The organism is Streptomyces sp. NPDC002206, assembly GCF_053593595.1.
Genome location: NZ_JBSFCW010000021.1, coordinates 57,672 through 114,690, shown reverse-complemented (window position 1 = coordinate 114,690; position 57,019 = coordinate 57,672). Strand labels below are relative to the sequence as shown.

General features: G+C 70.5%; 49 protein-coding genes, 2 tRNA genes and 2 pseudogenes. 12 read left to right on the top strand and 41 right to left on the bottom strand.

Annotated features, from left to right (window positions below):
• Positions 1-24: 24 nt before the first annotated feature.
• On the bottom strand, positions 25-702 hold the full coding sequence (locus tag ACWCP8_RS29285; RefSeq protein ID WP_451119087.1) for a TerB family tellurite resistance protein: 678 nt from the start codon (positions 700-702) through the stop codon (positions 25-27).
• A gap of 208 nt (positions 703-910) precedes the next feature.
• Positions 911-2,698 carry a 2-isopropylmalate synthase gene (gene leuA / locus ACWCP8_RS29280; RefSeq protein WP_352262025.1) on the bottom strand — a complete coding sequence of 596 codons (1,788 nt, stop codon included), beginning with the start codon at positions 2,696-2,698 and terminating at the stop codon, positions 911-913.
• A 294-nt stretch (positions 2,699-2,992) separates the two neighbouring features.
• On the opposite strand from leuA, the gene ACWCP8_RS29275 reads away from it, so the two are divergent.
• Both ACWCP8_RS29275 and ACWCP8_RS29270 read left to right on the top strand, forming a co-directional pair.
• Positions 2,993-4,066 carry a M4 family metallopeptidase gene (locus ACWCP8_RS29275; protein WP_352262027.1) on the top strand — a complete coding sequence of 358 codons (1,074 nt, stop codon included), beginning with the start codon at positions 2,993-2,995 and terminating at the stop codon, positions 4,064-4,066.
• Between the two features lie 111 nt (positions 4,067-4,177).
• Positions 4,178-4,444, top strand: coding sequence for a protealysin inhibitor emfourin (locus tag ACWCP8_RS29270; protein WP_355999295.1), 267 nt, complete (start codon positions 4,178-4,180; stop codon positions 4,442-4,444).
• 23 nt (positions 4,445-4,467) lie between these two features.
• Here the strand turns inward: ACWCP8_RS29270 and era are convergent, their stop codons facing one another.
• From era to ACWCP8_RS29235, 7 genes are all read right to left on the bottom strand, one after another.
• Positions 4,468-5,442, bottom strand: a complete 975-nt coding sequence (era, locus tag ACWCP8_RS29265; protein WP_326603658.1) for a GTPase Era — start codon at positions 5,440-5,442, stop codon at positions 4,468-4,470.
• A gap of 172 nt (positions 5,443-5,614) precedes the next feature.
• Positions 5,615-5,968, bottom strand: coding sequence for a cytidine/deoxycytidylate deaminase family protein (locus ACWCP8_RS29260; protein WP_267005264.1), 354 nt, complete (start codon positions 5,966-5,968; stop codon positions 5,615-5,617).
• 53 nt (positions 5,969-6,021) lie between these two features.
• Complete coding sequence (locus ACWCP8_RS29255) at positions 6,022-6,375, bottom strand: MmcQ/YjbR family DNA-binding protein (RefSeq protein WP_451119084.1); 354 nt, start codon at positions 6,373-6,375, stop codon at positions 6,022-6,024.
• Positions 6,372-7,664: a hemolysin family protein gene (locus ACWCP8_RS29250; RefSeq protein WP_352262034.1), complete on the bottom strand. Its 1,293-nt coding sequence runs from the start codon at positions 7,662-7,664 to the stop codon at positions 6,372-6,374. The genes ACWCP8_RS29255 and ACWCP8_RS29250 overlap by 4 nt, the downstream gene beginning before the upstream one ends.
• Positions 7,661-8,158, bottom strand: a complete 498-nt coding sequence (gene ybeY / locus ACWCP8_RS29245; protein ID WP_030921061.1) for an rRNA maturation RNase YbeY — start codon at positions 8,156-8,158, stop codon at positions 7,661-7,663. Before ybeY ends, ACWCP8_RS29250 begins: the two co-directional genes overlap by 4 nt.
• A gap of 12 nt (positions 8,159-8,170) precedes the next feature.
• On the bottom strand, positions 8,171-9,187 hold the full coding sequence (locus ACWCP8_RS29240) for a PhoH family protein (RefSeq protein WP_037822277.1): 1,017 nt from the start codon (positions 9,185-9,187) through the stop codon (positions 8,171-8,173).
• Positions 9,188-9,335: 148 nt separating this feature from the next.
• Entirely contained in the window at positions 9,336-10,439 is a 1,104-nt protein-coding gene (locus ACWCP8_RS29235; RefSeq protein WP_326603660.1) for a carbohydrate kinase family protein, read from the bottom strand.
• A gap of 330 nt (positions 10,440-10,769) precedes the next feature.
• On the opposite strand from ACWCP8_RS29235, the gene ACWCP8_RS29230 reads away from it, so the two are divergent.
• Positions 10,770-12,128, top strand: coding sequence for an MFS transporter (locus tag ACWCP8_RS29230; protein WP_352262036.1), 1,359 nt, complete (start codon positions 10,770-10,772; stop codon positions 12,126-12,128).
• Here the strand turns inward: ACWCP8_RS29230 and ACWCP8_RS29225 are convergent.
• From ACWCP8_RS29225 to hrcA, 9 genes are all read right to left on the bottom strand, one after another.
• Positions 12,092-13,084 carry an adenosine deaminase gene (locus ACWCP8_RS29225; protein WP_451119081.1) on the bottom strand — a complete coding sequence of 331 codons (993 nt, stop codon included), beginning with the start codon at positions 13,082-13,084 and terminating at the stop codon, positions 12,092-12,094. The genes ACWCP8_RS29230 and ACWCP8_RS29225 overlap by 37 nt on opposite strands.
• A 35-nt stretch (positions 13,085-13,119) precedes the next feature.
• Positions 13,120-14,034 (bottom strand): ribonuclease Z, encoded by a 915-nt coding sequence (locus tag ACWCP8_RS29220; protein ID WP_352262039.1) that lies wholly within the window; start codon positions 14,032-14,034, stop codon positions 13,120-13,122.
• A gap of 14 nt (positions 14,035-14,048) precedes the next feature.
• Entirely contained in the window at positions 14,049-14,408 is a 360-nt protein-coding gene (locus ACWCP8_RS29215; protein WP_352262041.1) for a histidine triad nucleotide-binding protein, read from the bottom strand.
• A 129-nt stretch (positions 14,409-14,537) separates the two neighbouring features.
• On the bottom strand, positions 14,538-17,780 hold the full coding sequence (locus ACWCP8_RS29210) for a S41 family peptidase (protein WP_451119079.1): 3,243 nt from the start codon (positions 17,778-17,780) through the stop codon (positions 14,538-14,540).
• Positions 17,781-17,859: 79 nt separating this feature from the next.
• On the bottom strand, positions 17,860-18,420 hold the full coding sequence (locus ACWCP8_RS29205) for a hypothetical protein (protein ID WP_352262044.1): 561 nt from the start codon (positions 18,418-18,420) through the stop codon (positions 17,860-17,862).
• A gap of 76 nt (positions 18,421-18,496) precedes the next feature.
• The gene (locus tag ACWCP8_RS29200; protein ID WP_352262046.1) at positions 18,497-19,243 is read right to left on the bottom strand and encodes a 16S rRNA (uracil(1498)-N(3))-methyltransferase; all 747 of its coding nucleotides are present in this window, start codon (positions 19,241-19,243) and stop codon (positions 18,497-18,499) included.
• Positions 19,240-20,319 carry a nitronate monooxygenase gene (locus tag ACWCP8_RS29195; protein WP_352262048.1) on the bottom strand — a complete coding sequence of 360 codons (1,080 nt, stop codon included), beginning with the start codon at positions 20,317-20,319 and terminating at the stop codon, positions 19,240-19,242. Before ACWCP8_RS29195 ends, ACWCP8_RS29200 begins: the two co-directional genes overlap by 4 nt.
• A 188-nt stretch (positions 20,320-20,507) precedes the next feature.
• Positions 20,508-21,644, bottom strand: coding sequence for a molecular chaperone DnaJ (gene dnaJ, locus ACWCP8_RS29190; protein WP_030921089.1), 1,137 nt, complete (start codon positions 21,642-21,644; stop codon positions 20,508-20,510).
• Positions 21,645-22,661, bottom strand: coding sequence for a heat-inducible transcriptional repressor HrcA (gene hrcA / locus ACWCP8_RS29185; RefSeq protein WP_267008107.1), 1,017 nt, complete (start codon positions 22,659-22,661; stop codon positions 21,645-21,647).
• A 191-nt stretch (positions 22,662-22,852) separates the two neighbouring features.
• Here hrcA and ACWCP8_RS29180 point away from each other — a divergent pair, with 191 nt between their 5' ends.
• Positions 22,853-23,575, top strand: coding sequence for an MBL fold metallo-hydrolase (locus ACWCP8_RS29180; protein WP_352262050.1), 723 nt, complete (start codon positions 22,853-22,855; stop codon positions 23,573-23,575).
• Positions 23,576-23,600: 25 nt separating this feature from the next.
• Complete coding sequence (locus ACWCP8_RS29175; protein WP_352262051.1) at positions 23,601-24,422, top strand: DUF3097 domain-containing protein; 822 nt, start codon at positions 23,601-23,603, stop codon at positions 24,420-24,422.
• Between the two features lie 145 nt (positions 24,423-24,567).
• Here the strand turns inward: ACWCP8_RS29175 and hemW are convergent, their stop codons facing one another.
• The 4 genes from hemW to lepA form a co-directional block, all read right to left on the bottom strand.
• The gene (gene hemW, locus ACWCP8_RS29170) at positions 24,568-25,809 is read right to left on the bottom strand and encodes a radical SAM family heme chaperone HemW (protein WP_352262052.1); all 1,242 of its coding nucleotides are present in this window, start codon (positions 25,807-25,809) and stop codon (positions 24,568-24,570) included.
• Positions 25,810-25,842: 33 nt separating this feature from the next.
• Positions 25,843-27,816 (bottom strand): ATP-binding SpoIIE family protein phosphatase, encoded by a 1,974-nt coding sequence (locus ACWCP8_RS29165; RefSeq protein WP_352262054.1) that lies wholly within the window; start codon positions 27,814-27,816, stop codon positions 25,843-25,845.
• 202 nt (positions 27,817-28,018) lie between these two features.
• The gene (locus ACWCP8_RS29160; RefSeq protein WP_352262056.1) at positions 28,019-29,908 is read right to left on the bottom strand and encodes an AMP-dependent synthetase/ligase; all 1,890 of its coding nucleotides are present in this window, start codon (positions 29,906-29,908) and stop codon (positions 28,019-28,021) included.
• Between the two features lie 314 nt (positions 29,909-30,222).
• Positions 30,223-32,097, bottom strand: a complete 1,875-nt coding sequence (gene lepA, locus ACWCP8_RS29155; protein WP_352262058.1) for a translation elongation factor 4 — start codon at positions 32,095-32,097, stop codon at positions 30,223-30,225.
• A 215-nt stretch (positions 32,098-32,312) separates the two neighbouring features.
• On the opposite strand from lepA, the gene rpsT reads away from it, so the two are divergent.
• Positions 32,313-32,579 carry a 30S ribosomal protein S20 gene (rpsT, locus tag ACWCP8_RS29150; protein ID WP_030921110.1) on the top strand — a complete coding sequence of 89 codons (267 nt, stop codon included), beginning with the start codon at positions 32,313-32,315 and terminating at the stop codon, positions 32,577-32,579.
• Between the two features lie 223 nt (positions 32,580-32,802).
• Here rpsT and holA read toward each other — a convergent pair whose 3' ends face one another.
• Positions 32,803-33,789, bottom strand: a complete 987-nt coding sequence (gene holA / locus ACWCP8_RS29145; protein WP_352262060.1) for a DNA polymerase III subunit delta — start codon at positions 33,787-33,789, stop codon at positions 32,803-32,805.
• Between the two features lie 84 nt (positions 33,790-33,873).
• Here holA and ACWCP8_RS29140 point away from each other — a divergent pair, with 84 nt between their 5' ends.
• Entirely contained in the window at positions 33,874-34,119 is a 246-nt protein-coding gene (locus tag ACWCP8_RS29140; RefSeq protein ID WP_352262062.1) for a hypothetical protein, read from the top strand.
• Between the two features lie 28 nt (positions 34,120-34,147).
• On the opposite strand, the gene ACWCP8_RS29135 is transcribed toward ACWCP8_RS29140, so the two are convergent.
• Complete coding sequence (locus tag ACWCP8_RS29135) at positions 34,148-35,032, bottom strand: YceI family protein (RefSeq protein ID WP_451119074.1); 885 nt, start codon at positions 35,030-35,032, stop codon at positions 34,148-34,150.
• Positions 35,033-35,216: 184 nt separating this feature from the next.
• Positions 35,217-36,050 carry an arylamine N-acetyltransferase family protein gene (locus ACWCP8_RS29130; protein ID WP_382837345.1) on the bottom strand — a complete coding sequence of 278 codons (834 nt, stop codon included), beginning with the start codon at positions 36,048-36,050 and terminating at the stop codon, positions 35,217-35,219.
• A 101-nt stretch (positions 36,051-36,151) separates the two neighbouring features.
• Between ACWCP8_RS29130 and ACWCP8_RS29125 the strand changes: the two genes are divergently transcribed.
• Positions 36,152-36,607, top strand: coding sequence for a pyridoxamine 5'-phosphate oxidase family protein (locus tag ACWCP8_RS29125; protein WP_451119072.1), 456 nt, complete (start codon positions 36,152-36,154; stop codon positions 36,605-36,607).
• Positions 36,608-36,633: 26 nt separating this feature from the next.
• On the opposite strand, the gene ACWCP8_RS29120 is transcribed toward ACWCP8_RS29125, so the two are convergent.
• From ACWCP8_RS29120 to leuS, 5 genes are all read right to left on the bottom strand, one after another.
• Positions 36,634-39,225, bottom strand: a complete 2,592-nt coding sequence (locus ACWCP8_RS29120; RefSeq protein WP_451119070.1) for a ComEC/Rec2 family competence protein — start codon at positions 39,223-39,225, stop codon at positions 36,634-36,636.
• Positions 39,222-39,992 carry a helix-hairpin-helix domain-containing protein gene (locus ACWCP8_RS29115; RefSeq protein ID WP_451119068.1) on the bottom strand — a complete coding sequence of 257 codons (771 nt, stop codon included), beginning with the start codon at positions 39,990-39,992 and terminating at the stop codon, positions 39,222-39,224. The genes ACWCP8_RS29120 and ACWCP8_RS29115 overlap by 4 nt, the downstream gene beginning before the upstream one ends.
• 447 nt (positions 39,993-40,439) lie before the next feature.
• Entirely contained in the window at positions 40,440-41,285 is an 846-nt protein-coding gene (locus tag ACWCP8_RS29110; protein WP_352262074.1) for a DegV family protein, read from the bottom strand.
• A gap of 138 nt (positions 41,286-41,423) precedes the next feature.
• On the bottom strand, positions 41,424-42,143 hold the full coding sequence (locus tag ACWCP8_RS29105) for a hypothetical protein (protein WP_451119066.1): 720 nt from the start codon (positions 42,141-42,143) through the stop codon (positions 41,424-41,426).
• Between the two features lie 152 nt (positions 42,144-42,295).
• Entirely contained in the window at positions 42,296-45,169 is a 2,874-nt protein-coding gene (gene leuS, locus ACWCP8_RS29100) for a leucine--tRNA ligase (protein ID WP_352262078.1), read from the bottom strand.
• Between the two features lie 462 nt (positions 45,170-45,631).
• Here leuS and ACWCP8_RS29095 point away from each other — a divergent pair, with 462 nt between their 5' ends.
• On the top strand, positions 45,632-46,990 hold the full coding sequence (locus tag ACWCP8_RS29095) for a hypothetical protein (RefSeq protein WP_451119064.1): 1,359 nt from the start codon (positions 45,632-45,634) through the stop codon (positions 46,988-46,990).
• Positions 46,987-48,564, top strand: coding sequence for an NADH-ubiquinone oxidoreductase-F iron-sulfur binding region domain-containing protein (locus tag ACWCP8_RS29090; RefSeq protein WP_355999363.1), 1,578 nt, complete (start codon positions 46,987-46,989; stop codon positions 48,562-48,564). The genes ACWCP8_RS29095 and ACWCP8_RS29090 overlap by 4 nt, the downstream gene beginning before the upstream one ends.
• A gap of 75 nt (positions 48,565-48,639) precedes the next feature.
• On the opposite strand, the gene ACWCP8_RS29085 is transcribed toward ACWCP8_RS29090, so the two are convergent.
• The 3 genes and pseudogenes from ACWCP8_RS29085 to ACWCP8_RS29075 all read right to left on the bottom strand — a co-directional run.
• A tRNA-Ala gene (locus ACWCP8_RS29085) sits at positions 48,640-48,712 on the bottom strand.
• 125 nt (positions 48,713-48,837) lie between these two features.
• Positions 48,838-49,071: a hypothetical protein gene (locus ACWCP8_RS29080; protein ID WP_352262086.1), complete on the bottom strand. Its 234-nt coding sequence runs from the start codon at positions 49,069-49,071 to the stop codon at positions 48,838-48,840.
• A gap of 579 nt (positions 49,072-49,650) precedes the next feature.
• Positions 49,651-49,942: pseudogene (locus tag ACWCP8_RS29075) on the bottom strand (MFS transporter); the annotation flags it as partial.
• A gap of 39 nt (positions 49,943-49,981) precedes the next feature.
• On the opposite strand from ACWCP8_RS29075, the pseudogene ACWCP8_RS29070 reads away from it, so the two are divergent.
• Positions 49,982-50,077: pseudogene (locus ACWCP8_RS29070) on the top strand (hypothetical protein); the annotation flags it as partial.
• Positions 50,078-50,342: 265 nt separating this feature from the next.
• Here ACWCP8_RS29070 and ACWCP8_RS29065 read toward each other — a convergent pair.
• From ACWCP8_RS29065 to ACWCP8_RS29035, 7 genes are all read right to left on the bottom strand, one after another.
• Positions 50,343-50,415, bottom strand: a tRNA-Ala gene (locus ACWCP8_RS29065).
• Positions 50,416-50,555: 140 nt separating this feature from the next.
• Positions 50,556-51,209 carry a histidine phosphatase family protein gene (locus tag ACWCP8_RS29060; protein WP_030921157.1) on the bottom strand — a complete coding sequence of 218 codons (654 nt, stop codon included), beginning with the start codon at positions 51,207-51,209 and terminating at the stop codon, positions 50,556-50,558.
• Positions 51,206-51,637 carry a ribosome silencing factor gene (rsfS, locus tag ACWCP8_RS29055; RefSeq protein ID WP_267005230.1) on the bottom strand — a complete coding sequence of 144 codons (432 nt, stop codon included), beginning with the start codon at positions 51,635-51,637 and terminating at the stop codon, positions 51,206-51,208. The genes ACWCP8_RS29060 and rsfS overlap by 4 nt, the downstream gene beginning before the upstream one ends.
• A gap of 103 nt (positions 51,638-51,740) precedes the next feature.
• The gene (locus ACWCP8_RS29050; protein ID WP_451119061.1) at positions 51,741-53,489 is read right to left on the bottom strand and encodes an LCP family protein; all 1,749 of its coding nucleotides are present in this window, start codon (positions 53,487-53,489) and stop codon (positions 51,741-51,743) included.
• A gap of 19 nt (positions 53,490-53,508) precedes the next feature.
• Positions 53,509-54,126 (bottom strand): nicotinate-nucleotide adenylyltransferase, encoded by a 618-nt coding sequence (gene nadD, locus ACWCP8_RS29045; RefSeq protein WP_267005228.1) that lies wholly within the window; start codon positions 54,124-54,126, stop codon positions 53,509-53,511.
• Positions 54,127-54,164: 38 nt separating this feature from the next.
• Positions 54,165-54,329: a hypothetical protein gene (locus ACWCP8_RS29040; RefSeq protein WP_030921167.1), complete on the bottom strand. Its 165-nt coding sequence runs from the start codon at positions 54,327-54,329 to the stop codon at positions 54,165-54,167.
• Positions 54,330-54,413: 84 nt separating this feature from the next.
• Entirely contained in the window at positions 54,414-54,566 is a 153-nt protein-coding gene (locus ACWCP8_RS29035; RefSeq protein ID WP_176902209.1) for a hypothetical protein, read from the bottom strand.
• A gap of 111 nt (positions 54,567-54,677) precedes the next feature.
• On the opposite strand from ACWCP8_RS29035, the gene ACWCP8_RS29030 reads away from it, so the two are divergent.
• The gene (locus tag ACWCP8_RS29030) at positions 54,678-55,823 is read left to right on the top strand and encodes a M48 family metallopeptidase (protein WP_451119058.1); all 1,146 of its coding nucleotides are present in this window, start codon (positions 54,678-54,680) and stop codon (positions 55,821-55,823) included.
• Here ACWCP8_RS29030 and ACWCP8_RS29025 read toward each other — a convergent pair.
• Positions 55,741-56,877 carry an SCO2583 family membrane protein gene (locus tag ACWCP8_RS29025; RefSeq protein WP_451119057.1) on the bottom strand — a complete coding sequence of 379 codons (1,137 nt, stop codon included), beginning with the start codon at positions 56,875-56,877 and terminating at the stop codon, positions 55,741-55,743. The two genes, ACWCP8_RS29030 and ACWCP8_RS29025, sit on opposite strands and share 83 nt — an antisense overlap.
• Positions 56,878-57,019 lie beyond the last annotated feature (142 nt).

The window sequence follows — 57,019 nt, the reverse complement described above, 5'->3', positions numbered from 1 at the left end:
CGCCGGGGCACCAGGAGCAGCCGCTCAGGACGGGGTGCGCGCCGCCGCGGCGAGCAGCCGGGCCGTGTCGTCCGCGCAGAGCTGCAGCGCCGCACCGACCGTGGTCAGCACCTCGCGCTCGGCCTGGCTGTACGGGCCGTCGGCGAGCGCGATCCTGGCACCCTGCAAGAGGATCGATTCACGTCCGGCGGACGCCAGATGCGGGGCGAGTGGTTCCAGCGCCTCGTGGAGCTCGATGGCGAGGGCGGCGCCGCACGCCTCGGCCGCGGCGTCGAAGGCGGCGCCGTGGCCGATGTCGGCGGCGAGCACCTCGACGACGGTGGAGAGTTGCTCCTCCGTGCAGTCGTCGAATCCGGCGCTGCGCACGATGGCCACCGCGGTCTCCAGGACCGTACGCGAGGTGGTGCCACCGGCGGCGAGGACGCCGAGGGCGACGGCGTGGAAGGCGTCCCTGAGCATCGCGGAGAACCGGGTGGTGGTGGGGTGGTCGAGCGCGTCGGTGTCGAAGTGCGTGCGGCAGGCGGCGCATTCGACGACGGGGCCCACGGTGCCGCGGCGCAGCAGCGGCACGCCGAGCACGGTGAAACGCCGACGGCCGGTGAGACGGTGGTAGTTGCGGTCACCGCCGCAGCCGGGGCAGAAGAACTCGCCGTCGGCGACGGCGTCCCAGATGGTGCGGATGCCGCAGATACGCAGCTTCATGGCGCGTTGTCCCAGGGCTGACCGCACGTCGCACACCTCCGTAACGCTCCGGCAACATTGCCGTGTCGACGTGATGTTAACCACAGTCACGATGTGGCGTCAGCACCTCGATCGTCACAACCGTCGGGAGATGGCCGAACCCCGCCCCCGGGAACCGGGTGGACGGGGTTCGTCGATCATGCGCCTGTGCGCCCTTTCGGGCGCCGGGTCAGCGGGTCGCGCGGTTGACCGCGGAGACGACCGCCTTCAGCGAGGCCCGCGTGGTGTTGGCGTCGATGCCGATCCCCCACAGGACCTTTCCGTCGATCGCGCACTCGATGTACGAGGCGGCCTGGGCGCTCGCACCCTCGCTCATCGTGTGCTCGGTGTAGTCCAGCAGACGGGCGTCGATGCCGATGGCCTGCAGCGCTTCGAAGAACGCGGAGATCGGACCGTTGCCGGATCCGGTCAGCACGGTGTCCGCGCCGTCCACGGTCGCGTCGACGGTGATCGTGTCCCGGCCGCCGGAATCGGTCGTCGTCTGACCGGAACGGATCTGTACGCGGCCCCAGGCGTTCTCCGGGTTGGGCAGGTACTCGTCCTGGAACGTGGACCAGATCTGCGTCGGCGTGACCTCGCCGCCCTCGGCATCGGTCCTGGCCTGAATGATCCGGGAGAACTCGATCTGCATCCGACGCGGCAGGTCCAGCTTGTGGTCGTTCTTCAGGACGTAGGCGATTCCGCCCTTGCCGGACTGCGAGTTGACCCGGATGACGGCCTCGTACGAGCGACCGACGTCCTTCGGGTCGATCGGCAGGTACGGCACCGCCCACTCGATCTCGTCGACGGTCTTGCCCTGGGCGGCCGCGTCGGCCTCCATGGCGTCGAAGCCCTTCTTGATTGCGTCCTGGTGGGAGCCGGAGAAGGCGGTGTAGACCAGGTCGCCCGCGTAAGGGTGGCGCGGGTGGACCTCCATCTGGTTGCAGTACTCGCTGGTGCGGCGGATCTCGTCGATCTGCGAGAAGTCGATCTGCGGGTCGACGCCCTGCGAGAACAGGTTCATGCCCAGCGTCACCAGGTCGACGTTGCCGGTGCGCTCGCCCTGGCCGAACAGGCAGCCCTCGATCCGGTCCGCGCCGGCCATGATCGCCAGTTCGGCGGCGGCGACGGCGGTGCCGCGGTCGTTGTGCGGGTGGACCGACAGGCAGATGTGCTCGCGGCGCGACAGGTTGCGCGACATCCACTCGAACCGGTCCGCGTGTGTGGACGGCGCCGAACGCTCCACGGTGGCGGGCAGGTTGAGGATGATCTCGCGCCCCTCCTCGGGCTGCCAGACGTCACAGACGGCCTCGCAGACCTCCAGGGCGAAGTCCAGCTCGGTGTCGGTGAAGATCTCCGGGCTGTACTGGTAGCCGAAGATCGTCTCGTCGCCGAGGATCTTCTCCGCGTACTCCATGACCAGCCGGGTGCCGTCCACCGCGATCTGCTTGACCTCCTCCTTCGAACCGCGGAAGACCACGCGGCGGAAGGTGGGGGCGGTGGCGTTGTACAGGTGCACGGTGGCCCGGCGGGCGCCGCGCAGCGACTCGACGGTCCGCTCGATCAGCTCCTCGCGGGCCTGGGTGAGTACGGAGATCGTCACGTCCTCGGGGATCGCGCCCTCTTCGATGATGGAGCGGACGAACGCGAAGTCGGTTTCGCCGGAGGACGGGAAACCGACCTCGATCTCCTTGTAGCCCATGCGTACGAGCAGGTCGAACATCTCGCGCTTGCGAGCCGGCGACATCGGGTCGATCAGCGCCTGGTTGCCGTCACGCAGATCGGTGGACAGCCAGCGGGGCGCCACGGTGATCCGGCTGTCCGGCCAGGTGCGGTCGGGGATGTCGACGGCCTCGTACCGGCCGTACTTGTGGATCGGCATCCCGGACGGCTTCTGCAGCGCGGTGGCGTTGGTGATCGGCGTGGGGCGGCCTACGGAGTTCTCGGCAGAGGTCCGGGCGGAATTCACGGCGGTCATGGCGTACGGCTCCTCGGGGGTCCAGCAATGGGACGGCCGACTGTGTCGCTGCAGCACCAAACTCCGCGGGGAGGGGGTCGGCCTACGACTACAGGCCCTCGCCGCGGCAGCTAAGAAGAAGCAGCCCGTAACGCATGATGCAACGAGACTAACCGAGGGGTGCCTGGGACGTCGGTCCGTATCAGTATGCGGGACCGGGTGCCGGTAACGGGTAAAGAGTGATCAGTCACTCCATTTCGTCAATCCTGATGGCAACCAGTGACACAACCGTGACGCAATGCCACAGTCGACCCCATGCAGCCTCGACCTCAGCACGGGTTCCACCCCGTCTTCTGCACGATCGTGCCGCCCCATGTTCTCGACAAGCTGTCACAGGCCGACGACCCCGGTCTCTCCGGTCCGGCCCGCCGCACCCTGGAGGGCGACGCCGCCCGGCGCACCCGTCGCCAGATGACCACCCTCGTCCCCTCCGTGCCCACCGTGGCGACGGGGACGGAGTCCGACAAGCCCGAGCGCATCCTGTACGACTGTCGGCACGGCACGCAGCTGCCGGGCTTCAAGGTCCGCTCCGAGGGGGAGCAGCCGACGCAGGACGCGAGCGTCAACCGCGCGTACGCGGGGCTCGGCGCCACCTTCGAACTGCTGCTCACGGCCTACGGCCGCCGTTCGATCGACGGCAACGGGCTGCCGCTGATCGGCTCCGTGCACTACGACGAGCAGTACAACAACGCGTTCTTCGACGGCGAGCAGATGGTCTTCGGCGACGGGGACGGGGAGATCTTCCTCGACTTCACCGTCGCCATCGATGTGATCGGCCACGAACTGACGCACGGCCTCACCCAGTACACGGCCAACCTGAGCTATTTCGGCCAGTCCGGCGCGCTCAACGAGTCCATGTCGGACGTTTTCGGCTCCCTGGTCAAGCAGTACTCGCTGGGCCAGACCGCGGACCGGGCCGACTGGCTGATCGGCGCCGGACTGCTGGCCCCCCGGGTCCAGGGGGAGGCGCTGCGCTCGATGAGGGCGCCGGGAACGGCGTACGACGACGACGTGCTCGGCAAGGACCCGCAGCCCGCGTCGATGGAGGACTACATCCACACCACCGAGGACAACGGCGGTGTGCATCTGAACTCCGGCATCCCGAACCGCGCCTTCTACCTGCTGGCCACGGCGCTCGGCGGCAACGCGTGGGAGCGGGCGGGCCAGCTCTGGTTCGACGTGCTCACGGGCGACGGACTGGCCGGGGACGCGGGCTTCTCGGACTTCGCCCGCCTGACGGTCGAGGCGGCGAAGGACCGCTACGGCGAGGGCGACGAACTGGAGGCGGTACGGAAGGCCTGGTCGGAGGTCGGCGTGCCGTCTGCGTAGCCCCAGGAGCAAGCCCCTCGGGGGGCTCCCATGTCTCTTTGAGGCCATGGGGGAGATTGAGGAGCGGAGTCCGGGGCAGAGCCCCGGGGACAACCCGAGAGGAGTCGGACCTTGCGCATCCAGGTACGTCGCACCGGCGGTTTCGCCGGCATCGCACGCCACCGCGAGGTCGACACCTCGGGCCTGGCCGACGCCGCCGACTGGGAGGCCCTGGCCGAATCCGCGCTCGCGGAAGGCCGGGGCACCCCACCGCCCGGGGTGCCGGACGGCTTCCAGTACCGGATCACGGTCGGTGACCGCACCGTCCACTGCGCGGATCCGCATCTGACCGACGCGCAGCGCGCACTGATCTCACGCGTCCTCAAGGAGGGCGCGTGAGATCGGTGCGCGGCTGACCCGCCTCAGAATCCGAGCTTGCGCAACTGCTTGGGGTCGCGCTGCCAGTCCTTGGCGACCTTCACATGCAGGTCCAGGAAGACCGGCGTACCGAGCAGCGCCTCGATGTGCTTGCGCGACTTCATGCCGACCTCCTTCAGCCGCTTGCCCTTCGGGCCGATGATGATGCCCTTCTGGCTGGGCCGCTCGATGTAGACGTTCGCGTGGATGTCCAGCAGCGGCCTGTCCGCGGGACGGTCCTCGCGCGGCAGCATCTCCTCGACGACGACCGCGATGGAGTGCGGCAGCTCGTCGCGTACGCCTTCGAGCGCGGCCTCCCGGATCAGCTCCGCGACCATGACCATCTCGGGCTCGTCGGTGAGGTCGCCCTCCGGGTACAGCGGCGGGCTCTCGGGGAGCAGCGGGGCGATCAGGTCGGCGAGCAGGTCGACCTGGCTGTCCTTCACGGCGGAGACAGGGATGATCTCGGCCCACTCGAAGCCGAGCTCCTCGCCGAGGCGGGAGACGGCGAGCAGCTGTTCGGCGAGCTGCTTGGAGTCGACCAGGTCGGTCTTGGTGATGATCGCGATCTTCGGGGTCTTCTTGATCCCCGCGAGTTCCTTGACGATGAACTTGTCGCCGGGGCCGAGCTTCTGGTCGGCGGGCAGGCAGAAGCCGATGACGTCGACCTCGGCCCAAGTGGTGCGTACGACGTCGTTGAGCCGCTCGCCCAGCAGGGTGCGCGGCTTGTGGAGGCCGGGGGTGTCGACCAGGATCAGCTGTGCATCCTCACGGTGCACGATGCCGCGCACCGTGTGCCGGGTGGTCTGGGGCCGGTTGGAGGTGATCGCCACCTTCTGGCCGACCAGAGCGTTCGTAAGGGTGGACTTGCCCGCGTTGGGGCGGCCCACGAAGCAGGCGAAGCCGGCCCGGTGGGGGGCGTTGTTCTCAGCCTGCTGCGCAGCAGCTTCTGGGTTAGGTCGAGCGCTCATGGCGCCCATTGTCCCCGATCCGGACGGCCCCGCCGCACAGCGGGCCGCCGCATGGCTCCTCGGGCGTCGTCCCAGGCCGTACCGGTGCGGCTCCGACGGGCCCGGAACGGGATGCCGGCCCGGCTCTTTCCGGTGCCCGGGACCCGCGTCCGGGTGCGCTCGGCGGTGTGTCGGCCCGCCGTCAGCCGGCCGTCACGCTGAGCCGAAGCACGCCGTCCGGCCCGGCCAGCAGCACCGGGGTCGCCGGCCCGCCCAGGTCCCGTACCGCCGCACGGTCCGCGTCCGACGGGGCCTCGGCCTCGGAGACGATCGCGGCCGCCTCCAGGGAGGTGGCGCCGCTGGCCACCGCCATCGCGACAGCGGTCTGCAGCGCGCTGAGCCTCAGCGACTCCAGCTGTACGGTCCCCGCGACATACGTGCGCCCGGTCTCGTCCCGTACGGCCGCGCCCTCCGGCACACCGTTGCGGGCGCGGGCGCTGCGCGCCAGGGTGACGATCTTGCGGTCCTCGGGGCCGAGGTCGGTGCTCTCAGTCATGTGCCGAGCATACGAAGCGGGTGGCTCGTTCCCCGCCCCGCCCCCGCAGAGAGCTACGCCCGGTCCAGCCGCAACCGTTCCGTCCGAGGCAGCCCCGCCACCACCAGGTCGTACGAGTCCTCGATCAGCTCCCGCAGCAACCGTCGCGGCACCCCGGACACCGTCACTGTGTTCCAGTGCCGCTTGTTCATGTGCCAGCCCGGCACGATCGCCGCGTACTCCTCCCGCAACCGCACCGCGTCATCCGGATCGCACTTCAGATTGACCGTCAGCGGCCGCCCGTCCAGCGTGCTGAGCGCGAACATCTTGCCGAGCACCTTGAACACCGAGGTCTCCGGTCCGAACGGAAACTCCTCGACGCTCGCGTTGAACTCCAGGCAGAACGCCCTCAGCTCCTGCGGAGTCATTCCGCCTTCGCCTCCTCCGGCCCCACCGGCTCCACCAGCACCGTGACAATCTTGTTCCGACGCCCCGCCGGAGACTCCGCCGTCAGCCGCAGCCGACGCCCGTCGGGCAGGTCGACGACCGCCGACGCCCCGGCGATCGGCACTCGGCCCAGCGCCTTCGCGAGCAGCCCGCCGACCGTTTCCACGTCCTCGTCGTCGTACTCGTCGAGGTCGAACAGGTCTCCGAGGTCGCCGATGTCGAGCCGGGCAGTCACCCGGAAGCAGCCGTTCTCCAGCGCCTGGACGGGCGGCAGTTCCCGGTCGTACTCGTCGGTGATCTCGCCGACGATCTCCTCCAGGATGTCCTCGATCGTGACGATCCCCGCCGTACCGCCGTACTCGTCGATGACGACGGCGACATGGTTGCGGTCCTGCTGCATCTCACGCAGCAGATCCCCGGCGTTCTTCGTGTCCGGCACGAACGCCGCCGGCCGCATCGCCGTGGAGACCAGATCGGCTTCCGACTCCCGGTTGATGTGCGTCTTGCGGACGAGGTCCTTGAGGTAGACGATCCCGACGATGTCGTCCTCGTTCTCCCCGGTGACCGGGATCCGCGAGAACCCGGAGCGCAGGGCCAGGGTCAGCGCCTGCCGGATCGTCTTGTACCGCTCGATGCAGACCAGGTCCGTCCGCGGCACCATCACCTCGCGTACGAGCGTGTCGCCGAGCTCGAAGACGGAGTGCACCATGCGTCGCTCCTCGTCCTCGATCAGCGACTCCTGCTCGGCGAGGTCGACCATCGCCCGCAGCTCGGCCTCGCTCGCGAACGGCCCCTTGCGGAAACCCTTGCCGGGCGTGAGCGCGTTGCCCAGCAGGATCAGCAGTTGTGGGATCGGGCCCATGATCCTGGCCAGCGGCAGCAGGACGTACGCCGCGGCCGTCGCCGTGTTCAGCGGGTGCTGCCGGCCGATGGTCCGCGGCGAGACCCCGATGGCGACATAGGAGACGAGGACCATCACGCCCATCGCGACGGCCAGCGCCTCCCAGGTCTCCGTGAACTCCTTCAGGCAGGCGTACGTGACGAGCACCCCGGCCGCCATCTCGCAGGCGACCCGCACCAGCAGGGCGACATTGAGGTAGCGGGTCGGGTCGGCCGCGACCTGTTCCAGCTTGTCGCTGCCGCGCCGCCCGGACCGGACGGCCTCGGCGGCCCGGAAGCTCGACGTCCGGGCGATGCCCGCCTCGGCGCAGGCCGCCAGCCAGCCGACGACGATCAGCAGGACGGCTCCGGTGATGAGAGGGACGCTCACGACACGGTCGGGGCGGGCGACGGACCGGTCAGGCCGTGCTCGGCGCGCCAGCCGTCGACGATCGCCGCCTGGAGACCGAACATCTCGGCCTTCTCGTCCGGCTCCTCGTGGTCGTACCCGAGGAGATGCAGCACTCCGTGGACGGTGAGGAGCTGGAGCTCCTCGTCCATGGAGTGCTGGGTCTCCGCGTCCTCACCCTGCTTCTTCGCCACCTCGGGGCAGAGCACGATGTCACCCAGAAGGCCCTGCGGGGGCTCCTCGTCGTCCTTGGCCGGCGGACGCAGTTCGTCCATCGGGAAGGACATGACATCTGTCGGACCGGGCAGGTCCATCCACTGGATGTGGAGCTGCTCCATGGCGTCGGTGTCCACCACGATCACCGAGAGTTCGGAGAGCGGGTGGATCCGCATCCGCGCGAGCGCGTAACGGGCGATGTCGAGGATCGCCTGCTCGTCGACCTCGGTTCCGGACTCGTTGTTGACGTCGATCGACATGGTGCGCTGCGACTACTTCCCGTTGTGGCTGTCTCGGTTGTCGTACTTCTCGTACGCGTCGACGATACGGCCGACCAGCTTGTGCCGGACGACATCCTGGGAGGTGAGCCGGGAGAAGTGCACATCCTGGACACCGTCGAGGATGTCCTGGACCTGGCGCAGGCCGCTCTTCGTGCCGTTCGGCAGGTCCACCTGGGTGACGTCACCGGTGACGACGATCTTCGAGTCGAAGCCGAGGCGGGTCAGGAACATCTTCATCTGCTCGGCGCTGGTGTTCTGCGCCTCGTCGAGAATGATGAACGCGTCATTGAGCGTGCGGCCTCGCATGTAGGCCAGCGGAGCCACCTCGATCGTGCCTGCCGCCATCAGCCGCGGGATCGAGTCGGCGTCGAGCATGTCGTGCAGCGCGTCGTAGAGCGGACGCAGATACGGGTCGATCTTGTCGAAGAGCGTGCCGGGCAGGAAGCCGAGCCGCTCCCCCGCTTCGACGGCGGGCCGGGTCAGGATGATCCGGCTGACCTGCTTGGACTGCAGAGCCTGGACCGCCTTCGCCATGGCGAGGTAGGTCTTGCCGGTACCGGCGGGTCCGATGCCGAAGACGATCGTGTGCTTGTCGATCGCGTCCACGTACCGCTTCTGGTTGAGCGTCTTGGGGCGGATCGTGCGACCGCGGCTGGAAAGGATGTTCTGGGTGAGCACCTCGGCGGGAGTCTCGCCCTGCGGCTCCCCCTGACCGTTGCCGCTCGCCCGGAGCATGGCGATCGAGCGTTCCACTGCGTCCTCCGTCATCGGCTGCCCGGTGCGGAGCACGAGCATCATCTCGTCGAACAAGCGCTGGATCAGGGCGACATCGACCGCATCCCCGATGGCACTGATCTCATTGCCCCGGACATGGATATCGGCGGCCGGGAACGCCGTTTCGATCACGCGCAGCAGCGAGTCTCCCGATCCCAGGAGCATCACCATGGGGTGTGCGGCCGGGATCCTGATCTGGGCACGCGCCTGCGGCTGTGTGGGTGTCTGAGTCATGGGCCGGCCCTCGGGCCTGCACATACCTCCCGTTGCAGGGTTCTCGCTGCTCGACAACCTCTGGATTACCAAGCGTACGACTCCGCACGGACAACACCGAGGGCTTTTTCGTACGCATGGCGAACACGCGTGCCCGCACGCTCCTGTGTCACGCCGGGCTGCGGAAGCCGATCGTGGGTACGGCCCGTCGCAGCGGCCAGGGCCGGGCGGCCGCGGGCAGCAGGTCCTCCAGGAACGCGTACCGCTGCAGCGCCGCCGGATCCTGACCGTCGCAGGTGCGGACCCGCTGCCACCAGGCGGCGATCTCCGCCCAGCCCGGCGCCGACAGGGACCCGCCGAACTCCTGCACGGAGAGCGCCGCGGTCAGTCCGGCGAAGGCCAGCCGGTCGGCCAGCGGCCAGTCCGCCAGGGTGCCGGTGACGAAACCGGCGACGAAGACGTCGCCCGCCCCGGTCGGATCGAGCGCCTCGACCTCGATCGCGGGCACCTCGGCGGTGACGCCCGTCGCCGCGTCCACCGCGTACGCGCCCTCCGCACCGAGCGTGACGACGGCGAGCGGCACCCGCTCGGCCAGGTGGTGGGCGGCGGCGCGCGGGCAGTCGGTGCGGGTGTAGCGCATCGCCTCCTCCGCGTTGGGCAGAAAGGCCTGGCAGTGCTCCAGGTCGGGCAGCGCATCCAGATCCCACCGGCCGGTCTCGTCCCAGCCGACGTCGGCGAAGATCCGGGCGCCGTGCCGGGCCGCGGTGGCCACCCACGGTTCGCTGCGGCCGGGAGCCAGTGAGGCGATGGCGGCGCGGGCGCGCGGCGGGCAGTGCGGGAAGGTCCGGTTCGCCGGGGTGGCGGGCGGCGGGGCCTCGTGGCCGTGCGAGACCATCGTCCGCTCGCCCTCGTACGCCATCGACACGGTCACCGGCGAATGCCAGCCGCGGACGGTGTGCGACATCGAGAGGTCGATGCCCTCGCCCTGCTCGAGGGCGTCCCAGCAGTACTCCCCGTAGTGGTCGTCACCGAATGCCGCGGCGAGCGAGGTGTGCAGTCCGAGTCTGGCCAGTGCGGTGGCCATGTTGGCGACCCCGCCGGGGCTGGAGCCCATGCCGCGCGCCCAGGACTCGGTCCCGCGCACCGGGGCGCTGTCCAGGCCGGTGAAGACGATGTCGAGGAAGACCGTGCCGGTGAGGAACACATCGCAGGCCGGGTCCTGCGGGGCGCGCAGTCCGTCCAGTGGGTCGATGCCTGGATTGTCTGTGCTCACCTTGCACTCCCCGGTCGTGGCAGATCCCGCCAGTGTGCCCGATACGCGTACACATCCGGAGGGTCCGCGCCGCCTCGCCGGAAGGGCGTGCGGCCGGCCTGCGCGTACGCACGCTGACCTGCGTAAACATTCGCTGTTACCCGGCCGTTAAGGCCGTAAACACAAATGTGACCCAGATCACACGATGGTGCCTTTCGGTCAGCTGTGCGCACTTGATACAAATTGGCGCGCGAGCATCGCCGTCGACGTCACCGACGGGTGCGCCGCTTCCCCCCGCATTTTCCCTCATTGCCCTCCCCTGCCTTCTCCGGCATGTCTTCAGGAATTCCCATGTCCTCGCGCCCGCGCGCCGCGTGGCCCCTGGTCGCCGTGTTCACCGCCGGTTACCTCGCCGCCTATCTGCTCCCCACCCTCGTCGCCAGGCTCTCCACCCATCTGGGCCTCAGCGCGGCCCAGGCCGGTCTGGTCGGCAGCGCGCTGCTGCTGAGTTCGGCCACCGCCGGGTTCTCGCTGGCCGGCCGGGTCGAGGTGTACGGACTGCGGAGACCGGCACGGGTCGGGCTGCTCCTGGCCGTGGCGGGGTACGGCTGCGCCGCGCTGACGGGCTCCGTGCCGCTGGTGGTCATGGGCGCGATGATCGGCGGCTTCGGCTCCGGTACCGCGACGGCGGTGGCCGCGGCCGGCATCGCCGCGCAGCGCGATCCGCACCGCACCTCGTCCCTGGGACTGCTCAGCGTCTCCGCGACCGCGGGCGTCCTCTATCTGACGATGCCGCACCTGGGCGGCGGCCACCGGCTGCCGTTCGCCTCGATCGCGCTGGTCGCCCTGCTCGTCTGGCCCGCCACCGCACGGCTCGGCGGCTCGGCGGCCACCGGTGCCGGCACGCCCGCCTCCGGGCGGCTGCCGCACCGCCGCTCCGGTCTGGTGCTGGCGGGCGGCATGCTTGTCTGGTCCATGGCCCAGAACGCGCTGTGGGGGGTCAGCAGCCGGATCGGTGTGGTCCAGGCCGGGCTCTCCGAGGTCACCGTCGGCGCGGTGTTCGCCGCCGCGCTCGGCGCCGGGCTGCTCGGCGTGATGGGTGCCGGGGTGCTGGGCGCACGGCTCGGCCGGGCCGTACCGATCGGTCTCGGGACGATGATCATCGCGGCCAGCATCGTGCTCAGCTCGTCGGCGGGCGGCCTCGGTTCGTTCGCCGCCGGCGAGATCACGTGGAACACCGTCTACCCGGTGGTCCTGTCGTATCTGATCGGTCTGGCCGCGGCCCTGGACGTACGCGGACGCTGGGCGGTCCTTGCGGGCTCCGCTTCGTCCGTCGGCGTGGCCTGCGGTCCGGTCCTCGGCAGTGTGCTGTCCGAGGTGGCCGGCTATCCGGTGATGGGCCTGATCCTGGGCGCCGTGACGCTGCTGGTCGCCGCCCCGGTCACGGCCGTCGCGCTGCACACCGGTGGCCGTCCGCTGGTGCCCGGTTCGGTCCGCCGCCGGGGCGGCGCTCCCGCGGCCCTGCTCGCCGCCACCACCGGCACGCTGTCCGGTGCGGTGCCGAAGATGGGATCGCCCGAACAGGCCGTCACGGAGATCAGCGTGCCCGCGCTGCGCCGCAGGCGTCTCGGCAGGAACGCGTTCCGGACGGCCGGTCCGTCGGGTGCGGGCGGTCAGTCGAACGCGTACGCCTCGACCTCCGACAGATAGCGCGACCTGCGCTCCTCGTCGTGGTCGAGGAAGGCCGCCTCGAAGGAGTTGCGGGCCAGCGTGCGCAGCTGCTCCCGCTCCAGGCCGAGCGCCTCATGGACGGCGTGGAAGGTGTCTCCGACGTATCCGCCGAAGTAGGCGGGGTCGTCGGAGTTCACCGTGCAGACCAGCCCGGCGTCCAGCATGGCCCGCAGCGGGTGGTCCTCCAGCGTGTCGACGGCGCGCAGCCGCACGTTGGACAGCGGGCAGAGCGTGAGCGGCACCCGCTCGGCGACGAGCCGTTTCACCAGCTCCGGGTCCTCCATGCAGCGCAGCCCGTGATCGATGCGCTCGACCCCGAGGATGTCGAGCGCCTCCCGGATGTACTCGGGCGGGCCCTCCTCGCCGGCGTGCGCGACCTTCCGCAGCCCGAGCGCCTCGGCCGCCTCGTACACCTCACGGAACTTCGCGGGCGGATGCCCGACCTCCGCCGAGTCGAGGCCGACGGCGCTGATCCGGTGCAGATAGGGCTTCGCGGCGTCGAGGGTCTCCAGGGCCGACCCAGCGGACCGGTCGCGCAGGAAGCACATGATCAGCTGGGTGGAGATGCCGTGCTCCTCCTCGCTGCGGTCGAGCGCCCGGCCGAGTCCTTCGACGACGGTGCCGATCGGGACACCACGGGCGGTGTGCGCCTGCGGGTCGAAGAAGATCTCCGCGTGGCGGACGCCCTGGGCGGCGGCGCGGGTGAGATAGGCGTCGGCGAGTTCCTCGAAGTCCTGCTCGGTGCGCAGGACGGCCATCAGCGCGTAGTACAGGTCGAGGAAGGTCTGCAGATCGTCGAAGAGGTAGGCGGTACGCAGCTCTTCGGTGCTCGCGTACGGCAGCTCCACGCCGTTGCGCGCGGCGAGGACGAAGGCCAGCTCGGGTTCGAGGGTCCCTTCGATGTGGAGGTGGAGTTCGGCCTTGGGGAGTTGCACGGGTTTCTCGCTAACGAATGGTGTTGCTGTTGCTGTCACTGCTGCTGATGGCGGGTGGGTACGGGAACGCTTATCAGGTCCTGGGCGATGGTCAGTTCACCCTCGAACCCGGCGGCGCGGGCCTGGGTGGCGAAGACATCCGGGTCTGCGTACCGCTGTGAGAAGTGCGTGAGTACGAGATGCCGTACGTCCGCCTCCCGGGCCACCCGGGCCGCCTGTCCGGCGGTGAGATGACCGTGGTCGGTGGCGAGACGTTCGTCCTCGTCGAGGAAGGTCGACTCGATGACCAGCAAGTCGCACCCCTCGGCGAGCGCGTGCACGCCGTCGCAGAGCCTTGTGTCCATGATGAACGCGAAGCGCTGTCCGCGCCTGCGCTCGGAGACCTCGTCGAGGCCGACGCCGCCCAGCGAGCCCTCGCGCTGGATCCGTCCGACGTCCGGCCCGCTGATTCCGTGCTCGGCGAGCCGGTCGGGGAGCATGCGCCGCCGGTCGGGCTCGACGAGGCGGTAGCCGTACGACTCGACGGGGTGCGAGAGCCTGTGGCTGTGCAGGGTGTACGCGTCCGTCTCGGCGATGATCCCGTCGGTGGCGACCGGGGCCTCGGTCAGCTCGACGGACTCACGGTAGGCGGTCGCGTACCGCAGCCGCTCGAAGAAGTGCCGGCCGCTCGCCGGGTAGTGCGCGGTGACGGGGTGCGGTACCTGGTCGAGGTTGATCCGCTGGATCACCCCGGCCAGGCCGAGCGAGTGGTCGCCGTGGAAGTGCGTGATGCAGATCCGGTTGATGTCGTGCGCGGCGACCCCGGCCCGCAGCATCTGGCGCTGGGTGCCCTCGCCGGGGTCGAAGAGGATGCCCTCGCCGTCCCAGCGCAGCAGATAGCCGTTGTGGTTGCGGTGCCGGGTGGGGACCTGGCTGGCGGTGCCGAGGACGACGAGTTCTCGTACGGACATGGTGCGGCGGCCTGTTATCCGGGAGGCCACTGCATCCCGCGGCCGCCCAGGACGTGGGCGTGTGCGTGGAAGACGGTCTGCCCGGCACCGGCGCCGGTGTTGAAGACGACCCGGTAACCGGTGTCGGTGATCTTCTCCTCGGCGGCGACGTGCCCGGCCTCGCGCAGTATGTCGGCGGCGATCTGCGGTTCGGCGGCGGCGAGGGTGGCGGCGTCGCGGTGGTGGACGCGCGGGATGACGAGGATGTGGGTGGGGGCCTGGGGGTTGATGTCGCGGAAGGCGACGATCGTCTCGGTCTCGCGGACGATGGTTGCCGGGACGTCTCCCGAGACGATCTTGCAGAACAGGCAGTCGGGCTGCGGTTCTCCCGCCATGGCCGGGCTCCTCGGTCGCGTGGTTGATCCGTACACGGGCATGCTATCGGGCGCGGTTGCCCCGTTCCCGAAGCCGGGGCGGCGCCCCGGCTTCGGGAACGGGCGAGCAGGGGAACAAGCCCCCGCCCCCTACCCCGGCAGACCCGGTGCCGTCTTCGCCGGACTCTCCGCGAGCCCCTCGAGCGCGATCCGGATCGCCGTATCCAGCTGCGGATCCCGCCCCGACGCATGGTCCTGCGGCGCCATCACGACCTCCACGTCGGGATCCACCCCGTGGTTCTCCACACCCCAGCCGTACCCCTCCAGCCAGAATGCGTACTTGGGCTGCGTGACCAGCGTGCCGTCGACCAGCCGGTACCGGCTGTCGATGCCCACCACACCGCCCCACGTCCGCGTACCGACCACCGGCCCGATCCGGAGCGCCTTGATCGCCGCGTTCACGATGTCGCCGTCCGAGCCGGAGAACTCGTTCGCCACGGCCACCACCGGACCGCGCGGCGCGTCCCCGGGGTAGCTGTACGGCTGCATGCCGCGCGGCAGGTCCCAGCCGACGATGCGGCGGGCCAGCTTCTCCACGACCAGTTGCGACGTGTGGCCGCCCCGGTTCTCCCGCACGTCCACCACCAGCCCCTCACGGGCCACTTCGACCCGCAGGTCCCGGTGGAGCTGGGCCCAGCCGGAGCCGACCATGTCGGGGACGTGGAGGTAGCCGAGGCGCCCGCCGGACCGCTCGTGCACGTACGCCCGCCGGTCCGCCACCCACGCGTGGTACCGCAGAGCCTCCTCGTCCGCGGTCGGCACGACGACGACATGACGCAGGTTGCCGCCGTCCGCCGGCTCGACGGTCAGCTCGACCGGCTTGCCCGCCGAGCCGGTGAGCAGCGGCCCGGGCCCGGTCAGGGGGTCGATCTCCTGCCCGTCGACGGCAAGGATCACGTCCCCGGCGCGGACCGCGACGCCGGGCGCGGCAAGCGGCGAGCGGGCTGCCGGGTCGGACGTCTCGGACGGCAGGATCCGGTCGATGCGCCAATGGCCGTCGTCCGTACGGGAGATGTCGGCCCCGAGCAGCCCCTGCCGGCTCGTGTCGTCGTGCCGGCCGCCCGGCGGCGTCACATACGCATGCGAGGTGCCGAGCTCCCCCTGCACTTCCCAGAGCAGGTCGACGAGGTCGTCATGGGTGGCGACGCGCGCCAGCACCGGCCGGTAGCGGTCGAGGACCCCGTCCCAGTCGACGCCGCCCATGTCGGGCCGCCAGAAGTTGTCGCGCATGATGCGGCCGGCCTCGTCGTACATCTGGCGCCATTCGGCGGCCGGTTCGACGGTCCGGCGGATCCGGGAGAGGTCGACGGTGTCGCTGCCGCCGTCGTGGTCGTCGTCGGAGCCCGCCGGGACACGGCTGTCGGCGGGTACGACGCGCAGCTTGCCCCGGGTGTGCAGGACCAGCCGCTTGCCGTCGCCGCTGACGGCGAACCGGCTGACGTCGGAGGCGAGTTCGTCGCTGTGCAGCTTCTCCAGGTCGTACCGCTCCAGGACGGTCTCCGGCCCCCGGGAGTCCGGCGTCGCCCCTGCCGTTCCGAGCACGCCCGTCACCGGGTGCCGCAGCCACAGCAGTCCGTCCTTCGCCGCGCGCAGCGAGGAGTAGCGGGCGGCCTCGACGGGCAGCGGCACGATCCGGTCGGCGAGCCCTTCGAGGTCGATCCGGGTGACGGGCAGCGCGGTGGGGTTGTCCTGGTCGCCGTCGCCGGAGCTCTTCTCCTTCTCGGTCGGGCGGCCGTGGCGCTGCGGCCCGAACGGGGAGGGTGTGGTGGCCGCGAGCGTCAGCAAGTGCGGGCGGCAGGCCCCGACGAAGGCCAGGTCGAAGACGTGCGCGTCGTAGACCGGGTCGAAGGCCCGCTCGGAGAGGAAGGCAAGGTGCTTGCCGTCGACGGTGAACGCGGGAGCGTAGTCCCGGAAGCGGAGCGGCGTGGCCTCGGCGACCGACAGGTCGGCGAGGTGCGCGAGCTTGAGCTGGCTCAGCGGCTCGGGCCCCGGGTGGGACCAGGCGAGCCATGCGGAGTCGGGCGAGAAGACGAGCCCGGAGGCGTCGCCGTGTTCGCTGCGGTCGACCTCGTAGACCTCGCCCCTCTCCCGCTCGACGATCAGGATCCGGCCGTCGTGCGAGGCGACGGCGAACCGGCTGCCGTCGGGGGCCGCCGCCAGGTCGAGCACCCTGCCGAGCCGTCCGGCGGCCAGCCGGCGCGGCGCGGTGCCAGGAGCGATCCCGGTGGCGGGTGCACACTCGAGGGCGTCGTCGCCCTCCGCGTCGGTGACCCAGACGACGTGCTGATCGCCGTCGGCCTGGAAGGTACGGGGCAGTCTGGCCCGTACCCCGGGTTCGACGGCCAGTGCGCGGGCCGGGCCCTCGCGGTGGGTTACCCAGTGGACGGCGCCGCGCGTACCGACGGCGCTGCCGCGGCCGGTACGGTCCGGGGATGCCGAGTCGAGGTGGCTCCCGGCGTGCACGGGGTGCGGCTGGAGGTCGGCGCGCTGTCCGCCGAGGCGGATGTCGAGCCGGCGGGGTCCGGCGCCTTCGAGGTCGTCGAGCAGCCACAGCTCACCGGCCGAGGCGTAGCTGATGCGGGTGCCGTCGGTCGTCGCGTGGCGGGCGTAGAAGCCGTCGGCCTCGGTGTGCCGGCGCAGGTCGGAGCCGTCGGGGAGCGAGGAGTAGAGCGCGCCGACGCCTTCGTGGTCGGAGAGGAAGGCGAGACGGTCGCCGACCCACATCGGGCATTCGATGTTGCCGTCGAGGCCCTCGTGAATCCGTACGAACTCCTCGACGCCGTCCGGTCCCCGGCCGTCCCCGGGTTCTTGCGCGAGCCACAACTTGCCCGCCGTGCCGCCCCGGTAGCGCTTCCAGGTGGCGGCCTCGCGCCCCATGGTGGCGGAGAGCAGCAGGACCCGTCCGCCGGGTCCGTACGCGAGGGAGCCGACCGGTCCGTACGGCAGGGTCCGCGCGGGCCCGCCGTCGATCGGGACGGCCCGGGCCCAGCTGCGGCGCAGCGACACCTGCCCCTGGGTGCTGATGACCAGGACGTCGCCTTCGGGGGTCCAGCCGCGCACGGACGTCCGGGCGTCGCCCCAGTAGGTCAGCCGCTTCGAGGGGCCGCCGTCGACGGGCGCGAGGTGCACCTCGGGGGCGCCGTCCCGGGTGGATGTCCAGGCGACGTGGGTGCCGTCGGGCGATATCCGCGGCTGGCCGACGGGCCGGTTGTCGGCGCTGACCCGCCAGGCGCGGCCGCCGTCGAGCGGCGCCAACCAGACATCGTCCTCCGCGGTGAAGGCGATCAAATCGCCCTGGACATGGGGGTACCGGAGATAGGCAGGCTGCGTCACATCGATCACCCTAGGCTGCGGTCACGCTCCGGGGAACGGGGTTGGCCGGAGTCCGCCCACACCTGCGTGTCGGACGCACTCACTTGCCCCGGGGAGATTCGATCACGGTGACGGTCACGGTGACCGTCGGCCGGGCACCGCCGCCGTTTCCGCCGCCTCCACCTCCCGTCGGCGGTGTCACACCGCCGGTCGAGGGTGCGGCGTCGCAGTTGCCGAGCGCATCGGCCCGCAGGACGGTCCTGTCGCCGACCCTCCCCGTCAAGTCCCCCCGCACACAAAGCCCGTTGACCTCCTTCGTGACCTGGCCGGCGAGCGTGATGTCCTTGCCGCCCACGGTCCGGCCGCGGCAGTCGACCTGCGCCACCTGCCGCACGGACGCGGAGGGTGGGGGCGAGGACGGCGTCGCACCGACGCCCTCGACCTCGGCCGTGCAGTTCAGCCACCGCACATCGACCCCTTTGCCCTCCAGCGCCCCGGTGCCGGCCCGGTCCGTGGTCAGGGCGACGGACGCGGAGTTCAGCCCGTCGATCGGCTCACAGGCGACGGCCCCCGCAACCGCCGCACCGACGAGGCACAGTACGGCCGGAATGCGACGGGTCCGGCCGCGCCCCCATGAACTTGATGCCCTCAATGTCCCCATACGTGGAAGCGTCCCACTACTCACCCGCCGTGCGGTAGACCGCTTGCGGCCACACCGGACTTACTGTATGGGGTGGTTACGCCCAGCGGCCGGTGCGCCCCAGCAACAGCGCCGTCGCCGCGGTGCCCGCGGTGGAGGTGCGCAGTACGCTCCGGCCGAGCCGGCAGGTCCGGGCGCCGGCCTCGGCGAAGGCTTCCAGCTCGTCCGGCGAGACACCGCCCTCGGGCCCCACGACCAGCATGATCTCGCCCCCGACCGGGAGTCCGACGGTGGCGAGCGGCTCGCTGTCGTACTCCCGCTCCTCGTGCAGGACGGCCGCGAAGTCCGCTGTGGCCAGAAGTGCGGCAACCTGTTTGGTCGTCATTGCGTCCGTCACCTCCGGGAACAGCACCCGGCGGGACTGCTTGCCCGCCTCGCGGGCCGTGTTCCGCCATTTCGCCAGGGACTTGAGGCCACGATCACCCTTCCATTGGGTGATGCAGCGCGAGGCCTGCCACGGCACGATCGCGTCGACGCCGGTCTCCGTAAGGGTCTCGACGGCGACCTCGCCGCGGTCGCCCTTGGGGAGCGCCTGGACCACAGTGATACGGGGCGCGGGCCGGGGCTCCTCGTGGACCGTGCCGAGGCTCGTCAGGACGAGCCGGTCCTTGCCCTCGGAGGCCTCCACTACGCCTTCCACCCACCGGCCGTGCCCGTCCGTCAGGACGACGTCCTCACCGGCGTGCAGCCGTTTCACCGATACGGCGTGCCGCCCCTCGGGCCCGTCCAGGACGAACCGCGGGCCGCTGGGGACCTGCTCGACGACGAAGACCGGTGCGGTCACTGCGTGCTCCTTGTGCTCACTGCCGCGCGTGCGGCATCCAGTTCTTCGGCAAGCAGTTCGGTCAGCCGGCCGGCCGGCAGCTCGCGCGCCATCCGGTGGCCCTGGCCCGCCCACAGGGCCATGCCCTGGGCGTCCCCGGCCTTGGCTGCGGCCTTGCGCAGCCCGCTGGTGACATGGTGCACCTGCGGGTAGGCGGCGGGGGCGTACGGCCCGTGCTCGCGCATGAAGCGGTTGACGAGGCCGCGGGCCGGCCGCCCGGAGAACGCCCGGGTCAGCGCCGTCCGTGCGAACAACGGGTTGGTCAGCGCCTGCTTGTGCAGCAGATGGGCACCGGACTCGGGGCAGGCCAGGAAAGCCGTGCCGAGCTGCGCCGCCTGCGCGCCCGCCGCGATCACCGCCGCGATCTGGGAGCCACGCATGATGCCGCCCGCCGCGATGACCGGCACCTGGACGGTCTCGCGGACCTCGGCCACCAGGGAGAGCAGTCCGATGCCCGTGCCGGTGCCGTCGGTCTGCGGATCGTCGTGGTAGGTGGACTGGTGGCCGCCCGCCTCGATGCCCTGGACACAGACCGCGTCGGCGCCCGCCCACTGGGCGGTCTGCGCCTCCTCCGGCGTGGTGACCGTCACCACGGTGTACGTACCGACTCCGGCGAGCGCGTCGAAGGTGTCGCGGGTGGGGCAGCCGAACGTGAAGGAGACCGCCGGAACCGGGTCCTCCACAAGGATGGCGAGCTTGGCCTCGTATCCGTCGTCGCCGGACGAGTCCGGGTCACCGAGCGGAGTCTCGTACCAGGCGGCCTCACCGGCCAGCTGCTGCCGGTACACCTCGACGGCGCTCGGGTCCGCGAGGTTCGGCTGCGGCATGAAGAGGTTGACGCCGAACGGCTGACCGGTCAGCCGGCGCAGCTGTTTGATCTCGTTGTACATGCCGTCCGCCGTCTTGTACCCGGCAGCGAGGAAGCCGAGCCCGCCCGCTTCGGCGACGGCTGCGACCAGCTGTGGACAGGACACACCGCCCGCCATCGGGGCCTGCACGATCGGATACCGGCAGAGATCGGTCAACGCGGATGACATGACCGCATCGTGCCACGTCGCCTGGACCGTGCCGAATCAGCCATGAGGCGGCCCGAAAGATATCCGAAGCGGGATCCGGAAGGGGAGCCGAAAGGTGACCGGAAGGGGTACCGCCATATGCGCACCGCCCGCCGGTCCGGGACCGGCGGGCGGTGCGTTGCAGAGGGCAGTGACGCGACGGACGGCCCTCAGCGGCCGTTGAACGCGTCCTTGAGCCGGGAGAACAACCCCTGCTGCCCCGGCTGGAACTGACCGGTGGGCCGCTCCTCGCCGCGCAGCTTCGCCAGCTCACGCAGCAGTCGCTCCTGCTCCGGGTCCAGCTTCGACGGGGTCATCACCTCGACGTGCACGATCAGATCGCCGCGCCCGCCACCACGCAGGTGGGTGATGCCGCGGCCGTGCAGCGGGACCGACTGACCGGACTGGGTGCCCGGCCGGATGTCGACCTCCTCCAGACCGTCGAGTGTCTCCAACGGAACCTTGGTGCCGAGCGCGCCCGCCGTCATGGGGATCGTGACAGTGCAGTGCAGATCGTCGCCCCTGCGCTGGAACACCGCGTGCGGCAGCTCGTGGATCTCGACATACAGGTCGCCGGCCGGGCCGCCGCCGGGGCCGACCTCGCCCTCGCCCGCGAGCTGGATGCGGGTGCCGTTGTCGACACCGGCGGGGATCTTCACGGTGAGCGTGCGCCGCGAACGGATGCGGCCGTCACCGGCGCACTCCGGGCACGGGGTCGGCACGACCGTACCGAAGCCCTGGCACTGCGGGCAGGGCCGCGAGGTCATGACCTGGCCGAGGAACGACCGGGTGACCTGGGAGACCTCACCGCGTCCGCGGCACATGTCACAGGTCTGGGCGGAGGTGCCGGGTGCGGCGCCCTCGCCGCTGCAGGTCGTACAGACAACGGCCGTGTCGACCTGGATGTCCTTGGTGGTGCCGAACGCGGCCTCGCCGAGATCGATCTCCAGCCGGATCATCGCGTCCTGGCCGCGCCGGGTGCGCGAACGGGGTCCGCGCTGCGACGCCGTACCGAAGAACGCGTCCATGATGTCGGAGAAGTTGCCGAAGCCACCCTGTCCGAATCCGCCCGCGCCACCGCCGCCGGAGGCGGACAGCGGGTCGCCGCCGAGGTCGTAGACCTGCTTCTTCTGCGGGTCCGACAACACCTCGTAGGCGGCGTTGATCTCCTTGAACCGCTCCTGGGTCTTCGGATCGGGGTTGACATCCGGATGCAGCTCGCGTGCGAGCCGCCGGAAGGCCTTCTTGATCTCGTCCTGAGATGCGTCGCGGCGCACGCCGAGTACGGCGTAGTAGTCCGTGGCCACTTACGACTCCGCCAGGATCTGTCCGACGTAACGTGCCACTGCGCGTACCGCTCCCATCGTTCCGGGGTAGTCCATGCGGGTCGGTCCGACCACGCCGAGTTTGGCGACTGCCTCGTCGCCCGAACCGTAGCCGACCGCGACGACGGACGTGGAGTTGAGCCCCTCGTGGGCGTTCTCGTGCCCGATACGTACGGTCATGCCCGAGTCCTTGGCCTCGCCGAGCAGCTTCAGCAGCACGACCTGCTCCTCCAATGCCTCCAGCACCGGCCGGATCATCAGAGGGAAGTCGTGCCCGAAGCGGGTGAGGTTGGAGGTGCCGCCGATCATCAGCCGCTCCTCCGTCTCCTCGACGAGGGTTTCGAGCAGGATCGAGAGCACGGTGGACACGGTTCCCCGGTCCTCGCTCTCGAAGGATTCCGGCAGATCCTGCACCAGCTGCGGGACGTCCGAGAAACGGCGTCCGACGACCCGGCTGTTGAGCCGGGCCCGCAGATCGGCGAGAGAGGTCTCACCGAACGGCGCGGGGCAGTCGATCATGCGCTGCTCGACCCGGCCGGTGTCCGTGATCAGCACGAGCATCAGCCGGGCGGGCGCAAGCGACAGCAGCTCCACATGCCGCACCGTCGACCGGGTCAGCGAGGGGTACTGCACGACGGCAACCTGCCGCGTCAGCTGCGCGAGCAGCCGTACGGTGCGGCCCACGACGTCGTCGAGGTCGACCGCGCCGTCGAGGAAGTTCTGAATGGCCCTGCGCTCCGGCGACGACAGGGGCTTGACACCCGCGAGCTTGTCGACGAAGAGCCGGTAGCCCTTGTCCGTCGGAATGCGTCCCGCGCTGGTGTGGGGCTGGGCGATGAAGCCCTCGTCCTCCAGCACTGCCATGTCGTTGCGGACCGTGGCCGGGGAGACCCCCAGCTTGTGCCGCTCGGTGAGCGCCTTGGAACCGACGGGCTCCTCGGTACCGACATAGTCCTGGACGATGGCGCGCAGCACTTCGAGTCTGCGTTCGCTGAGCATGGCGCACACCTCCAGCTGTGTCACTCGGTGGATCCCGGTCGTTTCGGTCGTTCCTCGAAGGGCCCTGGCACTCGATGCGTACGAGTGCCAGTGATCTCCCGCCAGTGTACGGCGGCCGGGTAGGGCCCTAGCAAGGGCGACCGGCCACGCTACCCCGAGACTGCGCAGGTCGTTGCCGATAGCGTCGCCGCATGGACGCCTCTTGGGAAGAGTTCGGCTGGGAGCGACTCGGCAACGGTGTGGGCCGGCGGCGGCTTCCCGGGTGGGATGCGACAGTCGCACTGGTGGTCGGAGCCGAGGGGGCGCTGCTCTTCGACACCGGATCGACGCTGCGCGAGGGTGTGGAGGTCCGGGCCCAGGTGCAGGCATTGATCGGCCGGAGGGTGACGCATATCGCACTCAGCCACCCCCACTTCGACCATGTGCTCGGCGCCGCGGCCTTCTCCGGGGCCGAGGTGTACGGGGCGGTCGGAGTGACGGATCTCCTGGCCCGCGGAGCGGACGAGCTGCGCGCCGACGCGGTGCGCCACGGAGTGCCCGAGGAGGACGCGGCGCAGGCGGCCGATGTGCTGGTGGCGCCGCATCACCAGGTCTGCGACGAGTGGACCCTCGACCTGGGCGGTGGTCGCCAGGTGCTGCTGGCAAACGTGGGCCCCGGCCACACCGGCCACGATCTCGCCGCCCTGGTGCCCGGCTCCCCCGCCGTCGTGCTCTGCGGCGACCTGGTCGAGGAGTCCGGCGAACCGCAGGCGGGCCCGGACGCGATCCCGTCGCGCTGGCCGGCCGCGCTGGACCGGCTGCTGGCGCTGGGCGGCGAGGGTGCGGTGTACGTGCCGGGGCACGGTGCGCTCGTGGACGCCTCGTTCGTACGTGCGCAACGTGACCAACTGTCCACTGCATTCGGCGTGTCGTGACCCGTTCCCGTCCTATCGTCGTCCGATGCGCAGCTACCACCCGGATCTGACCCCACCGTGGAAGAAGTCCGCCCCCGTCCCCGAGGTCCCCGCCGAGCCCGATCTGGTCGTGGAGGAGGTCTCCAGCGGCTTCTGCGGTGCGGTGATCCGCTGCGAGAAGACGGCCCAGGGCCCGACGGTGACCTTGGAGGACCGTTTCGGCAAGCACCGGGTGTTCCCGATGGAACCGCGCGGCTTCCTGCTGGAGGGTCGGGTCATCACCCTCGTACGCCCCTCGGCACCGGGTCCCGCACGCCCCGCCCGCACGGCCTCCGGCTCGCTCGCGGTCCCCGGGGCGCGGGCGCGGGTGGCACGGGCGGGCCGGATCTACGTCGAGGGCCGGCACGACGCGGAGCTGGTCGAACGGGTCTGGGGCGCCGACCTGCGCATCGAGGGCGTGGTCGTCGAGTACCTGGAGGGCATCGACGACCTCCCGGCCGTCGTCCGCGACTTCGCCCCCGGCCCGGACGCGCGACTGGGCGTCCTGGTGGACCACCTGGTCCCCGGCTCCAAGGAGTCGAGGATCGCGAGCGAGGTCACGGACGCGAACGTGCTGGTGGTGGGCCACCCCTACATCGACGTCTGGGAGGCGGTGAAGCCGTCGTCGGTCGGCATCGCGAGCTGGCCGGTGGTACCGCGCGGCCAGGACTGGAAGACGGGCGTATGCCGGTCGCTGGGCTGGCCGGAGAACACGGGGGCGGCGTGGCAGCGCATCCTGTCCACGGTCCGCTCGTACCGCGACCTGGAGCCGGCACTGCTCGGCCGGGTGGAGGAGTTGATCGACTTCGTCACGGCGCCGAGGGAGTAGGCGGGGCTGGTTCTACCCCCGCGACCGGGCGCCTTCGGTCCGTCCGGGGATTGCGGACCGGTCCGGGGACGGAGCCCCCGTTTCCGGGCAGGGGCGGGTAGGGGATCAGGCCCGCCGCAGGCGCACCCGCACCCCCGCTCGCCCTTCAGTCCACCAGGTCCCTGACCACCGCATCCGCGAGCAGCCGACCCCGCAGAGTCAGCACGGCCCGCCCCGCCGCATAGGGCGCCGCCTCCAGCAACCCGTCCGCCACCGCGCGCCCCGCCGCGGCCAGCCCGGCCGGGGCCAGCAGCGACAGCGGACAGCCGTCGACCAGCCGCAGCTCCAGCAGGATCCGTTCGACGCGACGGTCCTCCTCGGAGAGCACCTCGCGTCCCGCGCCCGGGGACCGCCCTTCCGCCAGGGCCTGCGCGTACGCACCGGGATGCTTGACGTTCCACCACCGCACCCCGCCCACATGGCTGTGCGCGCCCGGGCCGGCCCCCCACCAGTCGGCGCCCCGCCAGTACAGCTCGTTGTGCAGGCACCGCCCCTCCGGCGTCCGGGCCCAGTTCGACACCTCGTACCAGGAGAAGCCCGCCGCGGCCATCGCCTCGTCGGCGATCAGATAGCGGTCGGCGTGGACGTCGTCGTCCGTCATCGGCACCTCGCCACGCCGGATCCGCCGCGCCAGCTGCGTCCCCTCCTCGACGATCAGCGCGTAGGCGGACACATGGTCCGGCCCCGCCCCGATCGCCGCGTCCAGCGAGGCCCGCCAGTCGTCGTCGGACTCCCCGGGGGTGCCGTAGATCAGGTCGAGGTTGACATGCTCGAAGCCCGCGGCCCTCGCCTCCGCTACGCAGGCCTCGGGCCGCCCGGGCGTATGCGTACGGTCGAGGATCTTCAGCACGTGCTGCCGCGCACTCTGCATCCCGAACGAGATCCGGTTGAAGCCGCCTTCCCGCAGCTCCGCCAGATATGCCGGATCGACGGACTCCGGATTGGCCTCGGTCGTGATCTCCGCGTCGTCGGCGAGCCCGAACTCCTCCCGGATCGCCGCCAGCATCCGTACGAGATCGCCGGCGGCCAGCAACGTGGGCGTGCCGCCGCCGACGAACACCGTACGGACCGGCCGCGGGTCGTCGCCGAGCACCTTGCGGGCCTGCCGGACCTCGCCGATCAGGTGGGCGGCGTAGTTGTCACGGGAGGCCAGCGCGCCGCCGGAGCCGCGCAGCTCGGTCGCGGTGTAGGTGTTGAAGTCGCAGTAGCCGCAGCGGGTCGCGCAGTACGGCACATGCAGGTAGAAGCCGAGCGGGCGGTCGGCGGCGCCTTCCAGGGCATGGCGGGGCAGGGCCCCGTCGTCGGGTACGGGTTCACCATCGGGCAGTACGGAAGGCATACCGTCCATTGTCACTCGCCGGCGGACGTTCCCGGCCCACGCTCACTGGGCCTGCAGCACGACCAGCGCCAGATCGTCGTCCGGCGGCCGCTCGGCGAACTCGTGGACGGCCCGTTTGATCCGGTCCGCGATCCCTTCCGCGGTCAGCCCGGCGCAGCCGGCCAGTGCCCGGGCCAGACCGTCCCCGTCGTCGAACATCAGCGGCCCCGAGCGCCGCTCCGTCACACCGTCCGTGACACACAGCAGGCTGTCGCCCGGAGCCAGGTCGAAGCTCTGGCTCTCGTACGCGACGTCCTCGACGACCCCGAGCAGCACCTGCGGCTCGGCGGCGGGCCGCACGGTGCCGTCCGGGCGCAGCAGCAGCGGCAGCGGATGGCCCGCACTGGCCAGCGTGCAGCGCACGCCGCCGCCGGGCAGCGGCACCATCTCCCCGTACAGCAGGGAGAGGAACCGGGGCTGCCCGCCGTCCGGCAGCTGCTGGCCGTCCTCCCGCAGATGCTGGCCGCCCTCCTGCAGGTGCTGCCCGCCCGCCGCAGCGACCATGAGGGCGGCGGCCTCGGCGGTCTCCATCGCGTCGTCGAGGAGCAGCCGGTTGAGCCGGTCCAGCACCTCGCCGACGCGGAAACCCTCCCGGGCCAGCAGCCGCAGCCAGGGCCGGGCGAGACCGGTGACGACGGCGGCCTCGGGACCGCTGCCCTGCACATCGCCGAGGATGAAGCACCAGCGGTCGCCGGGACACGCGAAGATGTCGTAGAAGTCACCACCGACGACGCCGTCGTCACTGGGCTCGTACACCAGTGAGCTGGTGACTCCGGGGATGTCGGCGACCTTGCTGGGCAGCAGTCCGCGTTGCAGGATGCGGCTGATGGTGGCCTGTCGGGTGTAGGCGCGGGCGGCGCCGACGGCGAGGCCGACACGGCGTACGAAGTCCTCGATCAGCGCGGTCACCCCGTCGGGGACGCGGGCGATGCCCTCCCGCCCCAGGAGTACGGCTCCGAGCGTGCGGCCGCCGGCGGTTATCCGATAGGCGAGCGCGGCCCCCGCACGGCCGCTGGAGCGCTCGTCGGCGCCCGGGCCGGTCCCGTCCTCGTCGGTCCCGGGCCACGGCATGGAGACGGGCCCGGTGCCCACCCGCTCCGGCAGCCGGATCGGGTCCTGCTCCAACACGGTGCGCAGCTGCCCGGTCTCGGTCTCGTCACGGTGCCAGACGCTCGCGAGCCGGGGGACGGCCGCGGGCCCGCCGTTCTCCGGCTCCAGCCAGATCGCACACCAGTCGGCGAGTCTGGGCACCAGTAACTGCCCGGCGAGCGCCGCCACGATGTCCTCGTCGAGCTGGCCGGCGAGCAGGTCGGAGGCCTCGGCGAGGAACGAGAGCGCACCGCGGCCCGCCCAGTCCGCGTCGTCGCGCAGAGCGCGCCGGGCAGTGGGGGCGAGCAGTTCGGCGGTCCGCAGCCCGCTCCGGAGTTCCGGCTCGTCGGCGGGCTCGGGCAACGCGGTCCAGTCGTCGACGGGCAGCCGGGCCCAGACGGTCTTGAGGCCGGTGCGGTATGTGATGCCCCAGCGCTCGGCGAGTGCGGCGACGACCTGCAGCCCGCGCCCGCCCTCGCCCGGGTCGTCCGGGTCCGCCGCGGGCACCGGGCCGGGGCGTTCGCTGCGTACGGAACGGGCGGGGTGGTGGTCGGCGACCTCCAGCACCAGGGCTGCGGCCTCGTCCTCGGCCGCCTCCTCCAGCCGGAAGAGCAGCTCTACGGTGGTCCCGGCGTGCACGACGGCGTTGGTGACGAGCTCATCGGCGACGGTCACCGCGTCGTCGGCCAGCCGGTCGCTGAAGCCCACGGCCGCGGGCAGCCCGAGCCCGGTCCACTCGGCGAGGGCGGCCCGGACGAAACGGCGCGCGGCGGCCGGCGCGAGGAGATTCCCCGGCAGGCTCGTCCGGGCGACCGGCCGCGCGTCCTCCCGCCCGACGTGGGTACCGAGACGCTGGACGGTGTCCCGCTGCAAGGGAATGGGCCCCATGGCGCCGCTCCTGACCTGTTCTCGCACGGCCTGTTTCGCGCCGTGTGCCGCTGACGACACGGACAGAGTGACAGACCGATCCTCCCCAGAAGCACCGAGTTACCGAAGTGGGAGGAGAAGACGCAGGAACCGCGATCAGGAACGGGACCAGGAACAGCGGTGCGGACGGGGCGGTCCGCCCCGCCCGCACCATGGGCCGTGCCTACGCCTCGCGGGCGCCCACGTACATCTCGTCGATGAGGCCCTTGTACTCGCGCTCGACGACCGGCCGCTTGAGCTTGAGGCTCGGCGTCAGCTCGCCGTGCTCGACATCGAGGTCGCGCGGCAGCAGCCGGAACTGCTTGATGGTCTGCCAGCGCTGCAGCCCCCCGTTGAGCCGCTTCACATAGCCGTCGATGAGCTCCACGGCCTTCGGGGACGCCACCACTTCGGCGTACGGCCTGCCTTCCAGGCCGTTCTCGGCGGCCCAGCCGAGGATGGTCGGCTCGTCGAGCGCGATCAGGGCGGTGCAGTAGTTGCGGTCCGCGCCGTGTACCAGGATGTTGGAGACGAACGGGCACACCGCCTTGAACTGTCCCTCGACCTCCGCCGGAGCGACGTACTTGCCGCCCGACGTCTTGATCAGGTCCTTCTTGCGGTCGGTGATCCGCAGGTAGCCGTCCACGGACAGCTCGCCGATGTCACCGCTGTGCAGCCAGCCGTCGGCCTCCAGCACCTCGGTGGTCTTCTCCGGCTGCCGGTGGTAGCCCTGCATGATGCCGGGGCCGCGCAGCATGATCTCGCCGTCGTCGGCGATCCGTACCTCGGTGCCGGGGAGCGGCTTGCCGACCGTGCCGGTGCGGTAGGCCTCGCCCGGGTTGACGAAGGAGGCGGCGCTGGACTCGGTGAGTCCGTAGCCCTCCAGGATGTGGATGCCGGCACCTGCGAAGAAGTAGCCGATGTCGGGGGCGAGCGCCGCGGAGCCGGAGACACAGGCGCGCAGCCGGCCGCCGAAGGCCTCACGGATCTTGGCGAAGACCAGGGCGTCGGCGACCTTGTGCTTGGCGCCGAGGCCGAACGGGACGGAGGCCGTGCCGGTGCGCCGGAAGTTGTCCTGCGACACCTTCGCGTACTCGCGGGCGACCCCGGCCGCCCACTGGAAGATCTTGTACTTGGCGCCGCCACCGGCCCGCGCCTTGGACGCGACCCCGTTGTAGACCTTCTCGAAGATGCGGGGCACGGCGGCCATGTACGTCGGCTGGACCACCGGCAGATTCTCGATGATCTTGTCGATCCGGCCGTCGACGGCGGTGACATGGCCGACCTCGATCTGGCCCGAGGTGAGGACCTTGCCGAAGACGTGCGCGAGCGGCAGCCAGAGGTACTGGACGTCGTCCTTGGTGATCAGGCCGGTCGCCACGGTGGCCTTGGCCATGTACGACCAGTTGTCATGCGGCAGCCGAACGCCCTTGGGGCGGCCGGTGGTGCCCGAGGTGTAGATCAGGGTGGCCAGCTGCTCGGCGGTGATCGCGTCGACCCGCTCCTTGACCGCGCCCGGGTTCTTCGCCAGGAGCTCGGCGCCGCGGGCCTCCAGATCGGCCAGCGAGAGCACCCAGCCCTCGGGGTCGGCCGTGTCGGGCTCGACGCCGTCCGGGTCGATGACCACGACATGGGTGAGGTTCGGCAGGTCGGCGCGGCGCTCGCGGGCCTTGGCCAGCTGGCGGGCGTCCTCGGCGATCAGCACCCGGCTCTCGGAGTCGGCGAGGATGAACGACGATTCCTCGGCGTTGGTCGACGGGTAGATCGTGGTGGTCGCGGCGCCGGCGCACATCACACCGAGGTCGGCGAGGATCCACTCGACGCGGGTGGCGGAGGAGAGCGCGACCCGCTCCTCCGGCTCCACCCCCAGACCGATGAGCCCTGCGGCGATCGCGTACACGCGCTCCGCGGCCTGTGCCCAGCTCAGCGACTTCCATTCGTCGGCGCCCTGTCCGGTGGCCGAGGGGACCGGGTAGCGGTAGGCCTCCCCGTCCGGAGTGGCCGCAACGCGGTCGATGAAGAGGGTCGCCACGGAGGGCGGTCGGTTATCGATCAGGGTATGTGTGTCGCTCACGACATCCTCCGGGCCTGCGGCAGTGCTTCACGACCGGTTGTTTGGTTGCTGCGTGCTGCTGCTTGTTCCTGCTTGCATGCGTCCGTCTGCGTGCTGATCCTGCGTACGTGATTCCGCTTGTTTAACTCGCGAGTAACTACGAGCCGTGATCAGGGTAGAGCGCGCACGTCCGCCGCGTAAGAGGCAATCGGACGCCGCTTCATAACAAACGGACCCCCACGCCGCAGGGTGCTGCGACGCAGGGGTCCGTTGGGGCTACCACCGAGTAGGGCAGCCTGGCTCAAGCCGGGACAGAAGCGGAAATCCGCCGGGAACTACTTCTTGCCCTTGCTCTCCCCGCCCGACTCGTCGGTGGACAGCACGGCGATGAAGGCCTCCTGCGGCACCTCCACATTGCCGACCATCTTCATCCGCTTCTTGCCTTCCTTCTGCTTCTCCAGCAGCTTCCGCTTACGGGAGATGTCACCGCCGTAGCACTTGGCGAGAACGTCCTTGCGGATGGCGCGGACGGTCTCACGGGCGATGACCCGGGAGCCGATGGCCGCCTGGATCGGCACCTCGAAGTTCTGCCGCGGGATGAGCTCGCGCAGCTTGGCGACGAGCCGCACGCCGTACGCGTACGCCTTGTCCTTGTGCGTGACCGCGGAGAACGCGTCGACCTTGTCGCCGTGCAGCAGGATGTCGACCTTGACGAGGTGGGCGGACTGCTCGCCGGTGGGCTCGTAGTCGAGCGAGGCGTAGCCGCGGGTCTTGGACTTCAGCTGGTCGAAGAAGTCGAAGACGATCTCGGCGAGGGGCAGGGTGTAGCGGATCTCGACCCGGTCCTCGGAGAGGTAGTCCATGCCGAGCAGGGTGCCGCGCCGGTTCTGGCAGAGCTCCATGATCGCGCCGATGAACTCGCTGGGGGCGAGGACGGTGGCACGTACGACCGGCTCGTGCACCTTGTCGATCTTGCCCTCGGGGAACTCGCTCGGGTTGGTGACGATGTGCTCGCTGCCGTCCTCCATCTCGACGCGGTAGACCACGTTGGGGGCGGTGGCGATGAGCTCCAGACCGAACTCGCGCTCCAGGCGCTCGCGGATCACGTCGAGGTGCAGCAGCCCGAGGAAGCCGACACGGAAGCCGAAGCCGAGGGCCGCGGAGGTCTCCGGCTCGTACACCAGGGCGGCGTCGTTGAGCTGGAGCTTGTCGAGGGCCTCGCGCAGGTCCGGGTAGTCGGAGCCGTCCAGCGGATACAGACCTGAGAACACCATCGGCTTGGGGTCCTTGTAACCGCCCAGCGCCTCGGTCGCACCCTTGCTCAGGGAGGTGATCGTGTCACCGACCTTGGACTGCCGGACGTCCTTCACCCCGGTGATGATGTAGCCCACTTCGCCCACACCGATGCCGTCGGCCGGGGTCATCTCCGGGGAGGAGACACCGATCTCCAGCAGTTCATGGGTGGCGCCGGTGGACATCATCTTGATGCGCTCGCGCTTGTTGAGCTGACCGTCGACGACACGGACATACGTGACGACGCCGCGGTACGAGTCGTAGACCGAGTCGAAGATCATCGCGCGGGCCGGGGCATCGGCCTTGCCGATCGGCGCCGGGACATCCCTGACCACGCGGTTCAGCAGCGCGTCCACGCCGACGCCGGTCTTCGCCGAGACCTTGAGGACGTCCTCGGGCTGGCAGCCGATGAGGTTGGCCAGCTCCTCGGAGAACTTCTCGGGCTGCGCGGCCGGCAGGTCGATCTTGTTGAGCACCGGAACGATGGTGAGGTCGTTCTCCATCGCCAGGTACAGGTTGGCCAGCGTCTGGGCCTCGATGCCCTGCGCGGCGTCGACCAGCAGGACCGTGCCCTCGCAGGCGGCGAGCGAGCGGGAGACCTCGTACGTGAAGTCCACGTGGCCCGGGGTGTCGATCATGTTGAGGATGTGGGTGCTGCCCTCGCCCTCGCCCGTGGTGGGCGCCCACGGCAGACGGACCGCCTGGGACTTGATGGTGATGCCGCGCTCGCGCTCGATGTCCATCCGGTCGAGGTACTGAGCGCGCATCTGCCGCTGGTCGACCACGCCCGTCAGCTGGAGCATCCGGTCGGCAAGGGTCGACTTGCCGTGGTCGATGTGAGCGATGATGCAGAAGTTGCGGATCAGCGCCGGGTCGGTACGGCTCGGCTCGGGCACGTGGGTAGGAGTCGCGGGCACGCAGGGTCCTGATTCTTGAGACGCCGAACGCCGTGTCTCGGGTCGATGTCGGGTCGGTCGGATCGATACGTAGCTTCCATCGTCCCACGGCTGCGGGGCAGAGACCGGTTTGGGCCGGTCGGAGCGCGGCTGGTACCGTTGACAGCTGTGCCTCGTGGCTCTTACGGGCAGCGGGGCGCACATCGAAGATCCAACGAACCTGAAAAGGCTCTTTCGTGGCGAACATCAAGTCCCAGATCAAGCGGAACAAGACGAACGAGAAGGCGCGCCTGCGCAACAAGGCCGTCAAGTCCTCGCTCAAGACCGCGATCCGCAAGGCCCGTGAGGCTGCCGCAGCGGGCGACGTCGAGAAGGCCACCACGGCCGTTCGCGACGCTTCGCGCGCGCTCGACAAGGCTGTCTCGAAGGGCGTCATCCACAAGAACGCCGCCGCCAACAAGAAGTCGGCGCTGGCCTCCAAGGTTGCCGCCCTCCAGGGCTGAGCTTTCTGATGTAACTGCCGGAACGGACCAGCGGGCCCTCTCTCCCGCCCCTGCCCGGCCCCCGCGCCGCACACCGAACCTGCGTTCGCCACGCGGGTGCGGCGCACAGAGCTAGAACCGAGGCCCCGGCCCGCCACCCTCCCCAGGGCGGTGAACCGGGGCCTTCGGCATACCCGCTCGAGCCCAGCCGGTCACGACCGGCGCCCACCTCGCCGTCCCACGGTCACCGGCCGCTCCGCGCCGCCCGCGCAACAGCAACGACGGCCTTCTCAAGGGCGTACTCGGGGTCGTCCCCACCACCCTTCACGCCCGCATCGGCATCCGCGACCGCCCGCAGCGCCATCGCCACCCCGTCCGGCGTCCACCCCCGCATCTGCTGCCGCACCCGGTCGATCTTCCACGGCGGCATCCCCAGCTCACGCGCAAGATCCGCCGGACGCCCCCCGCGTGCCGAGGACAGCTTGCCGATGGCTCGTACGCCCTGCGCGAGCGCACTGGTGATCAGTACGGGCGCCACCCCGGTCGACAGCGACCAGCGCAACGCCTCCAGCGCCTCCGCCGCCCGTCCCTCCACCGCCCGGTCGGCAACGGTGAAGCTGGACGCCTCCGCACGGCCGGTGTAGTAGCGCCCGACCACCGCCTCGTCGATCGTGCCCTCGACATCCGCGACCAGCTGCGACACCGCACTCGCCAGCTCCCGCAGATCGCTGCCGATGGAGTCGACGAGCGCCTGGCAGGCCTCGGGGCTCGCGGAACGCCCCAGCGCCCGGAACTCCGACCGTACGAACGAGAGCCGCTCGGCGGGCTTGGTCGTCTTCGGGCAGGCAACCTCCCGCGCACCCGCCTTGCGCGCCGCGTCCAGCAGCGCCTTGCCCTTGGCGCCGCCCGCATGGAGCAGCACGAGCGTGATCTCCTCGACCGGCGCACCGAGGTACGCCTTGACGTCCTTCACCGTGTCGGCGGAGAGATCCTGCGCATTACGCACGATCACCACCTTGCGCTCGGCGAAGAGCGAAGGGCTCGTCAGCTCGGCAAGAGTGCCCGGCTGGACCTGGTCGGATGTGAGGTCGCGGACGTCCGTGTCGGCGTCGGACGCACGGGCCGCCGCCACCACCTGCTGCACCGCACGGTCGAGGAGGAGGTCCTCCTGGCCCACGGCGAGCGTGAGGGGAGCGAGCGGGTCGTCGGTGGAATTCCTTCTGGTGGCCATCGCCGTCCAGCATCCCACGCCCCAGTGACAGCCCGGCTTGGACCGCCTGTTCCCGCATCCATCGTCGTACCGGAGAATGGGCAGGTGAGCGATGTGAGACATGTGCTGGTGCTGCCCGACCGCGACGCGGCGGAGGAGGTGGCCGGAGAGCTCGCCGACCGTTTCGGTGTCGCCGAGGAGCCCCAGCTCGTACGCGACGCGCTGGCCGGCGAGGACGACGCCGAGGACGCCCAGTGGCTGGTGGTCGTCGACGACCCGGCCGGCCGGCTGGACTCCGCGGCACTCGACGCGTTCGCCGCGGAGTACGAGGGATGGCTGGAAGCGCCTTAGCGGCGCCCGGCCGCAGGCCTCCCCGGAGTCAGCTCTTGGGGACGATCTGGATGTCCATGTCGATGGCGATGCTGGGACCGACGACGGCGATACCGCGGGCCAGCATCGTCTGCCAGGTCAGCGTGAAGTCCTCACGGTGCAGCTCCGTGGTGGCCCGGCACGCCGCCCGGGTCTCGCCCTCAAGACCGTTGCCCAGGCCGAGGTACTGGGTGTCCAGCGTCACCGTACGGCTGACGCCGTGCAGGGTCAGCGCGCCGCTGACGCCCCAGCGGCTGCCGCCCCGGTGAACGAAGCGGTCGCTGTAGAACTCGAGCGTCGGGTAGCGCCCGACGTCGAGGAAGTCGCTGGAGCGCAGGTGGTCGTCGCGCATCTGCACGTTCGTGTCGATCGACGCGGCATCGATGATGACGTGCATGGCGGAGTCCTCCATGCGGTCGGCGATCCGTACCGCACCGGCGAACGTGTTGAACCGGCCGTGGATACGGGCCAGCCCGATGTGACGGGCGGTGAACCCGATCTGCGTGTGGTTCGGCTCGATCTCCCAGTCACCGGGGGCGGGCAGCTGCGGGGGCGCGGAGACCTGAAGCATCACGTCGCCGAGGCCCGCGTGGCCACTCTCGCTGACGGTGGCCGAACCATGAAACGGAGTGAAGCCCTCCGCCGTGACGGCCAGCCGGTATTCGCCCGCCGGGACGGTGGCGAGGACGTTCCCGTACGGGTCCGTCTCGCCGCCGACGACCTTGCGGCCCGCGCTGTCCGTGACCACGAACTCGGCCTGCTGAACAGCCACGTTGACCGGATCGAGCACACGGCAGCTCAGCACTCCCGCATTGCGCGGCACCGCAAGTCCGGCGAGCGGGCTGCCGCCTGCCGCGTGCGTCGCCTTCTTGCTTCCAAGCCAACGGCCGAACATCTTCAGTACCCCCGGGGGAGATTCACCATGGGGCCTGACGGCTGGACGTCGTTGTCGGAGCAGCGGCCCGCCGACGAGCATGCATTCGATCACCCTTGAGGCGTTCGAGGCAAACGGAGGGTCTGGACAGGGCTTGGGCGGAGGTGTTACCGAAGGTCCGAATTGAACGTTCCGCTTGTGTGCGTCAACCGTTCGGCCCTTGAATGCCCGCCTTGTGAACTGTGGGCAGCCGGTCGAGCCGCAGCCCGAAGTGCTCACGGTAGGCGGCGAGCACCTCGGCGTCGGTAGCCAGCGGAACTTCATGTCGCTCGCCACCCACCGTCGTGATGAGGGTGCGCCCGCTGAGGGTGACCCTGCCCACGCCGGTGAGCCGGGAGCAGACCAGGGACCTGGTGAAATGCGAATCGGGCGAGGTGCGGTGGTGCCAGGCGCCGGCCCGGAAGTCCGCGAGAGCCCGCGGCCGCAGATCGAGGCGGTACTGGGGCACCCCGTCACGCAGCACATCGAGATCCCCGGCCCCGGCACCGTCCGTGGCATCGGGCGTCTCCCGGATCCGGTACGTACCCCGCGGGTCCTCCTGGTCCGTACGGTCGTCGAGCACGAGCGGGAAGTGGGCGTGATCGCCGAAGCCGACATCGGCGAGCCAGGGTCCGGTGCCGTCGTCGGTCTCGACGCGCAGCGCGAGGTGGTCGTACGGAATCCCGAGTCGTCCGCCGTCCCCGTAGACGCGGGCCTGGAGCAGGGTGACGCCGAAGCCGAGAGCCCGCAGCAGGGCCGCGAAGGCGCCGCCGAGTTCGTAGCAGAAGCCGCCCCGCCGGACGCCCACCACCTTGTCGAGGAGCGCCTTCTCCTCCAGCACGATGTCCTCGTCGAGATGGATCGACAGATTCTCGAAGGGCACGGTCGTGAGGTGCCGCACCTGCAGATCGCGCAGGGCAGCCGCGTCGGGGCGCGCAGGACGGACGGCGCCGATGCGGTCCAGATAGGCGTCGACGGTCTGTGGCGATTGCGGGTCCATGGCCACAGTCTGTCCCGGTGCACCGCCCTGCGCCATGATCCGGTGGTCCTGGGACCACCGACCGAGGTGCGCGATTGCGCGCGCTCGCTAGCGTGCGGAGCATGACGAACGCGGAGCCGGCGCGCAGCCGGGAACAGCGCAAGCAGGATGTGCTCAGCCGGTTGGAGAAGGACAACGACGCCTGGGTGGCGACCGCTTCGGCGGATGGCGTGCCGACACTGGTGCCGCTGTCGTTCGTGTGGGACCGGGGGACGCTCCTGATGGCCACTCGGCGCACCAATCCGACCGCGCACAATGTGACTCCGACCGGACAGGCCGGGATCAGCCTGGGCCACACCCGCGATGTGGTGCTCATCGACGCGACCGCCGAGGTCGTGGAGGGCGCGGCACTCTCCGCGGAATCGGGCGACGCCTTCGCGACGAAACTCAACTGGGACCTGCGTGGCCGCACGCCCTGGGTGTACCTCCGCTTCACGCCGTATGCGGTCAGGGCTTGGCGGGAGGAGAGCGAACTGACCGGGCGCGAGCTGATGGCCGACGGCAAGTGGCTGATCTGAGGCGGATACGATCGGCCGGACAGGAGTCATGAGCGTCCGACCGCCCGCAGCCGCGGCCCGGAACCCGTCACCGCGATCGCGCCGTCCAGGTCCGTGCGCAGCACCACCGCTCCCCCGGCCCTGAGCGCCTCGACGGTACGGGCCGCCGGGTGCCCGTACGGGTTGTCCTTGCCCACGCTCACCAGCGCGAGTCGCGGGCGAGCACTGCGCAGCAACGCGGGATCCTGGTGGGCGGAACCGTGATGGGCGACCTTGAGGACATCCACCCGCGGCAGCGCCGGGTACTGGCGCAACAACCCCTGCTGGGCCGGTGGTTCGAGATCTCCGAGGAGCAGCAGGGTCAGTCCGCCGGTCCGGACGAACAGCGTGACACTGGCATCGTTGGGCTCCTCCGGTTCGGGGGCTGCTGTGACACCGCCGACGGGCCACAGGACCCGCCAGTCGAGCGGACCGATACGACGCCGCTCTCCCGGCGCCGCCCGCATCACAGGAACCCGTGCGGCGGCGGCCGTTCTGCGTACGAATGCGGCCTGGTCCGGCGGTTCGTCCAGGCTCGTCGTCTGGATCGCGCCCACCGCTCTGCCCCGCAACACGCCGGGCAGGCCCCGGACATGATCCGCGTGGAAGTGCGTGAGCAGCAGCAGTGGCACCCGGGTGACGCCCAGGTCGTGCAGGCATCGGTCGGCGAGCCGTGGATCGGGCCCGGTGTCGATGACCACGCCGTCGCCGGCCCCCGCCGCCAACACCATGGCATCCCCCTGGCCCACGTCGCACATCGCGAACACCCAGTCCGGTGGCGGCCATCCCGTCAGCACCCGGGTCAGCGGCACCGGTCGCAGCACCGCGAGGATGAGCAGCAGCGCCGCGGCCGAACACACCCACGGGTGGCGCGCGATGCGGCGGGCGGACAGCACCGCGAGCGCCGTGAGGGCGGCGAGCAGCAGCGCTCCCTTCCAGCCGTCGGGCCAGTCGACCTCCGCCCCGGGGAGGGCCGCTCCGGTGCGGGCCACGGAGGCGATCCACCCGGCCGGCCACCCCGCGATCCTGGCAAGCAACTGGGCTACCGGTATGGCCACCGGCGCCAGGGCGAGCGCGGCAAACCCGAGGATGGTAGCCGGCGCCACCGCGAACTCGGCCAGCAGATTGCACGGAATCGCCACCAGACTGACCCTCGAGGCGAGCACCACCACGACCGGCGCGCACACCGCCTGCGCCGCGGCAGCGGCACCCAGCGCCTCCGCGAGCCGGGGCGGCACCCGACGCCGCCGCAGCGCGGCACTCCATAGCGGCGCGACGGTGAGCAATGCCCCGGTGGCCAGGACGGAGAGCACGAAGCCATAACTACGGGCCAGCCACGGGTCGTACAGCACAAGAAGCAGAACGGCGGCCGCCAGTGCGGGAATCAGCGATCGGCGGCGCCCCGTGCCGATGGCCAGCAGCGTGATCAGCCCGCAGACCGCGGCCCGCAGCACACTCGGCTCCGGCCGGCAGACGAGGACGAAGGCGAGAGTGAGTCCCCCGCCGAGCAACGCGGTCATCCGCAGCGACAGACCCAACCGAGATGCCAGACCGCGGCGTTCGACCCGCAGCGCGGTGCCGGGTGGCCCGATGAGCAGCACGAGCAGAATCGCCAGATTGGCGCCGGAGACCGCCATCAGGTGCGTGAGATCGGCTGCTTGGAACACATCGTGCAGTTCGGGGGTGACCCGTGAGGTGTCACCGACGACCAGCCCGGGCAACAGCGCACGCGCATCGGGCTCCAGCCCCTCGGTCGCCGTGCGCAGCCCGGCGCGCAGACCACCCGCCGCGCGCTGGAGAAGGGTGGGAGGCCCGGTGACGCGGGGCGGGCCGTTGCCGTCCGGCCGCAGTACGGCGGCGTTGCGCTCCCCGCTGTGCAGAGGCGGCGAGAGGTGGCCGCTCAGGCGCAGCCGCGTGGACGGCAGCAGCCGCTGCCACTGCGCCGCCGAATGACCGGGGGACACGATCACCAGCACCGGGACACGGAGCCGGGTGACGGCACCGTCGGGCGCCGTCAGCCGGGTGATCTCGGCGTCCAGGAGAAGGGCGACCGGGGTGCTGTGGTCACCGCGGACCTGGGTCCGGGTCTGCCGTGCGTCGGATGTGACGGTCACCTCCGCCTCGACCTTCGCGAAGCGCTGCGCGAGACCATGAACCGGCTCCTGCCGCAGGTATGCGCTGTGCAGCCCGGCAGCCGTCGCCCCGGCCGCGGCGCACAGCAGAGCGGCGGCGGCCGCGGTGGCGCGCAGTCGCCGCCGCTTCCGCAGGGCGCTCTCCCCGCCGTCCCGAGCGTCTCCCTCGCCGGCCGGTCGGGCGCACGTGGCTCGGGCCGCCGATGCCCGCGACACACCCAGGAGCACCAGGCCGGCGACGAGACAGACCACTGTTCCCACAGCCGTCCAGCGCCCCGGCACCCCCACGGCGAGGGCCGCGGCTGCCCAGGTCGCCAGGGCAGGCGGGACGAGCCGCAGATCGACCGGGCCCTCCTGTTGCGGGTCGGAGACACCCAGCCGTCGGCCCGATACCGTATGGACGTCCTGATGGGTGTCCGATTGGACGTCCGGACGGCCTTCCGGTCGCAGATCCTCGGGGCGGCTCATGGCCGCACCAGCGGTTGGAGGTCGGCGAACCGGCGGTCGCCGATCCCATTGACCTCACGGAGTTCACCGACGGACCGGAAGCCGCCGTGCTGCGTGCGGTAGTCGACGATGTGCTGGGCGAGAACGGGGCCGACACCGGGCAGGGTGTCCAGCTGTTCCACCGTCGCGCTGTTGAGGCTGACCGGACCGGTCGTGGGGCCGCCACCGGCGCCCGCTGCACCCCCTCCCGCGGCAGCTCCTCCTGTGGCGCCGAAGGCCTGCGGCCCGGGTGGCGCGCCCACCACGACCTGCTCCCCGTCCATGAGCACCCGCGCCCGGTTGAGCCCGGTGAGATCCACGCCGGTCCGGACTCCGCCGGCCGCCCGCAGCGCGTCGGCGACCCGCGCACCGGACGGTAAGGCGTAGATGCCCGGCCGGCGCACCTTGCCGCTCACATCGACGACGATCCGTCCGCCCGGTCCTCCGGTGGGCGGCGGTCCGGGTGACGGATCGGGGGTGCGGGCCCGCTCCACGCCTCGATCCATGCGCGGGTCCGACGCCGGGGCCTGCGCGCCCTCGCTGACCGGATCGGGGGCACGGACGGACTGCGGGCGTGCGGACCAGAAGTGGACGGCGGCGAAGACCGCGGCGGCGACCAGGACGACGGCGAGCGCGGCGAGGGTTCTCGGCTCCAGACCACACCTGAGCTGCAACCACATCGGGAGCCGCTCCCGCACCGCCGGAACCAGCCGCTCCCACCGCCCTGGCGCGATCGGAGCCGTCGGCACCGCCCGCGCGTTCTCCTCTGCCGGAGTCGGCTGCGGTACCGGAGGCGGCGCAAGGCCCACTACCGGCCGGGCGACGCGCCCCCCGTATGCACCGGCCATGAGTGCGTCCGCGCGATGCCGCGATGCCGCCGCGACCCCGGCCGCACGCCCACGCGCCAACCGTCGTCGCCCGGGCGCGGGTCCGGGTCCAGGCACGAAGCCGGACCCGGGACCGTGTCCGGGGCCGACGCCCTGGCCCGCACCGGACCCGCGCCGGGCGCGCACGTCCGACGCCGCAGCGCGGCCGGGTCCACTTCCACTGCTTGCACGGTGTGCTCGATGTGCACGATCTGATCGGGGAGCCATGCCTCATGACGCTAGGCACATTCACCCGAACCCGCCGAGCAGGCCTAAATCCCGTGGAAAACCGACCAGTTGTGGATAACCCCCTCACCTTCACGAGTGAGATCAGCGAGGCGAAACCACTGCTCCGAGCAGACCGGGACCGGTGTGCGCGCCGATGACCGCGCCGACCTCGCTGACATGCAGATCGACGAGTCCCGGAACGCGCTCCCGCAGCCTCTCGGCCAGCCGCTCGGCCCGCTCGGACGCCGCCAGGTGGTGCACGGCGATGTCCACCTGGCCGGTACCCGCCCGCTCGGCGACGATCTCCTCCAGCCGCGCGATCGCCTTCGAGGCCGTCCGCACCTTCTCCAGCAGCTCGATCCGGCCACCGTCCAACTGGAGCAGGGGCTTCACCGCGAGCGCCGACCCCAGCAGGGCCTGGGCCGCGCCGATGCGCCCCCCGCGGCGCAGATAGTCCAGCGTGTCGACGTAGAAGTAAGCGGAGGTGCCCGCGGCCCGCTTCTCGGCAGCCACGACCGCCTCGTCCAGGCTGCCGCCCGCCTCCACCGCCTCGGCCGCAGCCAGGGCGCAGAACCCCAGGGCCATGGCGACCATCCCGGTGTCCACCACCCGTACCGGCACCGGAGCATCCTTCGCGGCGAGCAGCGCGGCGTCGTACGTGCCCGAGAACTCGGCCGAGAGGTGCAGCGAGACGATGCCGACGGCGCCGGCTTCGGCCGCAGCCCGGTACGTGGCGGCGAAGACCTCGGGACTGGGGCGGGACGTCGTCACGGGACGCCGCTTCTGGAGCGCCAGCGCGAGGGAGCGGGCCGAGATCTCGGTGCCCTCCTCCAGCGCCTGATCGCCGAGGACAACGGTCAGCGGCACTGCGGTGATGCCATGCCGCTCCATCGCCTGGGGCGGCAGGTAGGCCGTGGAATCGGTGACGATCGCGACATGGCGGGACATGAGCGGGAGGTTACCTGCCGGGGCGCTGTCTCGGCAGTCCGACCCCGACCGAGTGATCACTTCCGATCGCTTCGAGCCGCATCCTGCCACGACCGATCACATCAGTTCGGGCCCGGGCTTTCAGCCCACCCCTCCTGCTCAATTGGTCGTCTCGGGCCGCACGGCCTTCTGCCAGGGGTAACCGGTCTGCGCCCTGGGGTCCCGAGCCGTGAGCGCCTCCGGACCCTCCTCGCCGGCCTGCGCGCTCCGCGCCCGGTCGCCCCCACGCCCACCAGCCGCACCAGCCGCACCAGCCGCACCAGCCGCAGGCTCCTCCACCGTCCAGTGCCGCAGCGCCCCCGCCTCCACATCGATCTGCGTGTTCAACGCCGCCAGATCGTCGTCGGCGAACTGCCGCGCCCGGTCGCGCGCAGCCCACCGCAGCGACTCCGCCGAATGCGTGATCCGCTCCGTGCGCTGCTTCAGGCCCGGCAGCAGCGACGCGACCGTCGCCCGGTCGGGCTCGCGCTCCAGCCTCTTCAGCTCGTCATCGAGCTCCCGTCCGTGCACGCTCAGCCGCTGGAACAGTCCCAGCGACTCCGACAGCGAGGCGTCCTCGGCCACGCCCGCCTGCAGCGCCTCCTGGGTGGCTCGCATCGAGGTCCGCAGCGAGAGCCGCAGCTGTGCCAGCTCTCCGGCCACTCCTACCTGGCCGAAGCTCTTCGCCCGCAGCGTGGTCTCCTCGACCGTGCGGCGCGCCTGGGTGATCGTGCGGTCCACGCCCCGCTTCGCCGCGCCGATGACCTTGACGCTCACATAGACGCCCAGGGCCATGAACGCGACAAAGAGCAGCCCCAGGATCAGGATCACGGCTTCCATGACGCCCCTTGGATGTCGATTCGGCTGCCGACTACCGGCCCCTCCACCGTAAACGGAACGGGCAGGCCGAGGGTTCCTTCGGAACCCCCAACCTGCCCGTAGGGGAAAGCCCTCACACCATCGTGAGCCGATCGGCGGCTAGCCGGAGACCGTCACGCGGGGACGATGTTGACCAGCTTCGGCGCCCGCACGATCACCTTGCGGATCCCGGCCCCGTCCAGCGCCGCGACCACTGCCGGGTCGGCCAGGGCCAGCGCCTCCAGCTCCTCGTCCGTGATCGACGGGGAGATCTCCAGCCGCGCCTTGACCTTGCCCTTGACCTGCACCACGCAGGTCACGGTCTCGTCCACGACGTACGCCGGGTCGGCGACCGGGAAGTCCTGGTGCACGACCGAATCGGTGTGGCCCAGCCGGCGCCACAGCTCCTCGGCGATGTGCGGCGCCAGCGGCGCGACCAGCAGCACCAGCCGCTCGGCGACGGACCGCGACAGCGGGCCGCCCACCTTGGTCAGGTGGTTGTTCAGTTCGGTGACCTTGGCAATGGCGGTGTTGAAGCGCATCCCGGCCATGTCCTGGCCGACGCCGTCGATGGCCTTGTGCAGCGCGCGCAGCGTGTCCTCGCCGGGCTCGGTGTCCACGACGGTGACCTCACCGGTCTCCTCGTCGACGACGTTGCGCCACAGCCGCTGCAGCAGCCGGTACTGACCCACGACGGCACGGGTGTCCCACGGCCGCGACACGTCCAGGGGGCCCATCGCCATCTCGTACAGACGCAGCGTGTCCGCCCCGTACTCGGCGCAGATCTCGTCGGGCGTGACGGCGTTCTTCAGGGACTTGCCCATCTTGCCCAGAACGCGGCTGACCTTCTCGCCCTGGTAGTAGAACGCGCCGTCGCGCTCCTCGACGTCGGCCGCCGGAACCGCGATGCCGCGGCTGTCCCGGTAGACGAACGCCTGGATCATGCCCTGGTTGTACAGCTTGTGGAACGGCTCAGCCGAGGAGATGTACCCCAGGTCGTGCAGGACCTTGGACCAGAACCGCGCGTACAGCAGGTGCAGTACGGCGTGCTCGGCGCCACCCACGTACAGGTCGACGCCACCGGTCGGCCGGCCCTCGCGCGGACCCATCCAGTACTGCTCGATCGCCGGGTCGACCAGCTGCCGGTCGTTGTTCGGGTCCAGGTAGCGCAGCTCGTACCAGCAGGAACCTGCCCAGTTGGGCATGGTGTTGGTCTCGCGGCGGTACTTCTTCGGGCCGTTGCCGTCGCCCAGGTCCAGCGTGACGTTGACCCAGTCGGCGTTCCGCGACAGCGGGGTCTCGGGCTGGGTGTCGGCGTCGTCCGGATCGAAGGTGCGCGGCGAGTAGTCGTCGACCTCCGGCAGCTCCAGCGGCAGCATGGACTCGGGCAGCGAGTGGGCGATGCCGTCCTCGTCGTACACGATCGGGAAGGGCTCGCCCCAGTAGCGCTGACGGCTGAACAGCCAGTCGCGCAGCCGGAAGTTGACGGTCCCCTCGCCCAGGCCCTTCGCCTGCAGCCAAGCGGTGATCTTCGCCTTGGCCTCGACGACACCCAGGCCGTCCAGCGAGATCTCGTCGCTCGCGGAGTTGACCAGCTTCGCTTCGTACGAGGCGAATGCGTCGTCCCAGGTGGAGGGGTCCGTGCCGCGGTCGTCCGACGGCTCGACAACACAGCGCATCGGCAGCTCGAAGGCGCGCGCGAAGGCAAAGTCGCGCGCGTCGTGCGCCGGGACGGCCATGATCGCGCCGGTGCCGTAGCCCATCAGGACGTAGTCGGCGATGAAGACGGGCACCTTTTCGCCGCTGACCGGATTGGTCGCGTACGCGCCGGTGAAGACGCCGGTCTTGTCCTTCGCCTCGGCCTGCCGCTCCACGTCGGACTTGGCGGCGGCCTGCTTGCGGTAGGCGGTGACGGCCTCGGCCGGGGACGCGTGTCCGCCGGTCCACACCGGGTGGGTGCCCTCGGGCCAGGCGGCCGGAATGATCCGCTCCACCAGGTCGTGCTCGGGCGCCAGCACCATGTAGGTGGCGCCGAACAGGGTGTCCTGGCGGGTGGTGAAGACGGTGATGTCCCCCGCGCCGTCGACCGGGAAGTCGACACGCGCGCCTTCGGAACGCCCGATCCAGTTGCGCTGCTGCAGCTTGATCGCCTCGGGCCAGTCCAGCCCGTCCAGGTCGTTCAGCAGCCGGTCGGCGTAGGCGGTGATGCGCATGTTCCACTGGCGCAGCTTGGCCTTGAAGACGGGGAAGTTGCCGCGCTCGGAACGGCCGTCGGCCGTCACCTCTTCGTTGGCCAGTACGGTGCCCAGCCCCGGCGACCAGTTGACGGGCGCGTCGGAGGCGTACGCCAGGCGGTACTGAACCAGGACGTCGGCGCGTTCGACGGCGCTCAGCGCGCTCCAGTCACGGCCGTCCGGGGTCGGGCGCTCACCGTTCTCGAACTGCGCGACCAGGTCGGCGATCGGCCGGGCCCGGTCCGCCTCGGTGTCGTACCAGGAGTTGAAGATCTGCAGGAAGATCCACTGGGTCCACTTGTAGTAGTCCGCCTCGATCGTCGCGAACGAGCGGCGCTTGTCGTGGCCCAGCCCCAGCCGGCGCAGCTGGGACTTCATGTTCTCCATGTTGGCCTCGGTGGAGGCGCGCGGGTGCGTACCCGTCTGTACGGCGTACTGCTCCGCCGGCAGGCCGAAGGCGTCGAAGCCCAGGGTGTGCAGCACGTTGTGCCCGGTCATGCGCTGGTGACGGGCGAAGACATCGGTGGCGATGTAGCCCAGCGGGTGACCGACGTGCAGGCCCGCACCGGAGGGGTACGGGAACATGTCCATGATGAATTTCTTCGGCTTGGCGGCCAGTTCCGGATTGTCCGCCAGATCGCCGGTCGGGTTCGGCGCCTCGTACGTGCCGTGGGCGTCCCAGAAGTCCTGCCAGCGTGCCTCGATGTCGGCAGCCATTGCCGCTGTATAGCGGTGCGGCGCAGCCACCTCGGATGCGGAATTCGTCTCGCTCATGATCCTCAAAGCTCCATCGATCGTCATCTGCCAGCGCTTACGGAAACGAAAAAGCCCCTCGCACAGGAGGGGACGCCGCGCCGATTCCAACCAGGCATTCACACCGGTCGGGACTGATCAGCGCGGCTCGCTAAGCAGAAGGCGTACGGCACGCATGGCGTCAGGGTACCGCACAGGCCCGGAGCGCAGCCCGGCGCTGCCGCTCTGTGGACAACGACGGCCGGCGGAGCCCCCGGAAAGGCCCGAGGAAGACCCCGGGAGGAGCCCCAGGAAGCGGCAGCGGAGCGTCCGGAAGGCCCCTGCCGGGCTTCCGCGAGGCAGCGGCGGAACGTCCGGGAAGCGGGGGTTACTCCGCGTACCGCCCTCTATTGGGGCAACCGCTCAAACCCCGTACTGGCCGGTATGCAGCGACTTAGCATGCCGCAACGGGACCGCTTTGCCGAACAATTCGGAGTTGCCCCAATGAACCCTCATCGCAAGATCCGCTCATCCCCCACCTTGAGCGCCGGACCGAACCGCTCGGTACAGGGCGGGCTCACCGTCGCCGTGCTGGTTCTCATCCCTCTGCTCGCCGTCGCAGGGAGCGACAACTTGCGCGCCGCACTCGATTTCACCACCGGTGTGCTGTCACTGGTCTCGCTCACCGCCGCGGTGGCCTGGGGCCTGATCGCCACCGACCGGCTGTTCCTGTCCTCACGCCAGCGCCTGATCGGCCAGGGCATCCACCGGGCCGCCGCCGCCGCCTCGCTCGGCTTCCTGCTCCTGCATGTCACCGTGAAGGTCGCGCTCGGACATGTGGCGCTGCTCGGCGCCGTCATACCCTTCGGCCTCGGTGTGCGTGGCACCGCCGGGCTGATCGGTTTCGGCTCGCTGGCCGGCCTGCTGATGGTCGTCACCGCCGCGACCGGCGCGCTGCGCAGCGCCTTCGCCACCCCGGGCCGCATAGCGGGCCGCTGGCGCGCGCTGCACGCACTGTCGTATCCGGCCTGGTGTGCGGCGCTGATCCACGGTCTGTACGCGGGCCGGCCACCCGCGACCTGGGTCGTCGTGATGTACAGCCTCTGTCTGGTCGCGGTGGCCGCCGCCCTGTGCCTGCGGCTGCTGCCGCCGCCGACGAAACGCCGGATCACCGGTCTGATCGCCGCTCTGATCAAGCCGGACGCGCTCCTCTCCGAACCGGATCCGGCGCTCCGCGAGGCCCCGCTGCCCGGCGCGGAGCGCGTACTTCCGCTCGGACGGGAGGAACTGGGCCGGGAGGAACTGCGCCGGGAACGTGCCTACGGCGGGCTCGGCCGGGACGAACTGGGTCGCGACGAGCTCGGGCGGGAGCTGCGAGGCACCCCGCTGCCATCGTCGTTCGACCGCCCGCGCACGCCTCTCTCCGCACCCGCCCCACCGCTGTACGAGGCCTCGTACGAGACTTCGTACGAGGCTCCGCCCCGTAACTCCGACCGTCTGGCCACGAGCCCCGACATCGGACCCGTCGGGGGCACAGGACCCACCCGTACAGGCCCCGACCCCGGAATCTCCGCCGCCTACCGCGCTGTCTCGCGGGCCGCCGAGAACGCGGTCCCGGTCCCCGGGCCGAGCCCCCAGCAACCGGCCGGCCGCTGGCCCGCTCCCTCACCGGCACCACCGGCCCAGGCGCAGACGTTCCGTCCCCCCTATGAACCCGCCCAGGAGCACCCGTACGACCCGTACGGAACCGACGTGCCGACCGGCCCGCTGCCCGCCGTCGACGAGACCGCACCGCTGCCGGGGCCGCTCTATCCGCCCCCTGCCGGAGAACCCTGGCAGGCACCCGCAGGAGACCGACCGTGAATCTCCCCCTCCCCGACGTGCCCGAAGTCCGTGTCGTCGGCCTCCCTCAGCTGACCACCGGGTTCGACCTGGTGGAGCGGCTCGACCTCGCCATGCATCTGAAGGTGCACGGACCGCTCGAACCGATGACCGGAGAGCGCCTGGCCGAACTGGCCGAAACCATCTCGCTGCGTGGCCGCGGCGGTGCGGGCTTCCCCTTCGGGAAGAAGCTGCGGGCAGTCGCCAAGGCATCGATCCGGCGTGGGGTACGCCCCGTCGTCGTGATCAACGGCAGCGAGGGCGAGCCGGCCTGTCGCAAGGACACCGTCCTGTTGAACCGCGCACCGCACCTGATCCTGGATGGCGCCCTGCTGGCGGCGGAGGCGCTCGGCGCCCGCACGCTGATCGTCGCCGTCACCCGCAACTCCACGGAGATCTCCATACGCAACGCTCTCGCCGAGCGTGGCCTGTCCGACCGGCGTGGGCAGCAGTTGCGCGCCCGGGTGGTGCGCACCCCCGAGCGGATGGTCTCCGGCGAGGCCTCCGCAGTCATCAGGGCGGCGGGCGGTGGCCCCGCGCTGCCGCCGGGCCGTCGCGAGCGGGCGGCCGAGTCGGGCGTCGGCGGCGCCCCGACACTGCTGTCGAACGCCGAGACATACGCGCAGCTCGCCGTCGCCGCCCGGATCGGCGCCCGCCGCTACGGGCACACCGGACTGCCCGACGAGCCCGGCACGGTGCTGCTCACCCTCTCCGGCGCCGTCTCGCGCCCGATGGTCATCGAGGTGCCCACCGGTGTGCCCCTGCGGTACGTACTCCAGCTCGCCGGCGCGCCGCCACTGCCCCAGGGCGTGCTGACCGGCGGCTACCACGGCAACTGGATCGATGCGATGGCCACGCACGACGCCGTCGTCTCCCGGGCTTCCCTGGCGGCGGCGGGCGGCGCGCTGGGCGCGGGCGCGATCCTGCCGATCGGGCCCGAGACCTGCCCGCTCGGCGAGTCGCTGCGGATCGCGAACTGGCTGGCCGCCGAGACCGCGGGCCAGTGCGGCCCCTGCAAGCTGGGGCTGCCCGCTGCGGCCGGCGGACTGTCCGACCTGCTGAACGGCGGCGGTCCCGCAGCCCTGGAGGCGTTGCGCGAGGTGACACAGGCGGTGAAGGGCCGGGGCGCCTGCAAACATCCGGACGGCTCAGCCCGCTTCCTGACCTCGACCCTGTCCGCGTTCACGGACGATCTGGCCGCGCACGTCCTGGACGGCGGCTGCGGCCGGGAGACGGTCGGGGTCCTGCCCCTGCCCGCGCCCGGCTACCAGGACCTGGAGGAGTCCATTCCGAGCGGCGAGAAGCTGGCGGTGGACTGGACGCTCTGCAAGGGTCACGGGCTCTGCGCGGACATCGTCCCGGAGCTGATCAGGCTGGGCCCGGACGGCTATCCCGCGCTCGCGGACGCCGCGGTTCCGGTGCATCTGCGGGGGCGTGCGCAGCGCGCTGTGCGCCGGTGCCCCGCGCTGGCACTCCGTATCGAGCAGGCACCGGCGGAACGTCCCGCGCTGCCGCCGGTCGCCGACCGCAAGGCACTTGGCAGCGGCCGCAGTTGACCTGCACAAACAAGCCCTGCACAGACAGGAAGCGGGTCATCCGATTCGGATGACCCGCTTCCTGTTACTTCACTGTGGAGCTAAGGAGAATTGAACTCCTGACCTCCTGCATGCCATGCAGGCGCTCTACCAACTGAGCTATAGCCCCGTGCTGTTTTCCGCCCGGTCTCCCCGGCGACATCGAGAACATTACACGGTCACCCCGGCCCACCACCAAATCGATTCCCCGCAGTGCCGGTATGACCCGATTCGGGAGGGTCGCCGGCGTGGCGCTCAGGCGGTGGCGAAGGAGTAGAAGCGCTTGAGGGCGCAGTGCTCCTCCAGGAGCCGCCCGTAGATCGGCTCCCCCTCCAGTTCCCGATATGTCTCGATCGGGTCGCCTTTTATGATCAGCGCCCGCGCGCACTCCTCGCACCAGTACTGGTACTCGAGGTTGATCGGGTCCATGTCCCTGACGATGGGCGTACCGCTGCCGCACCAGTCGCACTTCCGCCTGTGTGCACCCATGAGTCAGCCGACGCCGCCTTCGGGGAACTCGGAGGCTTCGGGCACTCGGGAAACTTCGGGAACAAAGGGCAGGTCCGCGACCTCGTGGCGGCTCGCAGGCATCGCGCGCTCCCTCCCGTTCAGTCCGTCTCCCCCTCCGGCGGTCCGATTCTGCCATGGCCCCGCAAGGGGGTCAGCCCCGCGGAGAATCGACCGGCTGCCGACGCCGTACGGACCTGCCAACGCACCCGCGATCGCGGCCACCAGGAGCGCGAGGGCGCTTACCCGCAGCGCGCAAGCGGACCCGTGCGCCCCTGGCGCATCAAGGCGGTTGCGGAAGAGCGTGCCGAAGGTCACGACCCCGATCAACCGGCCGAGTTGGGTCACGGGCATCAGCACACGCTCGCATCGGCGGTACCCTCCGGCCGTACGACGGCCGACACGCCCGTGAGGGTGGGACCGAAGCCCGACGCCAGTCCGGCACCCATGACCACCAAAGCCGCATACGGACCGATTCCTCCTCCCCGCCGTCGCGCATCACGAGCCCGACAACCACTGAAGCGACAGCCACCAGGACGAACCCGCCCGGAACCAGGACCTTTTGGGAATCATCACCGCCGCGCCCACGCCCTGAACCAGCCGGAAGGCGATCAACTGCCCGGTGTCCGCAGCCAGTCCGCAGGCGAACGAGGCGGCGGCGAAGACCGCGAGCCCGGCGAGGTGGGCCCGGTCGTGTCCGAGCGGCCCACGAGCCTGGTGCCGATGATCAGCAGGACGTCGTACGAGATGGCGTATCCGGCCACGAAAACCGCAACCCGGTGCCGGACGCGCCGAGTTCGGTACGGATCGTCGGGGCGGCGACATCGACGATGAGGGTGTCGAGCTGGGCCATGAACGGGGCCGCGAGGAACGGGGCGAGCAGTCGGCCGGAGTGTTCCTCCGTGGCGCCGTTGCCGGCGGTGCCGTCATCGACGCGCTCGACCCGCACCCCGCGGTGGTCCACAGCACCGGATACGAGGTCCTCGCCACCAACGCGGCCTACCGTGACCTGTTCGCCGTCCCCCGCGATCACGGCGACAGGGATCCGCAATGTGACGTGGATGCTGTTCACGGTGGCCGAGAAAGACTGCCTCGTCGTGCACCGGCCCCAGGGACTTGCGGGCTGCCGGATCGTGGCGTACACCCCGGCCGACGAGGAGAGCGGGGGCAGGTGGCGGCGCTGGGCCTACGCCGCGAGGGGCGAGCCCGGAACGCGAAGATCCCGCCCCCTGACGGGGACGGGATCCTGATTGTGGAGCTAAGGAGAATTGAACTCCTGACCTCCTGCATGCCATGCAGGCGCTCTACCAACTGAGCTATAGCCCCGCTGTTCGCTGTGTTTCCCTGCGTTTCCGCGCTGCGAACAAGAAGAACTTTAGCCTGTGACCAGCCAGAAAGTGAAATCCGGCCGACGCCGCCCGGAGGCTGCTTTCGGCCACCGAACCGGCGCGCCCCGAAGAGGCGCGCTAGGCGTCGTCGCCGAGCACGGGTTCGGGCAGCGTGCCGGCGTTGTGCTCCAGCAGGCGCCAGCCGCGCGCGCCCTCGCCCAGCACCGACCAACAGCAGTTGGAGAGTCCGCCGAGCCCTTCCCAGTGATGCGCCTCCAGGCCGAGCAGCCGCCCGATGGTCGTGCGGATCGTGCCGCCGTGGCTGACCACGACGAGCGTGCCGCCGTCGGGCAGCTTGTCGGCGTGATCGAGCACGACGGGGGCGGCCCGGTCGGCGACCTCGGTCTCCAGCTCGCCGCCGCCGCGCCGCACGGGCTCGCCGCGCTTCCACGCGGCGTACTGCTCGCCGTACTGCCGGACGATCTCCTCATGGGTGAGGCCCTGCCAGGCACCCGCGTAGGTCTCCCGCAGTCCCGCGTCATGGGCGATCTCCAGCCCGGTGATCGCGGCGAGCTCGGCGGCCGTGGCCGCCGCCCGTCGCAGATCGGAGGCGACGATCGCGTCCGGCTTCAGCGAGGCGAGCAGCCGGGCGGCCCGATGGGCCTGCCCGACGCCGGTCTCGGTCAGCTCGATGTCCGTGGACCCCTGGAACCGGCGCTCCAGGTTCCACGCCGTCTGGCCGTGTCGCCAGAGGACGATCCTGCGGCCCCTGCCGCTACTGCTGCCGTTCAGCTCAGGTCACCTTCCGTGCTGCCGGTGAGCTGGGCGTGCTCCTCGGCCTTGCCGCGAGTCTTGACGGCGTCCTCGGGGAGCGCGATCTCGGGGCAGTCCTTCCAGAGGCGCTCGAGCGCGTAGAAGACACGCTCCTCGCTGTGCTGGACGTGGATCACGATGTCGACGTAGTCGAGGAGGATCCAGCGGGCGTCGCGGTCGCCCTCGCGGCGCACCGGCTTGACACCGAGCTCCTTCTGGAGCCGCTCCTCGATCTCGTCGACGATCGACTTGACCTGGCGGTCGTTAGGGGCCGAGGCCAGCAGGAAGGCGTCCGTGATCGACAGCACGTCGCTGACGTCGTACGCAATGATGTCGTGCGCGAGCCGGTCGGCGGCCGCCTGAGCGGCGGCGTTGATGAGCTCGATGGAGCGGTCCGTGGCGGTCACAAGCAGGCTTTCGTCGGCGGTCAGATCAACCTCTAGGGTCTCACGGACCGCCGACAGCCCACGCAGCGATCTTTCGAAGATCGTTCAGGGCGTGGAGCCCCGACTATTTGATCTTGTAGTCCTGGCCGAGGACAACGGACACATCGACGTTCGCGGCAGGCTTGCCCTGCTTCACCGCGCTCGTCGGCAGGCCCAGGGTCTTGGCGACCTGGGTCGCCTTCTCCTTGTCGGCCGCCGCCTTGTAGACGACCGCGGACGACACCGCGGTGTCGGTGTTCCCGCCGCCGACAAAGGCATAGCCACCGTTGACCAGCCTGATCCGGGCGGACTCCGTGCCGTCCTCGTTCCCGGTGCCGTTCTTGACACCGACCCGCACGGCCGCGTCCTGGTCCGGGGCCTTCACCGTGCCGCCCAGGATGTCCTTGACGACGCTCTCGGTGGCCGCGTCGGTGAGGGTGCCGTCGGGCTGCACCGGCAGCAGTGCCGTCTTGTAGTCGCCGATCTTGGCGTGCTCGGCGAGCTTCGCGAGGGACGCGCCGAGGTCCTTCTCGGGCAGCGACGGGTCCAGGATCTGCGCCAGCGTCTGCACCGTGACCGTGGCGGCCTTCGGATCCTCCGAGATCTTCCGCAGCACTCCGCGCATGACCTGCCCGAACCGCATGAGCTGCTTCGTCTCGGCCTCACCGGGACCCCGGTAGGTGGCGTACGCGACGGCCATCTGGCCGCTCAGGGTCTGTGCCTCGCCCTTCTTGACCAAGGGCGACGCACCCTTCTTGGCGTCCGGCACATCGATGTCCGTGTCGACCTCGATGTTGCCGACCAGGTCGACGAGGTTCTCCAGGTACGGGGTGTCGAGCCGCCACGTGCCGCTGATCTCGGTGCCGAGCAGTGTGTCGATGGACTCGCGGGTGCCGTTGGAACCGTCGTCGTCGACGGACTTGCCGAGAGTGGTCGTGTTGCCCTCGTCGTCGGAGACCGCGAGCGAATTGGGCAACAGGACCGTGGTCCCCTGCTTGGTGGTCACGTTGTCGACGAGCAGCGCCGTGGAGGTGCCACCCTTCTTGGTGTCGTGCAGATGGACCACGATGACGTCTCGCTTCTGCGGACCCGTCGTCGCGGTGTTCTCCTTCTCCGAGCCGCCGAGGCCCGGTATCTTGCCCGCGGACCAGAGGTAGCCGACACCGCCGACCACGACGAGGGCCACCACGACGATCAGTGCGACCATCCGGTTGCGGCCGCGGCGGCGCGCCTCCTCGCGCCGCTCGCTGCGGCTCTCGGTGAACTTCAGCCAGTCGATGACGTCTTCGGAGTCCTCGTCGGGCTCCTCGATGAAGGAGAACTGCTCGGTGCCGTAGTCACGGTCCGCGCGGCGCTGCTCGGGAACGACTGGCTCCGGCTCGAACTCCGGCTCCCGCTCCCGCTGCTGCGGGGCAGGCGCCGGGGCAGCCGTCGGCGTGGGGGCCTGCTGCGGGATGTTCCACTGCGCCGTGGTGTCGACCGCGGCCGGCTGCTGGCCGGTGTCGTAGCCGTATCCGTCGTAGCCGTAGGCCTGCTGCTGAGGCTGTTGAGGCTGCTGGGAGGCGTATGGGTCGTACGGCTGAGGCTGCTGAGGGGGCGGGGACTGCTGAGGCTGCTGGTGCTGGGTGTACGGGTCGTATCCGTACCCCGGCTGCCCCTGCCCCTGCCCCTGCCCCTGCTGTGCATACGGGTCGTACTGCCGCTGGGGCTGCTGGTGTTGTTGCTGCTCCTGCTGCTGCCCGGGCTGCTGATACACCGGCTGCCCGTACTCGTCGTAGCCGACGATCTGCGGCTGCGGGTAGTACGGGTCGTACGGGTTCTGTCGGTCGTTCACCGGTGCCCCTCTCCGTGGCTCATTCGCCGCGGTACAGCTGGCGCTTGTCGATGTAGCGGACCACACCGTCCGGCACCAAGTACCAGACCGGTTCCCCCTGCGCGACTCGCGCACGACAGTCCGTGGACGAGATCGCGAGCGCCGGGACCTCCACGAGGGAGACACCGCCCTCCGGCAGCCCGTCGTCCGTGAGCACGTGCCCAGGCCGTGTCACACCGATGAAGTGGGACAGCGAGAACAGCTCCTCGGCGTCCCGCCAGGTGAGGATCTGCGAGAGCGCGTCGGCGCCGGTGATGAAGAAGAGGTCCGCGTCGCCATGGACCGCGCGCAGGTCCCGCAGCGTATCGATCGTGTACGTCGGTCCGCCACGGTCGATGTCACTGCGGCTGACCGAGAACTGCGGATTGGACGCCGTCGCGATGACCGTCATCAGATAGCGGTCCTCGGCCGGGGAAACCTGCTTGTGGCTCTTCTGCCACGGCTGCCCGGTCGGAACGAAGATCACCTCGTCGAGGTGGAACTGGGCGGCCACTTCGCTGGCCGCCACCAGGTGTCCATGATGAATCGGGTCAAACGTCCCGCCCATCACACCGAGTCGGCGTTTGCCGCGGCCGGTAGGCACTTCCTGCTCTCCCATGCGTGCAGAGCCTACTGGCACAGCTGTACGCCTCTGCCTCAGCGGTCGCGGTTGAAGCGGGTGGTGATCCACAGCAGGAGCAGAAGCGTGACGAACGCACCGCCTCCGGTGAGGTACGGGCTGAGGCTTTCGTGGTTACCACCGTGCTCGCCGCCCTCGGAGGCGAGAGTGACCAGCTGGTGTGCGGTGCTCGTGAGGCTCATCTTCGGCAGGACCTATCGATCGGGAGTCGGAAGGAAGACGTCGCGGACATCGTATGCGGGGGCCCCGGGCACGCTCACGCCGACTCAGTCGTTGTTGTCGTCGTTGCGGTATCCGCGCAGCAGGAACCAGGCGAGCAGCGCCGCGCCGATGAGCGCGGCGAGCAGCACGATCCGAAGGGTGTTGCCCGGGCCCTGGTCCTCGGATGCGGCGGCGAGCAGAGCAACGGTGTGCGGCATGTTGGGCGTCTCCTCAGTTATCCACAGCCCCCCGCACACCGTAGCCCCAGCGCCTACGCTGGGACTTGTCAGGGGGCGAGCGACGTCTCGTACGAACAGGGGGCCCAGTTCATGACCGACAACAGCCACGCGAGTCACGAGCACGTGCCGAGCAGGCAGCGCAGGCGTTTTTCGGGCATCTCGTCCCGGGCGTACGAACACCCGGCGGACCGGTCGGCTCTGGTGGCCCTGCGCAAGCTGAGCGGTTTCGACACGGTGTTCAAGGCGCTGAGCGGCCTGCTGCCCGAGCGCAGTCTGCGGTTGCTCTTCCTCTCCGACTCCGTACGGGTGAGTGACGCCCAGTTCGCCCATCTCAACGAGATGCTGCGCGACGCCTGTTACATCCTGGACCTGGAGAAGGTCCCGCCGATGTATGTGAACCAGGACCCGCAGCCGAATGCCATGTGCATCGGTCTCGACGAGCCGATCATCGTGGTGACGACGGGGCTGGTGGAGCTGCTCGACGAGGAGGAGATGCGGGCGGTCGTCGGCCATGAGGTGGGGCACGCCCTCTCCGGTCACGCCGTCTACCGCACGATTCTGCTGTTCCTCACCAATCTCGCTCTGAAGGTCGCCTGGATCCCGCTCGGCAATGTGGCGATCATGACGATCGTGATGGCGCTGCGCGAGTGGTTCCGCAAGTCGGAGCTGTCCGCGGACCGGGCGGGGCTACTGGTGGGCCAGGATCTGCGGGCCTCCATGCGCGGTCTGATGAAGATTGCTGGTGGCAATCATCTGCACGAGATGAATGTGGACGCCTTCCTCGCCCAGGCGGACGAGTACGAGAAGGGTGGCGACCTGCGCGATTCCGTACTCAAGATCCTCAATGTGCTGCCCCGGTCCCACCCGTTCACCACGGTGCGCGCGGCCGAGTTGAAGAAGTGGTCCGAGAGCCGCGACTACCAGCGGATCATGGACGGCCACTACCCGCGGCGCGAAGACGACAGGGACACGTCGGTGACGGACTCGTTCCGGGAGTCCGCCTCGCACTACGCCGACTCGGTGCGCACCAGCAAGGACCCGCTGATGAAGCTCGTCGGCGACATAGCCGGCGGCGCCGGGGACCTGGGCGGCAAGCTCCGCGACAAGTTCACCGGCGGCAGCCATGGCGGTGGTGCGGCAGGCAAGGGCGGCGCTACGGATGACTCCGGGGCGACCCGGCAGTCGGCGACGGAGGACCCGGGGAGCCCTCAGGGGCCCGGGACGGCCGGGAGCTGACCTCCAGCGTCCCGCAGAGCGCCGCCGTGGGCCGGCCCGTTGCATACGGGTCGGTGCCCGCCGGCCCGCGGGAGGCCGCGCGCTCGCCGGCGAGCAGCGGGTGCAGGGTGCCGGTCGTGTCCGTCGAGCAGGCCTGCGGTCCGGCCTGGACGTAGCTGGTCCGCAGCTCCAGCCGGTGCAGCCGCAGGTCCTCCCGGTCGAAGCGGAAGTGCAGCTCGCGCCGTACGGTGAACAGCGAGACGCCGCCCGCTTGTTGGGGGCCTGAGGCGGCCGGGCGCAGGGCGTACGTGAAGGTGTGGTCCGACACCACCTCCAGGGTGTCGGACCCCGCCTCGGAGTAGGCCAGGGTGCCCTGGACCCGGATGTCCGGGTCGGCCAGCGCCACCTTCGCCGGGTCGAACCGCACCAGCCAGCCGGTCGCGGCATGCTGCCCGTCGTCGGCCGATCGGGTCACGCTCCGGTCGAACTGGTTCGTCTGGTCCGGGTCGAGCAGCAGCCCCACCGGCCGCACCGAGCCGCCGGTGAGGACGTCGGGGTCGAGGGAGGACGCCACCAGGTAGTCCTTGACCGTGGTCAGGGCGGTGGTCACCTGGCTGTCCGAGAAATTTTCGGTCCGCCGGGTCATCGGAAGGTTGATGCCTGCGGCACCTATCCGGAAGTGGGCGGCGGGGCTCGTGGCGAAGAGGTCGGCGGCCTTGCCGCCGGGGACGGCGCCGCGGGGCGCCAGGGGTATGACGGTCGACCGGAGCGGCTCGGCGCGTCTGCCGACGGGTGGCTGGTACGGATTACTGAGGCCCATGTAGACAGCCGTGGCGAAGGCGAGGGCTATCAGGACGATCAGGGCGATGACGGCCCGGGTTCCGGTGCGGAAGTGCCGGGCCGGGAGGCTGCGTACAGCGCGGGCGTGCTCGCCCATGCGCTCCTGGGCGGAGAATTCCTGGAGCCGGGCAGCACGGACGAACGACTCGTCGAAGACGACGGACCGGTACTCGTCCTCACCACCGCCGGGGAGCCCCTCGGGTGCTCCTTCTGGCGGTTCTCCACGGCCTGTCATGACTTCTCCCGACTCCACGTCACCGGCCGAAGCCGACACGCTACGCACTGCTTCGGCCGAAAGGGCCTCGGGCAGGGCCTGTCCGTCACGAGCTCGCATGTGCGGACGGGTGAGAAGCCCCCTCCGGGGGAGGAGGGGTCAC

Excerpts from the sequence above, each read along its gene's own strand:
- ACWCP8_RS29285 (WP_451119087.1), bottom strand. The coding sequence starts at position 702 with ATGAAGCTGCGTATCTGCGGCATCCGCACCATCTGGGACGCCGTCGCC.
- leuA (WP_352262025.1), bottom strand. The coding sequence starts at position 2,698 with ATGACCGCCGTGAATTCCGCCCGGACCTCTGCCGAGAACTCCGTAGGC.
- ACWCP8_RS29275 (WP_352262027.1), top strand. The coding sequence starts at position 2,993 with ATGCAGCCTCGACCTCAGCACGGGTTCCACCCCGTCTTCTGCACGATC.
- era (WP_326603658.1), bottom strand. The coding sequence starts at position 5,442 with ATGGGCGCCATGAGCGCTCGACCTAACCCAGAAGCTGCTGCGCAGCAG.
- ACWCP8_RS29260 (WP_267005264.1), bottom strand. The coding sequence starts at position 5,968 with ATGACTGAGAGCACCGACCTCGGCCCCGAGGACCGCAAGATCGTCACC.
- ACWCP8_RS29255 (WP_451119084.1), bottom strand. The coding sequence starts at position 6,375 with ATGACTCCGCAGGAGCTGAGGGCGTTCTGCCTGGAGTTCAACGCGAGC.
- ybeY (WP_030921061.1), bottom strand. The coding sequence starts at position 8,158 with ATGTCGATCGACGTCAACAACGAGTCCGGAACCGAGGTCGACGAGCAG.
- ACWCP8_RS29240 (WP_037822277.1), bottom strand. The coding sequence starts at position 9,187 with ATGACTCAGACACCCACACAGCCGCAGGCGCGTGCCCAGATCAGGATC.
- ACWCP8_RS29230 (WP_352262036.1), top strand. The coding sequence starts at position 10,770 with ATGTCCTCGCGCCCGCGCGCCGCGTGGCCCCTGGTCGCCGTGTTCACC.
- ACWCP8_RS29220 (WP_352262039.1), bottom strand. The coding sequence starts at position 14,034 with ATGTCCGTACGAGAACTCGTCGTCCTCGGCACCGCCAGCCAGGTCCCC.
- ACWCP8_RS29215 (WP_352262041.1), bottom strand. The coding sequence starts at position 14,408 with ATGGCGGGAGAACCGCAGCCCGACTGCCTGTTCTGCAAGATCGTCTCG.
- ACWCP8_RS29205 (WP_352262044.1), bottom strand. The coding sequence starts at position 18,420 with ATGGGGACATTGAGGGCATCAAGTTCATGGGGGCGCGGCCGGACCCGT.
- ACWCP8_RS29195 (WP_352262048.1), bottom strand. The coding sequence starts at position 20,319 with ATGTCATCCGCGTTGACCGATCTCTGCCGGTATCCGATCGTGCAGGCC.
- hrcA (WP_267008107.1), bottom strand. The coding sequence starts at position 22,661 with ATGCTCAGCGAACGCAGACTCGAAGTGCTGCGCGCCATCGTCCAGGAC.
- ACWCP8_RS29180 (WP_352262050.1), top strand. The coding sequence starts at position 22,853 with ATGGACGCCTCTTGGGAAGAGTTCGGCTGGGAGCGACTCGGCAACGGT.
- ACWCP8_RS29175 (WP_352262051.1), top strand. The coding sequence starts at position 23,601 with ATGCGCAGCTACCACCCGGATCTGACCCCACCGTGGAAGAAGTCCGCC.
- hemW (WP_352262052.1), bottom strand. The coding sequence starts at position 25,809 with ATGGACGGTATGCCTTCCGTACTGCCCGATGGTGAACCCGTACCCGAC.
- ACWCP8_RS29165 (WP_352262054.1), bottom strand. The coding sequence starts at position 27,816 with ATGGGGCCCATTCCCTTGCAGCGGGACACCGTCCAGCGTCTCGGTACC.
- holA (WP_352262060.1), bottom strand. The coding sequence starts at position 33,789 with ATGGCCACCAGAAGGAATTCCACCGACGACCCGCTCGCTCCCCTCACG.
- ACWCP8_RS29135 (WP_451119074.1), bottom strand. The coding sequence starts at position 35,032 with ATGTTCGGCCGTTGGCTTGGAAGCAAGAAGGCGACGCACGCGGCAGGC.
- ACWCP8_RS29130 (WP_382837345.1), bottom strand. The coding sequence starts at position 36,050 with ATGGACCCGCAATCGCCACAGACCGTCGACGCCTATCTGGACCGCATC.
- ACWCP8_RS29125 (WP_451119072.1), top strand. The coding sequence starts at position 36,152 with ATGACGAACGCGGAGCCGGCGCGCAGCCGGGAACAGCGCAAGCAGGAT.
- ACWCP8_RS29120 (WP_451119070.1), bottom strand. The coding sequence starts at position 39,225 with ATGAGCCGCCCCGAGGATCTGCGACCGGAAGGCCGTCCGGACGTCCAA.
- ACWCP8_RS29110 (WP_352262074.1), bottom strand. The coding sequence starts at position 41,285 with ATGTCCCGCCATGTCGCGATCGTCACCGATTCCACGGCCTACCTGCCG.
- ACWCP8_RS29105 (WP_451119066.1), bottom strand. The coding sequence starts at position 42,143 with ATGGAAGCCGTGATCCTGATCCTGGGGCTGCTCTTTGTCGCGTTCATG.
- leuS (WP_352262078.1), bottom strand. The coding sequence starts at position 45,169 with ATGAGCGAGACGAATTCCGCATCCGAGGTGGCTGCGCCGCACCGCTAT.
- ACWCP8_RS29095 (WP_451119064.1), top strand. The coding sequence starts at position 45,632 with ATGAACCCTCATCGCAAGATCCGCTCATCCCCCACCTTGAGCGCCGGA.
- ACWCP8_RS29080 (WP_352262086.1), bottom strand. The coding sequence starts at position 49,071 with ATGGGTGCACACAGGCGGAAGTGCGACTGGTGCGGCAGCGGTACGCCC.
- nadD (WP_267005228.1), bottom strand. The coding sequence starts at position 54,126 with ATGGGAGAGCAGGAAGTGCCTACCGGCCGCGGCAAACGCCGACTCGGT.
- ACWCP8_RS29040 (WP_030921167.1), bottom strand. The coding sequence starts at position 54,329 with ATGAGCCTCACGAGCACCGCACACCAGCTGGTCACTCTCGCCTCCGAG.
- ACWCP8_RS29035 (WP_176902209.1), bottom strand. The coding sequence starts at position 54,566 with ATGCCGCACACCGTTGCTCTGCTCGCCGCCGCATCCGAGGACCAGGGC.
- ACWCP8_RS29030 (WP_451119058.1), top strand. The coding sequence starts at position 54,678 with ATGACCGACAACAGCCACGCGAGTCACGAGCACGTGCCGAGCAGGCAG.
- ACWCP8_RS29025 (WP_451119057.1), bottom strand. The coding sequence starts at position 56,877 with ATGACAGGCCGTGGAGAACCGCCAGAAGGAGCACCCGAGGGGCTCCCC.